At 63.6% G+C, this 57,671-nt stretch carries 49 protein-coding genes and 6 pseudogenes (1 of these 55 running past the window's edge); 22 read left to right on the plus strand and 33 right to left on the minus strand.

The features are described from left to right. The 9 genes and pseudogenes from J7E80_RS18855 to J7E80_RS18895 form a co-directional block, all read right to left on the minus strand. Positions 1–362: pseudogene (locus tag J7E80_RS18855) on the minus strand (ribulokinase); the annotation flags it as partial. A gap of 195 nt (positions 363–557) precedes the next feature. Continuing rightward, on the minus strand, positions 558–1,649 hold the full coding sequence (locus tag J7E80_RS18860) for a nitrilase-related carbon-nitrogen hydrolase (protein ID WP_215053764.1): 1,092 nt from the start codon (positions 1,647–1,649) through the stop codon (positions 558–560). Positions 1,650–1,832: 183 nt separating this feature from the next. Further along, positions 1,833–2,825 carry a LacI family DNA-binding transcriptional regulator gene (locus J7E80_RS18865; RefSeq protein ID WP_215053861.1) on the minus strand — a complete coding sequence of 331 codons (993 nt, stop codon included), beginning with the start codon at positions 2,823–2,825 and terminating at the stop codon, positions 1,833–1,835. A 152-nt stretch (positions 2,826–2,977) separates the two neighbouring features. Further along, positions 2,978–3,691 carry a gluconate 2-dehydrogenase subunit 3 family protein gene (locus tag J7E80_RS18870; RefSeq protein ID WP_215053765.1) on the minus strand — a complete coding sequence of 238 codons (714 nt, stop codon included), beginning with the start codon at positions 3,689–3,691 and terminating at the stop codon, positions 2,978–2,980. 38 nt (positions 3,692–3,729) lie between these two features. Next, positions 3,730–5,382, minus strand: a complete 1,653-nt coding sequence (locus J7E80_RS18875; protein WP_215053766.1) for a GMC family oxidoreductase — start codon at positions 5,380–5,382, stop codon at positions 3,730–3,732. Positions 5,383–5,424: 42 nt separating this feature from the next. Further along, entirely contained in the window at positions 5,425–6,375 is a 951-nt protein-coding gene (locus J7E80_RS18880) for an aldo/keto reductase (RefSeq protein ID WP_215053767.1), read from the minus strand. Between the two features lie 46 nt (positions 6,376–6,421). Next, a complete protein-coding gene (locus tag J7E80_RS18885) occupies positions 6,422–7,480 on the minus strand; it encodes an ABC transporter permease (RefSeq protein ID WP_215053768.1) in 1,059 nt (352 codons plus the stop codon). A 36-nt stretch (positions 7,481–7,516) separates the two neighbouring features. Further along, positions 7,517–9,091, minus strand: coding sequence for a sugar ABC transporter ATP-binding protein (locus J7E80_RS18890; RefSeq protein WP_215053769.1), 1,575 nt, complete (start codon positions 9,089–9,091; stop codon positions 7,517–7,519). 70 nt (positions 9,092–9,161) lie between these two features. Beyond that, complete coding sequence (locus J7E80_RS18895) at positions 9,162–10,253, minus strand: substrate-binding domain-containing protein (RefSeq protein WP_215053770.1); 1,092 nt, start codon at positions 10,251–10,253, stop codon at positions 9,162–9,164. Positions 10,254–10,677: 424 nt separating this feature from the next. On the opposite strand from J7E80_RS18895, the gene J7E80_RS18900 reads away from it, so the two are divergent. Then, entirely contained in the window at positions 10,678–11,664 is a 987-nt protein-coding gene (locus J7E80_RS18900) for a LacI family DNA-binding transcriptional regulator (RefSeq protein ID WP_311380891.1), read from the plus strand. A 143-nt stretch (positions 11,665–11,807) separates the two neighbouring features. Here J7E80_RS18900 and J7E80_RS18905 read toward each other — a convergent pair whose 3' ends face one another. From J7E80_RS18905 to J7E80_RS18945, 9 genes are all read right to left on the minus strand, one after another. Continuing rightward, positions 11,808–12,488: an SDR family NAD(P)-dependent oxidoreductase gene (locus tag J7E80_RS18905; protein WP_215053772.1), complete on the minus strand. Its 681-nt coding sequence runs from the start codon at positions 12,486–12,488 to the stop codon at positions 11,808–11,810. Then, positions 12,478–13,743 carry an exo-alpha-sialidase gene (locus J7E80_RS18910; RefSeq protein WP_215053773.1) on the minus strand — a complete coding sequence of 422 codons (1,266 nt, stop codon included), beginning with the start codon at positions 13,741–13,743 and terminating at the stop codon, positions 12,478–12,480. Before J7E80_RS18910 ends, J7E80_RS18905 begins: the two co-directional genes overlap by 11 nt. Before the next feature lie 3 nt (positions 13,744–13,746). After that, positions 13,747–14,538, minus strand: a complete 792-nt coding sequence (locus J7E80_RS18915; protein WP_215053774.1) for an HpcH/HpaI aldolase/citrate lyase family protein — start codon at positions 14,536–14,538, stop codon at positions 13,747–13,749. 91 nt (positions 14,539–14,629) lie between these two features. Beyond that, the gene (locus J7E80_RS18920) at positions 14,630–15,619 is read right to left on the minus strand and encodes an aldo/keto reductase (RefSeq protein WP_215053775.1); all 990 of its coding nucleotides are present in this window, start codon (positions 15,617–15,619) and stop codon (positions 14,630–14,632) included. A 60-nt stretch (positions 15,620–15,679) separates the two neighbouring features. Next, positions 15,680–16,513, minus strand: a complete 834-nt coding sequence (locus tag J7E80_RS18925; protein ID WP_215053776.1) for an ATP-binding cassette domain-containing protein — start codon at positions 16,511–16,513, stop codon at positions 15,680–15,682. After that, a complete protein-coding gene (locus J7E80_RS18930) occupies positions 16,506–17,447 on the minus strand; it encodes an ABC transporter ATP-binding protein (RefSeq protein ID WP_215053777.1) in 942 nt (313 codons plus the stop codon). Before J7E80_RS18930 ends, J7E80_RS18925 begins: the two co-directional genes overlap by 8 nt. A gap of 1 nt (position 17,448) precedes the next feature. Next, positions 17,449–18,378, minus strand: a complete 930-nt coding sequence (locus tag J7E80_RS18935) for an ABC transporter permease (RefSeq protein WP_215053778.1) — start codon at positions 18,376–18,378, stop codon at positions 17,449–17,451. Next, the gene (locus J7E80_RS18940) at positions 18,375–19,310 is read right to left on the minus strand and encodes an ABC transporter permease (RefSeq protein WP_215053779.1); all 936 of its coding nucleotides are present in this window, start codon (positions 19,308–19,310) and stop codon (positions 18,375–18,377) included. Before J7E80_RS18940 ends, J7E80_RS18935 begins: the two co-directional genes overlap by 4 nt. A gap of 3 nt (positions 19,311–19,313) precedes the next feature. Then, positions 19,314–20,888, minus strand: a complete 1,575-nt coding sequence (locus J7E80_RS18945) for an ABC transporter substrate-binding protein (protein WP_215053780.1) — start codon at positions 20,886–20,888, stop codon at positions 19,314–19,316. 191 nt (positions 20,889–21,079) lie between these two features. Between J7E80_RS18945 and pdxA the strand changes: the two genes are divergently transcribed. The 5 genes from pdxA (at position 21,080) to J7E80_RS18970 (ending at position 27,472) form a co-directional block, all read left to right on the plus strand. Beyond that, positions 21,080–23,443: a 4-hydroxythreonine-4-phosphate dehydrogenase PdxA gene (gene pdxA, locus J7E80_RS18950; RefSeq protein WP_215053781.1), complete on the plus strand. Its 2,364-nt coding sequence runs from the start codon at positions 21,080–21,082 to the stop codon at positions 23,441–23,443. 78 nt (positions 23,444–23,521) lie between these two features. Further along, on the plus strand, positions 23,522–24,316 hold the full coding sequence (locus tag J7E80_RS18955; RefSeq protein WP_215053782.1) for a DeoR/GlpR family DNA-binding transcription regulator: 795 nt from the start codon (positions 23,522–23,524) through the stop codon (positions 24,314–24,316). 538 nt (positions 24,317–24,854) lie between these two features. Beyond that, positions 24,855–25,649, plus strand: a complete 795-nt coding sequence (locus tag J7E80_RS18960) for a glycoside hydrolase family 16 protein (RefSeq protein WP_215053783.1) — start codon at positions 24,855–24,857, stop codon at positions 25,647–25,649. Between the two features lie 377 nt (positions 25,650–26,026). Continuing rightward, positions 26,027–26,305, plus strand: coding sequence for a hypothetical protein (locus tag J7E80_RS18965; protein WP_251037100.1), 279 nt, complete (start codon positions 26,027–26,029; stop codon positions 26,303–26,305). 354 nt (positions 26,306–26,659) lie between these two features. Beyond that, positions 26,660–27,472, plus strand: coding sequence for an MBL fold metallo-hydrolase (locus J7E80_RS18970; protein ID WP_215053785.1), 813 nt, complete (start codon positions 26,660–26,662; stop codon positions 27,470–27,472). 608 nt (positions 27,473–28,080) lie between these two features. Here J7E80_RS18970 and J7E80_RS18975 read toward each other — a convergent pair. After that, the gene (locus J7E80_RS18975; protein WP_215053786.1) at positions 28,081–29,700 is read right to left on the minus strand and encodes a CdaR family transcriptional regulator; all 1,620 of its coding nucleotides are present in this window, start codon (positions 29,698–29,700) and stop codon (positions 28,081–28,083) included. A 129-nt stretch (positions 29,701–29,829) separates the two neighbouring features. On the opposite strand from J7E80_RS18975, the gene J7E80_RS18980 reads away from it, so the two are divergent. The 5 genes from J7E80_RS18980 to J7E80_RS19000 all read left to right on the plus strand — a co-directional run bounded on the left by J7E80_RS18980 (position 29,830) and on the right by J7E80_RS19000 (position 34,822). Continuing rightward, positions 29,830–30,720: an ABC transporter substrate-binding protein gene (locus tag J7E80_RS18980; protein WP_215053787.1), complete on the plus strand. Its 891-nt coding sequence runs from the start codon at positions 29,830–29,832 to the stop codon at positions 30,718–30,720. Positions 30,721–31,113: 393 nt separating this feature from the next. Beyond that, complete coding sequence (locus J7E80_RS23960) at positions 31,114–31,725, plus strand: amino acid ABC transporter permease (protein WP_251037111.1); 612 nt, start codon at positions 31,114–31,116, stop codon at positions 31,723–31,725. Continuing rightward, a complete protein-coding gene (locus tag J7E80_RS18990; protein ID WP_285291879.1) occupies positions 31,715–32,494 on the plus strand; it encodes an amino acid ABC transporter ATP-binding protein in 780 nt (259 codons plus the stop codon). Before J7E80_RS23960 ends, J7E80_RS18990 begins: the two co-directional genes overlap by 11 nt. Before the next feature lie 170 nt (positions 32,495–32,664). Further along, on the plus strand, positions 32,665–33,417 hold the full coding sequence (locus J7E80_RS18995; RefSeq protein WP_215053788.1) for a gamma-glutamyl-gamma-aminobutyrate hydrolase family protein: 753 nt from the start codon (positions 32,665–32,667) through the stop codon (positions 33,415–33,417). Positions 33,418–33,484: 67 nt separating this feature from the next. Then, positions 33,485–34,822, plus strand: a complete 1,338-nt coding sequence (locus J7E80_RS19000; protein ID WP_215053789.1) for a diaminopimelate decarboxylase — start codon at positions 33,485–33,487, stop codon at positions 34,820–34,822. A 236-nt stretch (positions 34,823–35,058) separates the two neighbouring features. Here the strand turns inward: J7E80_RS19000 and J7E80_RS19005 are convergent. The 4 genes and pseudogenes from J7E80_RS19005 to J7E80_RS19020 all read right to left on the minus strand — a co-directional run bounded on the left by J7E80_RS19005 (position 35,059) and on the right by J7E80_RS19020 (position 37,895). After that, a pseudogene (locus J7E80_RS19005) lies at positions 35,059–35,460 on the minus strand (cupin domain-containing protein). 9 nt (positions 35,461–35,469) lie between these two features. Next, a pseudogene (locus tag J7E80_RS24710) lies at positions 35,470–35,882 on the minus strand (carboxymuconolactone decarboxylase family protein). An 87-nt stretch (positions 35,883–35,969) separates the two neighbouring features. Beyond that, the gene (locus J7E80_RS19015; protein WP_215053790.1) at positions 35,970–36,995 is read right to left on the minus strand and encodes an aldo/keto reductase; all 1,026 of its coding nucleotides are present in this window, start codon (positions 36,993–36,995) and stop codon (positions 35,970–35,972) included. An 18-nt stretch (positions 36,996–37,013) separates the two neighbouring features. Next, complete coding sequence (locus J7E80_RS19020; protein WP_215053791.1) at positions 37,014–37,895, minus strand: aldo/keto reductase; 882 nt, start codon at positions 37,893–37,895, stop codon at positions 37,014–37,016. A 232-nt stretch (positions 37,896–38,127) separates the two neighbouring features. On the opposite strand from J7E80_RS19020, the gene J7E80_RS19025 reads away from it, so the two are divergent. The 6 genes and pseudogenes from J7E80_RS19025 to J7E80_RS19050 all read left to right on the plus strand — a co-directional run bounded on the left by J7E80_RS19025 (position 38,128) and on the right by J7E80_RS19050 (position 45,251). Then, positions 38,128–39,006 carry a helix-turn-helix transcriptional regulator gene (locus J7E80_RS19025; RefSeq protein WP_215053792.1) on the plus strand — a complete coding sequence of 293 codons (879 nt, stop codon included), beginning with the start codon at positions 38,128–38,130 and terminating at the stop codon, positions 39,004–39,006. After that, a complete protein-coding gene (locus tag J7E80_RS19030) occupies positions 39,003–39,788 on the plus strand; it encodes an SDR family oxidoreductase (protein ID WP_215053793.1) in 786 nt (261 codons plus the stop codon). Before J7E80_RS19025 ends, J7E80_RS19030 begins: the two co-directional genes overlap by 4 nt. 356 nt (positions 39,789–40,144) lie before the next feature. Further along, positions 40,145–40,415, plus strand: a pseudogene (locus J7E80_RS23965) (amylo-alpha-1,6-glucosidase); the annotation flags it as partial. Between the two features lie 368 nt (positions 40,416–40,783). Continuing rightward, on the plus strand, positions 40,784–41,311 hold the full coding sequence (locus tag J7E80_RS19040) for a MarR family winged helix-turn-helix transcriptional regulator (RefSeq protein WP_215053795.1): 528 nt from the start codon (positions 40,784–40,786) through the stop codon (positions 41,309–41,311). Positions 41,312–41,656: 345 nt separating this feature from the next. After that, positions 41,657–43,627, plus strand: coding sequence for an FAD-binding monooxygenase (locus J7E80_RS19045; RefSeq protein ID WP_215053796.1), 1,971 nt, complete (start codon positions 41,657–41,659; stop codon positions 43,625–43,627). A 238-nt stretch (positions 43,628–43,865) separates the two neighbouring features. Next, positions 43,866–45,251, plus strand: coding sequence for an MFS transporter (locus J7E80_RS19050; protein WP_215053797.1), 1,386 nt, complete (start codon positions 43,866–43,868; stop codon positions 45,249–45,251). A gap of 535 nt (positions 45,252–45,786) precedes the next feature. Here J7E80_RS19050 and J7E80_RS19055 read toward each other — a convergent pair. Beyond that, positions 45,787–45,942, minus strand: a pseudogene (locus tag J7E80_RS19055) (cold-shock protein); the annotation flags it as partial. Beyond that, on the minus strand, positions 45,943–46,446 hold the full coding sequence (locus J7E80_RS19060; protein WP_215053798.1) for a hypothetical protein: 504 nt from the start codon (positions 46,444–46,446) through the stop codon (positions 45,943–45,945). It abuts the pseudogene before it with no gap. A 664-nt stretch (positions 46,447–47,110) separates the two neighbouring features. Between J7E80_RS19060 and J7E80_RS19065 the strand changes: the two genes are divergently transcribed. Continuing rightward, positions 47,111–47,668 (plus strand): hypothetical protein, encoded by a 558-nt coding sequence (locus tag J7E80_RS19065; RefSeq protein ID WP_215053799.1) that lies wholly within the window; start codon positions 47,111–47,113, stop codon positions 47,666–47,668. 485 nt (positions 47,669–48,153) lie between these two features. Here the strand turns inward: J7E80_RS19065 and J7E80_RS19070 are convergent, their stop codons facing one another. After that, positions 48,154–48,498 carry a DoxX family protein gene (locus J7E80_RS19070; protein ID WP_215053800.1) on the minus strand — a complete coding sequence of 115 codons (345 nt, stop codon included), beginning with the start codon at positions 48,496–48,498 and terminating at the stop codon, positions 48,154–48,156. 149 nt (positions 48,499–48,647) lie between these two features. Beyond that, entirely contained in the window at positions 48,648–49,691 is a 1,044-nt protein-coding gene (locus J7E80_RS19075) for an Atu2307/SP_0267 family LLM class monooxygenase (RefSeq protein ID WP_251037101.1), read from the minus strand. Positions 49,692–49,795: 104 nt separating this feature from the next. Here J7E80_RS19075 and J7E80_RS23970 point away from each other — a divergent pair. Both J7E80_RS23970 and J7E80_RS19080 read left to right on the plus strand, forming a co-directional pair. Then, positions 49,796–49,987 (plus strand): annotated as a pseudogene (locus J7E80_RS23970) (TetR family transcriptional regulator); the annotation flags it as partial. A gap of 18 nt (positions 49,988–50,005) precedes the next feature. Further along, positions 50,006–50,509, plus strand: coding sequence for a hypothetical protein (locus J7E80_RS19080; protein WP_251037123.1), 504 nt, complete (start codon positions 50,006–50,008; stop codon positions 50,507–50,509). Between the two features lie 801 nt (positions 50,510–51,310). Here the strand turns inward: J7E80_RS19080 and J7E80_RS19085 are convergent. Continuing rightward, complete coding sequence (locus tag J7E80_RS19085; protein ID WP_215053802.1) at positions 51,311–52,996, minus strand: BTAD domain-containing putative transcriptional regulator; 1,686 nt, start codon at positions 52,994–52,996, stop codon at positions 51,311–51,313. A gap of 109 nt (positions 52,997–53,105) precedes the next feature. Here J7E80_RS19085 and J7E80_RS19090 point away from each other — a divergent pair, with 109 nt between their 5' ends. Both J7E80_RS19090 and J7E80_RS19095 read left to right on the plus strand, forming a co-directional pair. After that, positions 53,106–53,762: a peroxiredoxin gene (locus J7E80_RS19090; RefSeq protein ID WP_215053865.1), complete on the plus strand. Its 657-nt coding sequence runs from the start codon at positions 53,106–53,108 to the stop codon at positions 53,760–53,762. A 1,247-nt stretch (positions 53,763–55,009) separates the two neighbouring features. After that, positions 55,010–55,474, plus strand: a complete 465-nt coding sequence (locus J7E80_RS19095; RefSeq protein WP_215053803.1) for a hypothetical protein — start codon at positions 55,010–55,012, stop codon at positions 55,472–55,474. Between the two features lie 20 nt (positions 55,475–55,494). On the opposite strand, the gene J7E80_RS19100 is transcribed toward J7E80_RS19095, so the two are convergent. The 5 genes from J7E80_RS19100 to J7E80_RS19115 form a co-directional block, all read right to left on the minus strand. Further along, complete coding sequence (locus tag J7E80_RS19100; protein ID WP_215053804.1) at positions 55,495–55,773, minus strand: hypothetical protein; 279 nt, start codon at positions 55,771–55,773, stop codon at positions 55,495–55,497. Between the two features lie 179 nt (positions 55,774–55,952). Beyond that, complete coding sequence (locus tag J7E80_RS19105) at positions 55,953–56,516, minus strand: hypothetical protein (protein ID WP_215053805.1); 564 nt, start codon at positions 56,514–56,516, stop codon at positions 55,953–55,955. A 340-nt stretch (positions 56,517–56,856) separates the two neighbouring features. Next, complete coding sequence (locus J7E80_RS24465; protein ID WP_311380885.1) at positions 56,857–57,123, minus strand: PDDEXK nuclease domain-containing protein; 267 nt, start codon at positions 57,121–57,123, stop codon at positions 56,857–56,859. After that, on the minus strand, positions 57,124–57,414 hold the full coding sequence (locus tag J7E80_RS24470; RefSeq protein WP_311380892.1) for a DUF1016 N-terminal domain-containing protein: 291 nt from the start codon (positions 57,412–57,414) through the stop codon (positions 57,124–57,126). Positions 57,415–57,550: 136 nt separating this feature from the next. Next, positions 57,551–57,671, minus strand: the 3' end of a protein-coding gene (locus J7E80_RS19115; protein WP_215053806.1) for an MFS transporter. It continues 1,166 nt past the right edge of the window; only the last 121 of its 1,287 coding nucleotides appear in the window; its start codon lies off the right edge, out of view; its stop codon occupies positions 57,551–57,553.

Below are 57,671 nucleotides of genomic sequence, written 5' to 3' on the forward strand. Positions count from 1 at the left end.
GGGGTGCCGTCCGCCTTGACCGGCACCATCGTGCAGGCCGTGAAGTCGGTCGCGATCCCGACGACGGCAGACGGATCAATCCCCGCATCCGCAATCGCCGCCGGCACAGCGTTCCGGAGCACATCCCGGTAATCATCCGGCACCTGAAGCGCCCAATCCCCCGGAAGTCCGATGACCGTTCCATCAGCCGCGCCCGCCACATCCGCCGGAAGCGCTTCGGTGACCACAGCATGCGGGTAATCGAACACCCCACTGCCAAGTTCCTTCCCGTCCCGGACCCGGACCACCACAGCCCGCCCTGACAGAGTGCCGTAATCCACCCCAATCACGTAATTTTCGCTGCCGTCTGCTGTGACGTCCATGAATCCTCCAAGTAAAGCACCCGACCATGTCGCGGGCTGAAATTATTGTGAGCGCTAACAAGAGTGCCGTCAAGTGTCCTGACTCCACCCTGGCGACGCCGACGACTCCGTGGCATGCCATGGCTTTGAAGAAAAAACCACGAAGTGGAGTTGGCCGGGGTGCGCTTAGGCGGACACCCCGGCCAGTCCCCCAACCTAGACCTTGTAGCCCGAGGGCGGCGTGAGCACGCCGCGCTCGATGAGCCTTTCAATATTGGCGGCCCGCGTCGAGTCTTCCCGGGCCAACCAACCCTCACTAGGGGGCGCATCCAGGTACTGGTTCTTCGGGTAGATCGGGTTGTCGTAAATAACCCGATACTGCTCTGTGCGCAGGTCCTTGAACTGGTTATACAGGCCGTTCGACACTCGGGCCCGGCGGAGCGCCTCGATGTCGATCGTGGTGCAGACGAACGAGTCGCCCGATGTCCATCCCTGCTGCTTGGTGAGAATCTGCCCCCGCGGACCGACGATCATGGACTGGCCGCCGAACAGGTCCTGCATTCCCCCATCGTCGCGGACCTCAGGCCCCAGGTTCGGAGCAACGACGTACGCCGAATTGAACATGGCGTGTGCACGGTTCTGCAGCTCCCACATGCCGTTCTGGACGGCCGGCTCGATCAGCGTCGGACGAATGATGATCTCGGCACCGTTCATCGCCAGTCCCCGCACGACTTCCGGGTAGACGCCTTCGTGGCAGATTGCGATGCCGATATTGCCGATGTCGGTCTTTGCCACCGGGAAAATGGCGTCCATTGCATTGCCATTTCCCTTCTTTTCAATCCACTCGTCCCACACATCGTGCGGATTCATATTGCCGAGCATTCCCCCTTCATACGCATCACTGGTGGCCTTGTAGCGCTTGTAGATAATCTCGCCTTGGGGATCGATGATAAAGGCGACATTGAAGTGGCGGTCCGGGAAGTCCTCGTCCTTCACCATGTACAGCTCGGCGGCTATGTAAGTGTTGAGTTCCACAGCCTTCTTCGCCAGCTCGTCGGTCTCCGGACCAGGAATTGTCACGGCAAAGTGGCGCTCCTTCTCGCGGTTCCCCGGCACGTTGGCGATCATGCCTTGAATCGCCATCTCCGGCAGGACAACCAGCTTGACCGGAGAGCCCTCCCACGCCCCGACCATGACTGCTGTGTCAATGAATTCATTGATTCGCTTGACGTTGGCAACGCCATCGCCGGGATTCTTCACATTGATTGTCCTCGGCGAAACTGCCACGACGACAAATGGATCGACCATTGCTTTCTCTCTTTTCTCTTCTCCGAGTACCTGAGTTAGCGCTAACTCACGGTATTCCGTTTAGGTAGGGAATTGCAAGACCTTTGGGTCTTCGCATTCAGGAAATGGGCCTATAGCCCTTAGCGACCATTAGCCAGGGACTTCACCCCAGCCATGGGTGTAGCTAGCAAGCGCTGTCTACTGCTAGCGCTTGCTCCGCGGTGGAGCTGTCGTGTCGCGGAGTATCAGACGCGGTTCCAGCAAAGGGATATCTCCCTCAGCCTCCTCTTTGATCATTGCCAAGATGCGACCAACAGCGATGTGACCGATGGCTTCGAAATCAAGCTTTACGGTCGTTAGTGCCGGCCGGAAGAACGGCGCTTCTTTGACGTCGTCGAATCCCGCTACGCTGACATCGCCGGGTACGTCGCGCCCGGCCTCGTCCAGGGCCTTGATCACTCCCAGCGCGAAGGGGTCGTTGGCGGCAAAGACCGCCGTGACGTCCTTCCGTGCGGCGAGTTCGCGGCCGACGCGGTATCCCTCCGCCGCGGACCAATCGGACGTTGCCAAGGGTGGCGGCACGAAGCGTCCAGCCGCACCGAGTTCCGCTGCCCACCCCTGGACCCGGGCCGATGTTGCCATCCACCCCGGGGGGCCTTGTACGTGCCACACGGTTTCGTGCCCGAGGTCTAGCAAGTGGCGGACCATCATCCGGGCGCCGTTCACTTCGTCAACGGACACGCTCGTCGGGCTCGGCTGCGATCCTTGCTGGAACGTCACCACGGGAACCCCGATGTCGAGGCCCTCGAGGACTGTGATTGCATCCAGGAGGGGCGCGAGCACGATCACGCCGTCGACCGTGTCTGAATTGATGGACTCGAAAGCAGCCCTGATGTCGTCCCGTCGAAGGCTTGCCAGGGTGACTAATCGCGTCGCGTAGCCGTGTTGCCGCGCTTCCTCGGAAATACCGTACAAGGCAACGGTTGGTCCCAGGACCGACAGTTCGAAGCTGACGACGCCGATCGTCATGGTTCGGTTGCTGGCCAGGGCCGCAGCTGCGGGATTTCGCCGGTACCGCAGTTGTGCGATTGCGTGCTCGACCCGTTGACGGATATCCGGGTCCACATTGGACGCTCCCCTGACAACCCGTGACACCGTCTGCTGGGACACCCCGGCGAGCCGGGCAACGTCCGACATCCGCGGCGCCTTGGACCTGGAGGCCAGCCGCTCTCCGCGCCCGTTGGAGTTTCGGGGTTCTGAGGGCGCGGGGATCGTGGACACCACTCTATTATCCCCGGCTATCCTCGACGGACTCCGGATTACGGCTCCGGTCGGCGCGCCAGTTGTTGTCACGGGCGCCGGTACCGCAGGACTTCGGGATGCTGATCGTACGGCCACTCTGCTCCCTCCACCATGTACTTGCGGGTCGTGTAGCTGCCGTCCATGGTTGACGCCAGGGACGGAGGTCCGTCGAAGCCGATAACGCCCCAACCTATCCGGTTCTCGTTGCCGCCGTACACAGGGTCGCCGTAAAACCCCTGACGGGTGTTGAGCACGAGCAACGGGAAGAACTCCAGGAAGTCCTCGTTGACCGGTTGGTTGCCTGCCGGGGCTCCCCCAAGCCCAACCCCGGAGTGCGCGAGTGAGAAGGTGTTCGGCTTCGCAGCGCCCGAAAGCGTCTCGAGCACCGCGTCCTGGTCCTCTTCGGAAAGCTCGAGGAACTCGACGTCAGCGCGCTCTTTCGCCAGGCGGTCCAGCTCCACGATGCCCTCGCGGTAAAACTCGCGGCGCTGCTTGATGCGTTCCTGCCACGCAGCCTCGTCGCGCCCCTCCATCCGCAGGAACCCATTGCCGTCGGCCGCCGGGAAGATGAACTGTGTTCCCGCGAGCATCCGGTCAATGAAGCGTACGACCTTGGCCTCGCGCGCGCCCGGGTGGTGGTCGGTGGGGATGATCCGGGCCGATGCCGCCTCGATCGTATTCCACTCGTGCTCGGTGAAGAAGATCGGGCCGTCGACGTCCCGTGTTGAGATGGGCACCGTAGCCCACTCCGCCTGTCCCATGTGACATCTGTCCTTTCGTGTGATGTGTGAAGTGCGGATCAGTTTTCGGACCAGCCATGGCGGTCAACGTGGAGGATACGGTCAGAGCACCGCCAGGCGTTCGCCATGATTGTCAGGGCCGGGTTGATGCCGGTCGCGGTCGGGAAAAAGCTTGCGTCGAAGACGTAGAGGTTTGGTACCTCATGGGAGCGGCACCAGCGGTCGACGACCGAGGTTGCCGGGTCGTTGCCCATGCGCGCGGTGCCCAGCTCGTGCGAGGTGTTTCCTGTGATCCGTTCCATGTTGACTGGAATGACCTTTTTCGCCCCTGCTGCCTCGAGGATTTCCCCGTTTTTGGCGACCTGCCAGCGTTCCTGGGCGAAGTCGTTGGAGTGGGGCGTATGCGTTATACGGGCTACCGGAAGGCCCCACGCGTCCTTGACGTTCGGGTCGAGGTCGACGCGGTTGTCCTCAACCGGCAGATCGTGTAGCAGGACTCCGATCTTCATGCTGTGGTTGAAAAACTCGCGGTCGGCGTCTTTCGCCGCCTGGCCCCAGGTGGGCCGGCCGGGGAAGCTCCAGTTCACAGGGTGGCCGATCATTGAGGGGAAGATGAGCGACCCGAGGATGTGGCCCCGGCTCTCGTCCGTCTCATAGAAGTCGAACGAACACAGGCTCATGTAGTGGCCCGCCCACCCGTACAGCGGATCGCTCACCTCACGGTCAAACAGGCCGACCGAGAATGAGTACTGGTGGAAGGTGGCGTTCTTGCCGACCATGCCGCTGCCGTTGCCAAGGCCGTCCGGGAAGAGCCCGGACTTGGACATGAGCAGCAGGCGCGGGGTTTCGATGCCGCCGCCGCAGACGATCACGGCCTTCGCGTGCTGGACGAACTCGTCGCCGTCCTCGTCTTGGTATCGGACTCCGGTGGCGCGGCCGTCCTTGCCGACGAGTATCTCGCTGACGTAGGAGTCGGGGCGGAGGTCGTAGCGCCCGGTTGCAATCGCGTCCGGAATGAAGCTGATGAGCGTCGATGACTTGCCGCTGCCCGGATCCGGGTACTGCTGCCAGAAGCCGTTCTCACTGAATGGCTGACGGCCGCGGTAGGGCTCGGTCACCATGCCCTGCGGCATGGGGAACGTGCCGTGACCGAGCTTGGACATCGCGGTGGCGAAGGTCCGGCCGATCTGGCTTAGCGGTGACGGCTTGGTTGGGTAGCCGCGGCTTCGCCACGCCTCCCACTTGTTCGCACCTGCCAGGCCTGACGTGCCGAACTCCCACTCGACGCGGGTGTAGTACGGCTCCAGCTCGTCATAGGAGATTGGCCAATCGACGAGGCTCGCGCCCGGAACGTCGCCATGGAGGCTGCGTAGCTTGAAATCGCTTTCGGCCATGCGGGGCACCATGCCGCCCCAGTGGGTGGTGCCTCCCCCGACGACCTGGGGCGTCGCGGAGAAGTTGGTGATTTCCGCCTCGACCTTGTCGGTGGGGCGGTAGGTCCGCGGCTTTACCTTCGGGTCCTGCCAGATAAAGTTCCGGTTGAGGAACTTAAGCTCGTCTCCGGAGGCGTGTTCCGGCTTTAGCCAGGGCCCGCGCTCGAGGCCCACCACCTTCAGTCCAGCCTCGGACAGCACCTTTGCTGCGGTTGCCCCGCCGGCGCCTGCGCCGACGATCACGACATCTACCGGCTCAGGCTGCTTCTTCCTGGTCATTGCTTCATTTCCTTTCGTAAATTCCTGCTTCGCTCCCGGCGGTCAGACTGTCACGGCTTCGATGCCGTTCCGGCCCGCGCTTGCAAGCGGCAGGAGCTTGTCCCAGAGTTCCTGCGGGATGTCGTGGTTCAGCAGGCCGGCGGTTTCTTCGACTCGGCTCGGCCGGGACATTCCAACGATCGTGGACGCCACGCGCTCATCGCGGACCGAGAACTGCAGGGCAGCTGCAGCGAGGGGGACGCCGTGCCGCTCGCACAGCGCTTCCATGCGCAGGACGCGATCGATCGTCGCCTGGTCCACAGGTGCGTAGCAGTACCGGGGAACGGCCCGCGGTCCCTTGACGAGCATTCCGCCGCCGAACGGCGCGGCATTGACGAAGGCGACTCCCCGCCGTGCCGCGTCCTCCAGGAGCGGCTCGGCAGTCTGTTCAACCAGGGTGTAGCGGTTGTGGCTGATAACGGCGTCGAACGCCTCCGTCGCAAGGTACTGCAGCTCCAGATCGATCGGGCCCCCGGCGACGCCCAGGTACTGGATAACGCCCTGGTCCCGGAGATCGATGAGGGCTTCGAGCGGGCCTCCCTTGGCCACTCCCTCCTCGAACGAGATCTTCTCCGGGTCATGCAGGTAGACGAGCTGGAGCTGGTCAAGGCCGAGGCGTCCCAAGCTTTCCTCGACGGACCGGCGGACGCGGTCCCCTGAGAAGTCGGTGCTGCCGGGAACCGGGTCGGCCTTCGTGGCGACGACGTATCCCTCGGGGATGCCGCCGCGCTCGGCGATCGCCCGGCCAATCCGTTCTTCACTGGCACCCCCGCCGTACTCATTGGACGTGTCGATGAAGGTGAAGGGCCCGTCAAAGACACGGTGGATCGTGGCGACGGCGGTGTCCTCTTCGACTTCGTAGCCGTACTGGGCGGGAAAGCTCCCGAGTGCACTCGTGCCGACACAGATATCGGAGACGGTCAGATCGGTGCGACCGAAGGGACGAATGGACATGATTTCCTGCTTTCTGATGCTGAATGGGTTGACGATGGGTATCCGGTTAAGGGGCTTGTGTGCGCCGGAACTGTTTGGAGAAGAATCCTGAAATCCTCTGGACGCCGCCTGCGCTGGAGAGGAAGACGGCGAGGATGATCACTGCGCCCTTGATCACCAGCTGCGGCTCGGAGGAGATGCCGACGAGGTTCATGATGTTGATGATGGTCGTCAGGATGAATACGCCGATCACCGCGTTCAGCGGATCGCCTTTGCCGCCCATGAGGGAGGCGCCGCCCACAACGACGGCTGCGATAGCGTCGAGTTCGTAACCTACGCCGATCAGCGAGCTTCCCTGCCGCAGCTGTGCCGCGGCGACAAGGCCTGCCAGGCCCGCGAGCACGCCGGAAATGGTGTACGTAACGATCAGGTTCCGTGCGACCGGCAGACCCGAAAGCCGCGAGGCCTCTGGGTTGCCGCCGATCGCATAGAGCGAGCGGCCGAACGTCGTGTATTTGGCCACGAGCGCCGCGACCACCGCAACGATGATGAAGATCAGGACAGGGTTGCGGATGCCAAGGAAGCTGCCGCGGGAGAAGGCCTGGATGAACCCCTGATCGCGGATCTCGATCAGGCTGGTCGACTGGATGATGTAGCTAAAGCCCTTCACGGCGCTCATCATGGCGAGCGTCGCGATGAACGGGGGGATGTTCAACCAAACGACGAGGACGCCGTTGATCAGTCCCGCGACAGCACAGCAGGCAAGCACGAACCCGACCGACGCGCCAGCGGGCATTCCGGCCTGCAAAGTCAGTGCCGTAAGTACTGTAGACATGGCCAGGATTGACCCTACGGAGAGGTCGATGCCGCCCGTCAGGATGACGAAGTATTGGCCGATCGCTAGGACGACGACAATCGAGGCGGCTGTGATCACGTTTTCAGCGTTGCGGAACGTCAGGAAGTCGTCGGAGACGTAATAGCCCACAGCGATGATCGCGAGGAGCACGAGGATAAGGTAACTCTTCGGCAGGGCGCGGAGGGCGCTGCCCCGCAGACGCGAGCCTATGCTGATGGATGGGGACATGGTGCCACTGCGCTGGGGCAGAGGCGACAGGGTCCGGGACATGGTTGTTCTCCTGGATAGAAATTTGGTGGAGGGGCGTCAGGCGAATCGTTCGAGGATGGCGTTGCCGGAGGGGTCGATGTCGTCGTGATCGAGTTCTGCGACGACACGGCCGCGTGCCATCACGAGGACGCGGTCGCACATCATCGCCTCCGTGATCTCCGAGCTCGCCACCACGACCGTTCCTCCGGCCTGCGCGAACTCGCGGATGAGCTCATACATGTCTTCCTTCGCCCCGACGTCCACTCCACGGGTCGGTTCGTCGCACACGAGGATGCGTGACTGGCGGACTAGCCACCGGGCCAGGATGGCCTTCTGCTGGGTCCCGCCGCTCAAAGTCTTCAGGGGCTGGGTCACCCCGGAGACCTTCATGCCGAGGCGGTCGACCATCTCGGCGGCGGTGCTGCGCTCCAGCCGCGACTGGATCACGCTCAGCCGGCTGAACTGCGGCAGACTGGCCAAGGTGATGTTGCCGGCAACACCCATGTCAGGGATGAAGCCTGCGGCCTTCCGGTCCTGCGGCAGCAGGCCGATGCCGCGGCTGATCGCGTCTCGTGGCGCACGGAATTCCACCGTCTGCCCGTCGACGCTTATCTCTCCGGATGTGCGCTTCCGCGCTCCCGCTATGAGGCCTGCGAGTTCGGACTGGCCGCTGCCGATGAGCCCGGAGAGGCCGAGTACCTCGCCCTCGCGCAGTTCGAACGACACCTCGTCCACGTATCCCTGCTCGGAGAGGTCGCGGGTGGAGAGGATGACGTTTTCGCGAGGGCCGGGGCCGAGGCGCGGCGAGCGTTCTCCGCGCAGTGCCGCGTCGGCAATGGACCCTTCGAGGCTCTTCCCGACCATCGCCGTTACGACGTTAGCCGGAGTTGAATCTGCCGTCTTCAAATCCGCGGCGTTCACGCCGTCGCGCAGCACGGTTACCGCATCACAGAGCGAGAAGAGCTCATCCATGCGGTGGGAGATGTACAGGAGCGTCACGCCTTGCTCGGACAGGGACCGGAGGACGGTGAAGAGCCGTTCGACATCGGGCATCGGCAACGTCGATGTGGGCTCGTCGAGCAGAAGGACCCGGGCGTCCTTGTGCAGCGCCTTTGCCAGTTCCACCGCCTGCTGCTCTGCAGTGGAATAGCTGCCGACGGGACGGCGCACGTCCAAGTCAAACCCCACCCTGTCCAGGGCGGTGCGTGCCTCAGCCTGCATCCGCTGCCAGTCCACGGCACCGCTGCGCAGTGGCAACTGGCCCAAGAAGATGTTCTCGGCCACGGACAGGGACGGCACGAGTGAGAGCTCTTGATAGATGGTGTGGATTCCGGCCCGCTGGGCATCCATCGGATCGCGGAAACGCTGGACATCGCCTCCCAGGCGAATGCTTCCGGAGTCCGGGGATTCGGCCCCGGAAAGGATCTTGACGAGGGTGGACTTGCCGGCCCCGTTCTGCCCGGCCAGCGCATGGATCGATCCGCGGCCGACGCTGAAGCTGACGCCCTTGAGCGCCTTCACGCCAGGGTAGGATTTGGTGATGCCGTCGAGTTCGAGCTCTGGGGCATTTGAGAGGGATTCCTCTGCGGTCCCGGGGGCTGACGCCACGGGTGCCGGGTTGTTGGCGAGCATAGCTGTTCCTTAACTAGGACTTTCGGGCTGAGCGGGCCGGCTGCAGACTGCTCGTCATGGCCGGCGGGTCTTAGTCTTTGGCGCGGACGTACGTGTCTTCGGGGACGTAGTACTTGACCGCTTCGGCGGGCGTGACCACCGTCGTGTCGATGTAGTTCGTCTTGTCCGGGCACTGAGTCTGGTCGCCCTTGAAGGCCGCGATTGCCATGCGCACTGCGGCAGCTCCCTGATCCCACGGCTGGTTGGATGCATCGGCCTGGAGTGGGCCCTTCGGGTTATCCACCATTTCCTTGATAGCTCCCATGCCGCCGTCGTAGCTGGCCATGATGATCCCGTCGCCCCAGAGGCCGGCCTGCTGCAGGCCCTGGACAATGCCACCATGCATGACGTCGCTCATGCTGTAGACGACCTTGAGGTCGGGATTGGCGGTCGCGACGTCACGGATCGGAGCCAGAGCCTTGTCTGGTTTCCACTCCCCGTACTTGGTATCGAGCTTCACAGTGGTGACGCCGGGGTGCTTCTGCATGACACTGTTCCAGCCCGCCATAAAGCCATTGAACCGAAGGTCGCTCAGCACATCTCCCGGAAAGCCTCCGATGCCGACGATCTTGATCTTCCCCTTGTTCCCGTACTTCTCAAGTGCCCGCTGTGCAGCCACCTCGCCCGCAAGCGAACCGGTGTGCTCCTGATCCTCTGCGACATAGCAGAACATGTCGGGAACCAGAGACTTGTCCACGCTTGAGTTGACGGTGACGACCGGGATGCCCGCATCCTTCAGCGCCTGAACCGAGGGGCCGACGCCGATTGGATCGTTCGGGTTCATGACGACGACGTCCACGCCCTTCGTGATGAGGGTCTGCACGTCAGCGTTCTGCCGCACAGTGTCACCATTGGCATCAAGCAACTCGAGGCGAGCCCCGACCTTGCTTGCCTCGGCCTGGCCACCCTCGACGAGAGTCTTCCACCAGTCACTGCCGCTGATGCCGCGCTGGCTCCAGCCGATGACCAGCCCTTTGCCGGTTGCCTTCTCCCCCGCGTCGTCCGCGGCAGCGCCACCCTTGCAGCCAGCCACCCCGAGCGCGGCGACCGTCAGGATCGAGGCGCACAGGGCCGCTGTGGCGCGCCTTCTGTTCCGACCGATTCCAGTTGTAGTTCTCTGCATGAAAAACACTCCCTTGTGTTCGTTTCCGCCCCACCTGTGGGGCTCACTGAGCAACAACGTTACAGGCTGAGTTAGCGCACTATCAAGACCCTGATGAAAATATGTTGAAGATTGGATTCATGCTGGCGTTTCATCTCTCAAAAGCCGAGAATAAAGGGAACTATCCGACAGCGCCTAACCTCGGCGACATAGTAAGCCTGCTGAATTATCGCTAACTCGGAGGAAACCTTCTTCTCGCGCATGCCGTCGAAACGGCACCGGCACCAAGGCAGGACACATGTGCTCAGATCTGATTGGCCAGAATCGGTTGTGGGAGCAACCCGGGCGACCTGAAACGACGTCAAGCGGCCGATTCCCCAAGGACGCCGGAACGAAAAACGCTGTCACCAGCGCTGCTGAGACAACCATCAACCGTGTATCGATAGTGGACGTCGCGGTGCTGGCAGGAGTCTCGACCCAGACTGTGTCCCGCGTTACAAACGGGAGCCCCGACGTCCGGGGAAGTACCAGGGATCAGGTTGTGGCTGCGATGAACGAGTTGGGATACCGGCCCAACAGTGCCGCCCGGGCGCTGAAGCGCGGCAGCTTCCGGACCATTGGCGTCATCACCTTCTCCCTCTCCTCGATCGGCAACATGCGCACCCTGGAGGCCATCGCCCTGCATGCCGCGCGGCAGGACTTCGCCATCACACTCATCCCGGTCACCGCCCGCACCCAAGCCGGCATCCAGGGTGCGTTCTCCCGCATGGGCGAACTCGCCGTCGACGCCGTCATCGCCATCATGGAAATCCACCTCCTCGACGCCGCCGCCGTCACCATTCCCCCTGGGGTCAAGGTCGTCGTCGTCGACTCCGATGCGGGCCAGCGGTACAGCGTGGTGGACGCCGACCAGGCCGACGGCGCCCACAAGGCAGTCCAGCACCTCCTGGACCTGGGCCACCACACCGTCTGGCATGTCGCCGGCCCCGAAGAATCCTTCGCCAGTGAACGCCGCGCCGCCGCCTGGCGGGCCACCCTCACCGGCAACGGCAGGACCGTCCCGCCCGTGATCCGGGGCGACTGGTCCGCCGACTCAGGCTACGCCGCCGGTCTCCGGCTCGCCGACGAGGCCGGCTGCACCGCCGTCTTCGCCGCCAACGACCACATGGCCCTGGGCGTGCTCCGTGCCTTCCGAGAAAAGGGAAAATCCGTCCCTGAAGACATCAGCCTCGTTGGCTTCGACGACGTCCCGGAAGCCTCCTCCTACACACCCCCGCTCACCACGGTCCACCAGAACTACACCGATATCGGCAACAAATGCGTCGACAACGTCCTCCAGCAAATCCGCACCAACACCACCGAACCCGGCATCACCCTCGTTCCCACTCAACTCGTCCTCCGCCAAAGCACCGCCCCCGGGCCGCGGCGCTAGAACCAGGCCAAATCATGCAGTTGCTCATGACAGCTGCCATGAACTGTCATGAGCAACGAGCGACCAAGAAGCCGCCACAGAGCCACTCGCCCAACTCGAAACAAGTCATGTTGGGACACACCCTGCACCTACGGCATCAACGGTCAGAGCGACGCCCCTCCGCAGATGACGTAGTTTTGGCCGGTGATGGATTTGCCCTGGGCCCCGAGAAGGAATGCGGCGAGCGCAGCGACGTCCTCAGGATCAACCAGGGCGCCAAGGGCCGGCATCCGGACAGGGGTAGCAGCCCGCCCCGGGTCGTTCAGCATCGGGGTGTCCGTCGGGCCCGGGGACAGCACATTGACGGTGATCCTTCGCGGCGCGAGTTCCTGAGCCCAGGTCCGTCCCAACCCCATCAACGCGGCTTTGGTTGCGGCGTACTGGCTCTTGCCCGGCGACCCCGTGGAGGTGCGGCTGCCCAGCAGCACCACGCGGCCGCCGTCGGGCATGGAGGGCACCAGGGCGTTGGCCAGCACACTGGCGGCACCCACGTGAACGGCGAACATGCCCTCAAGCGCGGAAGGGTCAAGGTCACCTAGTGCCGCCGTCCGCTGGAACCCTGCAGCGTGGACCAGCGCATTGACGGGGTCGAGTCCCGCCACCGAGTCTGCCAGGGATCGGGGGTCGGCGAGGTCGGCGCGCAGCCACTCGAACTTTCCGTCCAGGGACGTTTCGCTCCTGCTCAGCCCGGTCACGGCCCATCCGTCGGCCAGCAGCCTGCGAGTGATGGCGTTGCCGATTCCCGAGCTGCACCCTGTTACTACCGCGCGCTGCTCAGCCGGCATTGGCGCGGCTCGCTTCGGCTTCTCCCGGGGTCTCGGTGCCGTCGTAGGCCCACTGGGGGTCAACCCGGACGAACTTGATGGCCTGCCGGAAGTAGGTGTAGGCAATGTTCAGGGAACCGTCGGGGCCCTGGTGGATGGACGGGTAGGAGTACTCGCGGTTGAGCCCGTCCCGGGAGTTGTTGGAAAGGCAGTAGCCATCCCCCACATCCAGGTTCCGGCGGATCGGCCAAGAACGTCCCGAATCCTCGGAGATAGCCAGCGTCATGGGAGAGCGCGGCGTTCCCCAGAAGGCGCGGCGCCTGTCGCCGTCGGACGCCGCACCGCCGAGAGCGGGCTCGGCGAGCTGGCCCTGCTCCTCGGCCAGGCCGTCGTCGTCAATTTCGTCGTAAAGGGACAGCCGGCGCTCGGTTTTTTCCTCTGCCCGGCTGTGGTTATAGACAAGGGCCAGTCGTCCGTCGGAGAGCGCGGTGAACTGGATGGAGGAGTTGTTGTTGGGCAGCTCGGTGGGAACGGGCTCGCTCCAGGTGGTGCCGTCGTCGGTGGAGCGGGATTCGTAGATTGAGTCGGCCCAGCGGCTGCGGAACAGGGCCAGCAGTGACCCGTCGGCCAGCGGCTGGATGTTCATGTGGACGCAGCCCAGGCTGCCCGGCAGGACGGTTTCGGTCCAGGTCGCGCCGCCGTCATCGGAAATCATCACGGCGCTGTCGTCGCTGTTGCCCACCCACTTTTCGCCCGGGGTGGTGATGCAGCGGAAGATCGGCACAATCAGGCGGCCGGACGGCAGCACCACCGGAAGTTGACGGACGAACACGCCGCCCGTTCCGTTCGCGGGGAACAGCGTTTCTACCTCTCCCCAGGTGCGGCCGCTGTCCGGGGAAATACGACGGCGGACCTCGGCGGTGTCCTGGTTACCCGCCTTCTGCGCGGTATACAGAAGCCACAGTGCTCCATCGGGAGCGGTAAACAGGATGGGATTTTGCTCGGAGCGGGCGGAGTCGTCGGAGAGCTGCCGGGCTTCGGACCACTGGCTGCTGCCCGACTCCAGGGTGGAGAACCAAATGGAGATGTCCGGCACTCCTTCCTGGGTCCCGCCGAACCATACGCAGCCCAGCCTGCCGTCCGGCAGGGTGAGGAGGTTCGCGGCGTGGCTCTGCACAGTGGGGGCGGGCAGGTAGGCGAAGTCGGCGCCGTCCGCCCTCTTGACGACCCCGTCCGGGGTGATGATGCTGTAGGCGTCGGTGGCGGTGTTCTGCATGGTTCAGTCCTTGGTGGGTGCGGCGTCGAGGTGGGCAGCGTCGAGGTGGGATTTCGCGATCTGTTCCAGATGGGTCAGATCGGAAGCGACGGTGGCGAAGGTATAGCCCTGGCTTAGCCGTTGCGCGGCCACTGTCCCTGCAGGCGTGTGGATGCCGGCGGCGATGCCGGCGGACGCGGCCGCTTCGGCGATGCTTTCGAGCGCGGCGTTGAACTCGGCTTCAACGGCGGGGTCAGCCGGGAACGCACCGCCGACGGCGATGGATAGGTCCGACGGTCCCACGTAGATGCCGTCAAGGCCGGGCGTCGCGCAGATCTCCTTGACGTTGGCCAGCCCGTCCGGCGTCTCGATCATGGCGAACACCAGCGTGGCGGCGTTGGCGTCGGCAGGCTTCGGCCCGATGCGCAAGGCCGAGCGCATGGGTCCATAGGAGCGGCCGCCCATGGGTGGGTACTTGGCGGCGGCAACTGCGGCGGCCGCGTCCGCTGCTGTGTTGATGAGGGGCACGATGACCCCGACTGCGCCGGCGTCGAGGGCCTTGCCGATGGCGGTGAGGTTGTTGTCCTCCACCCGGACCATGCCGACGGCGGTGTGCCCGGCATCGACGGCCATCAGCCCGTTCAGCACGCCCGAGTAGCCGAGCAGTCCGTGCTGGGCGTCCAGGGCCACATAGTCATAGCCGAGCCGGCTGATGCGTTCGGTGGCCACGGGCGCGTCCAGCACCGTCCAGTAGCCGACAGCCTCCTCCCGGGCACGGATCTTGCGGGCGAATTCGAGGGCCAGTTCGGATGTCATGCGGATCTTCTACCTTCAGTTCTGCTGTTCGGATGGACGGCGTGGGCCGGGTGTTCTTTGGCCGATGTTCGAGGAGGCTTTCCGGGAAGCGTCAGCGGTTGTAAGCGGGCATGGGGCCGCGGAGCCCGGCACCGACGGCGTCGCAGGCTTCCACGACGTCGGCCGGCAGCGGCCCGTTGGCCACGGCGGCGATGTTGGAACGAAGCTGTTCCACCTTGGACCCGCCCAGCAGCATGGACCCCACGCCGTCACGGTAGGCGAGCCAGCGGAGTGACATTTCGGCCAGCGTCATGCCGGCGTCCTGCGCGATCCGGGAAAGCTCCTCGATGGCGTCGAACAGCTGTCGGTCCCAGTACCGCTGCGTGTACATCGCTGCGAGTTTGGAGTCGCCGTAGCGGCCCTCGGTGGGCTTGGCGTCGAAGCTGTGCTTGCCGGTGAGCAGCCCGCCGCCCAGCGGGTTGTAGACCATGGTGTGGACGTTGTGGGTGGCGGCAAACTCGAGGTACTCCTCTTCCAGCCGGCGAGCCACCAGGTTGTACAGCTGCTGTGCGACGACGGGCTGCGGCGCCCCCACTTCACGCGCCACATGGATGACGTCGGCGATCTGCCAGGCGGCGAAGTTGGAGACGCCCAGGGCGCCGATCTTCCCTTCTGCGGCGAGCTCGGTCACGGTGCGCAGCGTCTCATGCAGTGGCGTGGCGCGGTCCGGCTGGTGCAGGTAGAACAGGTCGATGCTGTCCACTCCGAGCCGACGAAGGCTTCCTTCCACGCTGTTACGCAGCCCGGCGGCGGACAGCGGGGAGTTTTGGCCGTGGTCCGGGTGCGGCATTCCGGCCTTGGAGGCGAGGATGACGTCGTGGCGACGCTCCTTCAGGAGGCGGGAAAGCATCTCCTCGGTGGTGCCCCCCGCGTAGGCGTTGGCGGTGTCGATGGTGGTGATGCCAGCGTCGAGCGCTTCCTCCACCATCCGCCCCGCGGTGGCCTCGTCGACTGTGTCGCCGAACGTCATGGTTCCCAGGACAAGCCGGGAGATGGGGAGTTTCAGGCCGTCCACGTGGGCGCCGTCGGGCTGCTTGCTCATGCGTTAATTCCTCGTCGTTGTTGTGTTAGTAAGGGGCGGGTGCCTCTAACGTGGCTGGGCCTAGCCTGGCTGGTTGGCGAGCGCCAGAGAGCGGACAAGGTGCCGGGGCTTGAGGCCCTGCATAGTGGAGGGGTCCAGGGCCGCGCGGCGGAGTTTGCGCGTGTAGTCCTCCTTGGGGGCGGTCAGGACGGACGCGGTGGAGCCGTGTTCCACCAGCTTGCCGCGCTGCATCACCATGACGCTATCGCTGATTTCCTGCACCACGCCAAGGTTGTGCGAGATGAACACGTACGTGATTCCAGTTTCATCCTGGATGGACTTCAGCAGCCGCAGCACCTGCGCCTGCACGGACACGTCCAGGGCGCTGGTGGCCTCGTCACAGACCAGCAGTTCGGGCTTGGACGCGAGCGCCCGGGCAATCCCGATGCGCTGGCGCTGGCCACCCGAGAACTCGGACGGGTGCTTGTCCAGGGACCGGACGGGCAAGCCCACCTGGTCGATCAGCTCGGCGGCAGCCTTGTGCCGTTCCGCTTTGGAGCGGACGCCCTGCAGCTTCAGCGGCTCGGCTACGATCTCCTGCGCGGTCATGTGTGGGTCCAGTGAGCCGTACGGGTCCTGGAACACCATCTGGAACTTGGAACGGAGCGGCCGCAGCTTCGCCTCGCTCATGCCAGCGATGTCGGTCCCGTCCAGCTCGATGCTCCCGCTGGTGGGGGTAACCAGCCGCATGAGTGCCTTGGCCACCGTGGACTTGCCGCAGCCGGATTCGCCCACGACGGCGATCGTCTTGCCCTTGTCCACGGAGAACGAGACGTCGTCCACGGCGCGGAAGGTGCCGCCGGGAACGTGGTAGTCCACCACGAGGTTTTCGACGGCGAGGAACGGCTTAGTCATGGCTTGCTCCGGTCTGGGTGAGGGCGGAATCGGTGGCCGGGTCAGCGGTGGCCGGGTAGGCGTGCGAGCCGCGGGCAGCAGCCGGGGCGGCAGCAGGTGTTTCGTCCCACGGTCCGAGGACGGGCACGGCGGCCAGGAGGTTCCGGGTGTATTCGGTGGCGGGGTGGTCCACGATCTGCTGGACCTCGCCGGACTCCACGAACGAGCCGTCCTTCATCACGTGGATGCGGTCCGAGATGAGCCGGGCCACGCCCAGGTCGTGGGTGATCATCAGGATGCCGATGCCGCGCTGCTCCTGCAGTTCCAGGAGCAGGTCCAGGATGCCGCCCTGGACAGTGACGTCCAGGGCCGATGTCGGCTCGTCGGCCACCAGCAGCTGCGGCTCGCTGGCCAGGGCGATGGCAATCAGCACGCGCTGCAGCATGCCGCCGGAAAGCTGGTGCGGGTACTTCTTCAGCTGCTTTTCCGGGGTTGGGATGTGCACCTGCTCCAGGAGTCGGACGGCCCGGGCCTGCAGGGCACCCTTATCCTTGGCAGAGGCGGCACCGGCAATGCGGATGGCCTCGAAGAGCTGGCTGCCGACCGAGTGGACCGGGCTCAGCGCCGTCATCGGATCCTGCGGGATCAGCGCCAGCGTCTTGCCGCGCACCTTGTCGATGGCCTTGGGGTCGGCGGTGACGTCGACGCCGTCGATCAGCACGGTGCCGGAAAGCACTGCCAGGTCCTCGGGCAGAAGGCGGAGGATGCCCATCGCCGTCGTCGATTTGCCGGAACCGGACTCGCCGATGATGGTGACCGTCTCACCGCGATGGATGCTGAAGCTGACGGAGTCAACGGCCCGGATGATGCCGGCGTCGGTGATCAGTTCCACCTGGAAGTCGCGGACCTCGAGGAACGGCTGTTCCTGAGGCTTGGTTTGGGGTAGTGCGGTCATGTCAGGCACCCTTCTTCTTGCGGCGGGGACGGTCGCGGAGGCCATCGCCCAGCAGGTTTACGCCCACCACCATGAGCACGATCACGAGGCCGGGCAGGGTGACCATCCACCAGGAGGTGGTGATGTAGTCCTGGCCGTCGGAGATGATGCGGCCCCAGGTGGCGAAGGGGCGCTGCGGGCCGGCACCGAGGAAGCTGAGCGCGCTTTCGAGCAGCACGGCCTGGGCCAGCAGGAGCAGGACCACCAGCGTCGCCTGCTTGATCACGTTCGGGATGATGTGCTGGATGAGGATCTGGATCCGGTGCAGGCCGAGGATCCTGGCGGCGGAGACGTAGGGTTTTTCGCGTTCCACCAGCACCATGGAGCGGGTCAGCCTCGCCACTTCCGGCCATTGGGCGATGGCGATCACGAAGGTGATCACCGGGATGGAGGGGCCGAACAGGGCCACCACCAGCAGCAGCATCATCAGCAGCGGCAGGGACATCTGCGCCTCGAGGAGGCGCGAGACGATCGTGTCCACCCAGCCGCCGAAGTAGCCAGCTGCCGCCCCGAGGATAATGCCGATGGCGCCGGAGACCAGTACTGCGAGCAGGCCGATGGTCAGGGAGACCTGGCCGCCGTGCAGCACGCGGGATAGGAGGTCGCGGCCCAGCTGGTCCGTGCCGAACAGGTGGCCGTCGGTGAACGGCGGCAGGCGCCGGGCGGCGAGGTCCTGGAAGTTGGCGTCCGGCAGGGGAAGTACCTGGGCCAGCAGAATGGGGATGATGACCAGCAGGGTGCAGACGGTGCCCACGATGAGCTTCCACTTGGCGGCGTTCCGACGGCGGGTGGCACCTGCCTTGGCGATGTCCGCCTTGGTGACGGCGCTGGGGCTGGGCTGGCGGGCGGGCAGCCCGGCGGCGGTAGGCGTTGCGGTGTCGCTGAGGCTCATGCTGTTGCCGCCTTTCCAAGACGAACGCGGGGGTCAAGTAGCGGGTAGGCGAGGTCGATGAGTAGCTGGACAGCCACCGCCAGCAGCGCGGTGAGGAGGACCGTTGCCTGGATGAGGGGATAGTCGCGGGTTTCAAGGGCCCGCACAATCAGCGAGCCGACTCCGGGCCAGGCGAACACCACTTCGACGACGACCACGCCGTTGAGCATGGCGGCGAAGCGGGTCCCGAGGGCGGTGAACACCGGGATGGCGGAGTTGCCCATGGCATAACGCCAGGTGAGCACCGAGTTCCGGACGCCGCGGGAGCGGGCCACCGTGAGGAACGGGGCCGCGAAGTTGGCGGTCATTTCCCGCCGGACCATCCGGGATATCAGGGCGATCTGCAAGATAGCGATCGTGATGGTGGGCAGTACCAGCCCGCCCCAAGTGGCGAACCCGGAGGCCGGGAAGATGGGGATGAGGATGGCGAAACCGGTGAGGAGCATGATGCCGGTCCAGAAGTCCGGCATGGACTGCCCGGCGATGGTCAGCACGTTCACGCCGAGTTCGCGGCCGGTGTCCGGCCGGCGGGACATCCAAACACCCAGCGGGATGGCCACGACGGCGGTCAGCAGGATCGCGGCGGTGGCGAGCGTGAGCGTGTAGGGCATCCGTTCGGCAACCACCTGCATGGCAGGGGCCTGAAAGGAGTAGGACGTTCCGAGGTTGCCGCTGAGCAGCTGCTGCAGGAAGATCCAGTACTGCTCCAGCACCGGCCGGTCCAGGCCGAACTGTTCGCGCACTTTGGCGAGCTGCTCGGAGGTGGCCAGCGGTCCGGCGTAGGAGACGGCCGGGTCTCCAGGTGCCATGCGGATCAGGATGAACACGGTGGACACCGTGAGGAACACTGTGAGTAGGCCCTGTCCCAGGCGCTTGAGGATGTAGTTCGTCATGGCTTAGGCCTCCAGCCGGACATCAACGAGTGGGTAGGAGTTGGTGGGTGCCAGATTGATGTTGGACACCCGCTCCCGGTGGGCGAGGACGGACTTGGGCACGAACGCCCAGGCGCAGGGCCACGTGTCCCAGACAGCCTGCTGAGCTTCTTCCAGCAGTTTCCGCCGCCGGGCCGGATCCGCTTCGGCGGAGGCGGCCTGGATCTTGGCGGTGACTTCGGGGATCACGTAGCCCTGGTAAGTGTCCCGGGTCTTTTCCTTCTCCGACGTGCCTGCATACATGCCTTGCAGCATGGTGATGGCCAGGCCGGTGGGGCTGGGGTAGCCGTTGCCCAGCAGGTCCCAGTCGCCTTGCTTGCCCTGGCGCCAAGCCAGGATGTTGCCGCCGGGTTCGAACTGCTGCAGCTCCGCCTTCACGCCGATGGCGCCGAACATTTCCACCAGGGCCTCCATCACGGAGGTGTCGCTGGCGAACTCGCCCGTTTCCCAAATGATCTTCAGCGTGAGGTCCTTGACGCCCAACTCCGCCAGGGTGGCCTTCGCCTTTTCCGGATCATAGGTGTACGTGCCGGTCTTGTGGTAGCCGGTGAGGCTGGACGGCGTCACGCCTGCAGCCTGGGTGACGGAGTCCACCAGGACGTCCCGCACCAGCGCCTCGCCGTCGATCGCCATGCTGAGTGCCTGGCGGACGCGCGGGTCGGCCAGCGGGTGACCGGCGGGCTTGCGGAAGTTGAAGAAGATCTGGTTCAGCCGGAGGCTGGAAGCCTCTTGGAGTTCGACGCCGGGAAGTCCGGCGAGCTGCTCACGGGAGTCGGGCGTGATGGAGTCGATGACGTCAACCTCGCCGCTGCGCAGGGCTATGACGCGGCTGGACTCTTCGGGGAGGAACCGGACTTCCACGTTGTCCACCTCGGGTGCAGGGCCCCAGTAGTTCTCGTTGCGCGCCAGGCTGTAGGTACCTGCGCCCCGGTTGAACTTGGTGACCACGTATGGGCCAGTGCCGAGGCCTTCCTGCAGTTCCTCCGGCTTGTTCTGCGCGGCAGGGGTAATCAGGATCATGCTCATGAGCGAGTCCAGGATGGGGATGGGCTTTTTGGACACCATCTTGAAGGTGCGGTCATCCACGGGAACCACGGCCGGGAATTCCGGGAAGAAGCCGGCCACGAAGGAGCCCTGCACCTGCTGGTACATCTTCAGGGCGGTGGCAACGTCCTCCACCTGCACTGGGCTGCCGTCCGAGTAGCGGATGCCTTCGCGGAGCCGGACGGTCCACTCGGCGGGGCCTGTCATTTCGAAGCGTTCGGCGAGGACCAGCACGGGCTTGGTCTCGGGGCCGATGGCGGTGAGGCCCTGCCGGACCGCGCGCTGGACGGTGACGGCGGCGTCGAACTGGTTGAGTTTGTTGTCCAGGCTGACCAGTGACCGGTTAAGGGCCAGAGTCAGGGTGCTGGGTCCTGGCAGCCCGGTGGGGCCAGCGCAGCCGGCGAGGCTACCTGTGCCCAGCAGAAACCCGGCCGCTGCGCCGAACTGCAGCAGGCGGCGACGGGAAATCTCACTTCCTTGAGGAAGAACGGTCATCGTTGACCTCTCGGTAGAACGGGGACGGCGTCCGGCCGGGTGGCTGCGCCGATGTTGTTTCCATCACTTTGTCACTCCTGCGTGAATTGCGCAACCCTTCTAGCGCGATTCGCGCAACCATGTCATGATAATGAAAAGCATCCCCGCACTCGGCGGGGGTCCCAGCCGACCATGACCTGGAAAGGAGCAATGTGGCTTTCGTGTTTGTGCAAGCCGACGATTTCTCCGGTGCCGCTGAAGTTGGCTGCTGCTTTGAGCAGCGGGGTCTGTCTGCGGAGGTCCTGCTGGGAACAGACGGCGATGGCTCCTTCCGGGAGCGCGTCACCGACGTTGTCGTCGCTGACACCCACTCCCGTGGACTTCCTGAATCCGCCGCCGAAGCGCTGGTGGTTGAAGCGTTCTCCAGTCCGGCAGGTTCGGGTGCGCAGGTGGCGTTCAAGAAGATCGACTCGCTGTGGCGAGGTAACGTCCGCGCCGAGATAGCGGCTCTGACTGGATTGGGCTTCCATGCCGTTGTTGCCGGGGCACTCCCCCAGTTGCGGCGTTCGGTCCAGAGCGGTAAGCCATTCGTTGCCGGGACTCCCCTGATGCAAACAGACTTGTGGCAGGCCGAACTGTCGGGGCCGCCGGCTGACATTCCTTCCCTCCTCCGTCCGGAGGACCCTGCCTCAGTGCAGACCCTGGATCTCACCGAGGTGCGGTCCGGCTCGCTGCCGGCACAGCTGGACAGGCAGCTCACATCCCATCAGCCGGCACTGATGGTGGCTGACGGTGAAACCGTCCAGGACCTGGAACACGTGGTGGAAGCCCTGCTGGAGCTCGGCTTCACCGCCGGGGGCCGCCGCATAGTGCTGGTGGGAAGCGGCGGAATCGCGGACGTCCTTGCGCAGCGACTAGCTGCACAACTTGCGCGAAACGCGCAAAATGGGGCACAGGCTGAAGCAGCCAGCTCGGAACCGGAGGGAACCACGAAACCCGTGCTCGCCGTCGTCGGCTCCGCTTCCGGAACCGCACAGGCTCAGCTAGCCCAGCTGGAAGCGCACGGCTTCACCATGATCCCGCTCGACCCTCAGCACATCGGCGCCTCCGGAACGTATGCCCAGCGACTCGCAGAAGCCCGGCAGGCGCTGGTCTCGGGGACCAACGTGGCCGTCTCCCTGCTGGCAGGCCAAGTGGATCCGGCACGCGCCGCCAGCTTCGTCCACGCACTGTCGCAGTTCGCAGCCCAGATGGCAAAGGGATCGGGCGCAGACCTAATCCTTACCGGCGGCGAGACGGCCCGGGAAGTCCTGGACGCCGTGGGCCTCCACATACTGGTGCCACTCACGGCCGTGCAGCACGGGGCGGTGCTTAGCCGCGCCGACGACGGAACGCTGGTGGGCACCAAGCCCGGCAGCTTCGGCGATGACCTCGCCCTTGTACAGCTTTACGACATAATCCGGGAGCGCCGCGGGCAATCCGCCCACGCTCCCGCCAGCACCCTTCCCAGCAAGACTTCCGAAAGATCTGGAGCAAAGATGACAACCGCCGCAACAAGCAGGACCAAGCAGAACGCCCTTCCCATCGTGGCCGTCACCATGGGCGATGGCGCCGGAGTGGGGCCAGAGGTGGTGGTGGCCGCCGTGCTGGATCCGCAGAGCAACGCCGAATGCCGGCCCGTGGTGATCGGAGACGCGCTGCGCCTCCGCCAAGCTGCGGACATCCTGGGCATCGAGGCGGACATCCAGGCTATCGATTCGGTGGAGGACGCTGTGTTCACGCCGGGTCGGGTGAACGTGATCGATCTGGCGCTGCTGCCGGAGGACTTACCATGGGGGCGACTCTCCCCCGTGGCCGGGCACGCGGCCTACGAGTACATCCGGGTGGCCAGCGAGCTGGCGATGGCCGGGACGGTGCAGGCCATCTGCACGGCGCCGCTGAACAAGGAGGCCCTGCACGCCGCCGGGCACATCTTCCCCGGGCACACCGAGCTGCTGGCGCAGCTGACAGGCACGGAGGAAGTGTCAATGATGCTCTCCACCCCCAAGATCCGAGTAATCCACGTGACCACGCACATCGGACTGGTGGACGCCATCCGCAAGATCAATCCTGACCTCGTGGAGCGCACGATCCGCCGCGGCCACGAGGCCCTGGTCCGCGCGGGCATCCCGAACCCGAAGATCGGTGTCTGCGCCATCAACCCGCACGCCGGCGAAAACGGGCTGTTTGGCCAGGGCGAGGAAGCCGAGAAGATCGAGCCAGGCGTGAAGGCAGCGCAGGCTGATGGCATCGACGCCACCGGCCCGCTGCCGGCGGACACGTTGTTCTTCCTGGCTGGCCGGGGAGATTACGACCTGGTGGTGGCCATGTACCACGACCAGGGGCACGGCCCGGTGAAGGTGCTGGGCATCGAGGCCGGCGTGAACATCACAGTGGGGCTGCCGGTGATCCGCACATCCGTGGACCATGGCACCGCTTTTGACATTGCAGGGAAAGCAATCGCGGATTCCCGCAGCATGGTGGAGGCGCTGCACCAGGCGGCGGAGATGGCCACCCGGCCCGGCGTGGCCGTGTAGGCGTGCGGGTGGTGCTGCGGGGAGTTACCGGGGGCGGGAACTAGCATGGTTACCACTGCCACGGGAAGGAGGCCGGGAATGCTGTCGGCAAATGCTCGACGCGAGGAGATCTACCACCTCGCCGTCACCACCGGCCTGGCCTCCGTGGAGGAACTCTCCGCCCGGTTCGAGGTCACTGCCTCTACCATCCGCCGTGACCTCGCACTCCTGAACGCGCAAGGCAGACTGGCCCGTACCTACGGGGGCGCCATGGCCTTGGGTGCGCATCCTGAAGCGTCATTGCGGCAGCGCACCGGCGAGGCCTTTGAGCAGAAGCACGCCATTGCCCGTTGGGCCGCTTCGATAATCCGACCCGGCGAGAACATCCTGCTCGACGCCGGCTCCACAGTTGGTGCATTGGCCCACGAGCTGCGGGGCTTCGGGAAGCTGTCCGTCACCACCCCCGGCATCAACACCATGCAGGAGCTGGCCGATTCGGAGGGCATCGACGTGGACTGCCTGGGTGGCCGCCTCCGGAACGTCAGCCAGAGTTTCCTGGGACCTCTGGCCGAGGCGGCGCTCGAGCGGATGAGCTTCGACAGCGTATTCCTCGGCGCCGACGCCGTCACCGCGGAAAACGGCATCTGCGAGGCCGACCACGCCCAAACCCGGCTCAAGGAGCTCATGGCCCGCCGTGGCAATAGCGTCTATGTACTGGCGGACTCGTCCAAGCTTGGCCAGCGGCCATTCCATGCGTGGGTACGGTTGGCGCTCCCTTGGACTCTGGTGACGGACGACGGCGCCGATCCGGCGGAGGTGCAGAAGTTCCGGGATGCCGGAGTGGCGGTTGAGGTTGCAGAGACTCCACGTCACGGCACTGGAACCTCACCTTGATGCAGCTTCGCCAACCATTCTTTTGCACACCGGCTAGTCGTTACTCGACATATCCCATGGGCCCTCCGTCGAAAGCCATCCTGCTGAGGCGACCAGCCGACCCGAAAGCTCTGGGCAGGTGCCGGGAACAGACTGAACGGCCCTGACGGAACTGTGCAGTCCCGGAATCCCAAGAGCCAGGCGCTCGATAAATGTCCGGTAGCTGTCCGGTAGCCCGAACACCTCCACGGTCCGTTCGACCCCGACACAGGAGGCGCCGATCACAAGCCCACCGGCAGCCACAACCTCCCTGATCACCACGCCGGGGACCTTGCCCCTGGGTCGGCCAGGAGCGTCAACCGCGCACGCCCCGACAACTTATCCCACAACAACTGTTCTTCCCCCGCAGGCCTCATCCCCGGCGACTAACCCATGAACCTCAAGGCCCATGAACTCACTCCGTGCAGGAGTTTTTTGAGGTTGCTGAGCACGGCTCCGGTCCCACCTTCCGGTGACAACATCCGGACGGAGGAGGAAAATACAGGGCAGAGGAGAGCTCATGCTGTTGAAGCGAAAACTGCACGCGGCAGCCATTGCCGCAGCAGTGTTGACCCTGGCCGTAGGAAACCTCACCGGACGCACAACCGAACGCCCGCAGATTCCGGCGCTACCCTCGGAACTCGCCGTGACCGCGGCCCCCAATGGCCTCCAGGCCGCAGTCCTGCGAGGATGGGGGCCGGTCGTGGCGGGTGACGAGTTTTCCTATACCGGGGCGCCCGACCCCCGAAAGTGGAAGGTCTACGACGGCCCCGGCCACGCGGGCAAAGGGGTCCGCAGCCCGAAGGCGTGGAAAGTGGGCAAGGGGGTGGCCACTGTTAGTGGGGATGCTTACGGCACCACGGGCGGGATGTCGGCAAGATTCGCCCGGCAAAAATATGGCCGATGGGAAGTGCGGATGAGAACCAGTGTGCGGGACCCGAAATACCACCCCGTCCTGCTTCTGTGGCCCAACGACAACACCTCCTCGAACTGTGCTGAAGTCGACTATGCCGAATCACTCGCGGACACCACCCTGATCAAGTTCTTCCTGCACTACGCCTGCCCCGGACCAGGCCGCTACCAGTCCCAGGCGGCACGCAAAATCGACACCACCAAATGGCACAACTACGCCGTGCAGTGGAACTCGGCCGGGATCACCGGATACATCGATGGCGCCGTGTGGTTCACCGACACCGACCCGGCACACCTACCGAGGGTCGGAATGCACCAGACCCTCCAACTCGACTGGGTCCCCACCGGAAAACCCACCAAACCAAGTTGGATGCAGGTCGACTGGGTCCGCGTATACCGATGACCAGGGCCTATCCCCCCGGTACGCCAGCGGGACAGAGACGGACCGAAAAGCCGGCCGCCCGGCTACGCAGGCATGGCCCGCCATCACAATTTCCGTGTCGCGAAACCTGTGAGCCCGACATCCTGCTCGGCCACGCATAAGTTGCTGCTGGACTCGAAGGAGGAGCTCGCGGCAAATATGACCGCGGAGATGGGCGTAGTTCGCTCGAGCGTGGCGCTAACGCGCCCTTATAGTCTTCGACGATGTCAACCTTGACCGTGCCGTCGAAAAGATCACCGCTGCCAAGATGCGCAACATGGGCCGGCAACGGCCTGGAGAGGGCACGGAGATCGGCCCATTGACGACGCCAGCGTCGAGCACGGCGGATGGAGGTGGGGATGGTAGGCATCAACTCCGACATCATCTCCGACGTCGCCGTCCCTCTGGGAGGCGTGAAGGCGTCCAGAATCGGACGTGAGGGTGGTGTGCGCGGTATCGATGAATCCTTGAGTTCAAGTACACGTTCAACCCACACCAGTGACCGCGTACACTGCGACCCCGATCGTGGCCCTCAAAGGTTAATCCACCAATCACCCACCACGTGGGCTACCCGCAGCGCACGCCCTCCTCCCCCACCCAGGAATGCACGAAACGAAGAAGAGACCACACGACCGTAGTCGTTAGAAGGGACCCTTATGCGGCAGGAACCACTCGCTTTGTTCCACGATCCGCTGGCTGGCCAGGCGACGTCAGCAGAGCGACGCATGGCCCGATCAACGGCAACCGGAAAGACGTCCTGCACGCAGGACAACCCGACAGCACGCGGAGCACGCCGCCGCCAGTGCGGCAGCCCGGGAAGCAGTCCCGGGACCTCCGGACGCTGGAACGCGCGACCGCTACCAGAGGTGCGAACGCATGCGAGGCCCTCCCTTCCTAGGAGACTTTCGCGTGCCATAGTCTGAGGCCACCGGCCTGCGGCCCAAGGCAAAGAAGGCGGAAGCAGGACAGAAGACGCTTGGAAGGAATCACCCATGCTGATCTGCGCAACCTGCGCGGTCGAACGCGACGAACCTACGCCGGGTCTCTGTCCGATCTGCACCGACGAGCGACAGTATGTGCCCGAGGACGGACAACGGTGGCTCACACTGGACGAGCTGACGCAGGCGGGCCAGCAGATCTCGTTGAAGGAGAACGAGCAGGGACTTATCGGAATCAGAACTGAGCCTAAAGTCGGAATCGGCCAGACCGCCAAGCTTCTGGTGACACCCGCCGGTTCGCTGCTGTGGGATCCGGTCGGATATGTCGACGACAGCGCTGTGAAGGCCGTGCTCGAGCAAGGTCCAGTCCTGGCAATCGCCGCTAGCCATCCACACATGTTTGGTGTGCAGGTCGAATGGTCGCGTCGGCTCGGTGGCGTCCCAGTACTTGTGGCAGAAGCAGACCAGCGATGGCTGGGACGCGACGATCCGAACATCACCACCTGGTCCGGCAGCAAAACCATCGCCGAAGGACTGGCACTCCACCAGACCGGTGGGCACTTCCCAGGCAGCGCGGTGGCGCACTGGGCTGCAGGAGCGGACGGCAGAGGGGTCCTGCTGACCGGTGACAGCGTGTTTCCCAATCCAGACCGCCGCTCCATCGCCTTCATGCGCAGCTACCCGAATCATCTTCCACTATCCGGTGCAGTGGCATTGCGTATCGCCGCGCAACTGGGCGAGCTCAAGTTCGACCGGATCTACGGCAACTTCAACAATGTCATCGCGTCAGGAGCCAAGGCCGTGCTGCACGATTCGGCCCAAAGGCACGCTGCTTGGGCGCGAGGAGACTTCGACCATTTGACCTGAACCACCCACTCATTGCATTCAAACGGCTGCACCTTCTGCGTGTGGCATGGACCTACGTGGCGCCTCACGGGCGGCGTCGTCGACTGCCAACCAGTCGTGACCGGTACCTCCGCCCTTTTGGCTGTCCAAATGCAGGGGTGGCCACAGGAAGTTGCCGCCCGTCTCAAGATCCCGACCAAGACTGCACTAACTCACGCGACGGAATCCACGCTGGTAACCTGCGAACAGCCAGAAATCATGTCGTTCAAGTCTCGTGGCTGCATGAACTCAAGTAGACCGAGAGGCGGCTCCTGACCGACCTCGCGGGCGAGATCACCACCGCCTCGCAAGAACCTGAGGGACAGCCGGTGTTCGCAGTCAAGGCCACGAACAGCCGAATGGTCGAATAGCCGAATAAGAACGCAACAAACCGCGGGCCAGTCCACGAGCTCGGGCCGCAGGCGCTTCGCAGTTGCTGGTAGCTGCAATGGTTGAGGACCGGACCTTATCAACTGCACATTCGAGGAGCTTGGAGTCGCGGGGATCTCGACATGGGGACGGCTCCACGAGGCCTCACTCCGTGAGGCTGGCCGGCCTGCTCACCGCAGTGCTCCCCCACCACACCCTGTTCACGGTTCGGTCGCCCGGACACGGTCGAGGTGGCGCAATTGTATCCAGATGCCCAGCCGGTCATCAGGGTGGTTCAAGTCCAGGCCGAACAGTTCGGAGACCCGCCGCAGTCGATAGCGCAGAGTGTTTGCGTGGATGTGAAGCGCAGACGCAGCGGTCGATACGTCTCCTGCCGCCTCGAGCCAGGCGCTAATTGATGCGGCAAAGTCCGTATTCCTGCGCCGATCGTATGCCACCATGGCAGCGATTCCAGGGTGCTGCAACCGCGGCTCGCGCGTCAGTTCGTCACCGACATGGTTAAGCAACACTCTCGTGTGTACGTCGGATAGCCGTGCAACGTTAGGGAGTGATGCGTCGGCCAACGTTACCCGCAAGACGTCATCGACTTCCTGCCGAATTGTAGGCAACTTTGCTGCATCCGTTGTTGCCTGACCGACCGCTACTCGGACGCGATGGTTGAATGTAGGCGACATTGCGCTCAGGGCGCCCCGAGCCAGTCGAAGCGCGGCATCCAGCCCTCCTGACGGAAGCAGTACGTAGACAGCCCGTGATGTCGTAGCAACCCCTGCATCTGGTCGAAGCGCAAATACGTAACGCGAGACCGCGCTACCTAGATGTGCCATCAGCGGTCCGGTACCTGTTTGGTCGGGGAGCAAAGCGAGCCCGCACAGTATGAGTTCGGCATTTGGTGGCAACGAGAGCCGGAACGCGATGTCGTGAGCTGGCCATGATCCGTTGAGGGCGCCAAGTATTGCGCTTTCTCGCATGTGCCACTCCAGTTCATCGGCATTGCGGCGGCGAAGGAGGTGCATTACCGCCAGCGAAGCACCGTCTATCAGCGCACGCTCTCCATCGGCTGACAGACCATTCGGTGGCTCGATCGCCCAAATGCTTCCAAGAGGTTGCCGGCCCGCACGCATCGTGATGGCTGAACGCGGCTGTGTCCCGAGTTCCTCGGGGAAGCGGACGACGTCCGCCGCTTCCAACAGGACTCGGTACCGGCCGAGGTTGTGGTTGATCTCGGGGACACGTCGGTTCAATATTCCTTCCCGTCGCAGTTCATCGATGGGTTGGTCGGGCAATGATGAGTAAGCGAGCACCTTGCGGTCAAGGTCCTCAATCGACACCGCGCCACCGACAACGGCCGCAAGCGCGTTGGCCAGTGCGAAGAGGTCATCGCCCGCGGCCGTCTCCCCCACGCCCGCACCCTGAGAGCCCAACAGCGAGAGCAAGAGTGAGTCCAGATGGCGCCAGGGCACATCATCATCGGCCGTCAGGACTGTTACCCCCGCTGAGACTGCCGCCGCGGCGAGGTCTGTCGCATCTACACCGCGTTGCTTAATGACGATGCCGCAGTAACCTCGCAGGCGCGATGCGCTCAGCAGTTCGGTGGCAGCAGCGGAGTCTGGGGTAAGTCCGGGCACTAACAGCAACGCGTCAACCGCTTCAGGAAGGGGGTCTGCCGGGTCATGCAAAAACGTGCCCCGGATCTCGTGATCAAGTCCGCGCGGAGCAGCGAGAACCCGCACGATTGGCTCGCCAATCCTGGCGAGCACCTCCTTGATCGTGGCCACATTCCCTTTACTGGCCGGAAATCTTGAGTGATCGGACAAAGGCATGCCGCAACTATAGGCCGATCGGACGATGAACTGAAGGATTTAGGGCACCTACGCTAAGGGAACCGCTCAATCCGGTAACTAGTTCCCCCAACTCTGACCGTCCGCAGCACCCGGCATTAAGGATTTCCCATGTCCCTGACCCGAAAACATCTGCTGGCCACCGCGTTGTGCGGTGCGCTCACTCTCACAGGCCTGACGGCGTGCAGCACCTCTTCGAATCCGCCAACGACGGCGGACGCTAAGCTCGCCTCGTTTCTTCCCGAGCGATATGCCGATGGCATAAGTATCGCCAGCGGGATCTATCCGCCCATGACGACCCGCGATGAAACGGGCAATTTTGGCGGGTTCGATTACGATCTAGGCCAGGCTCTTGGCGAACGGCTTGGCACCAAGTTCACTTTCGCGACCCAGGACTTCACAAGCATCATTCCGTCCCTTCAAGCCGGCAAACACGACATCATCATGTTCGGAATGAATGACACCGCCGAGCGTCAAAAAGCGCTTGACTTCGTCGACTATTTCCACGCCGGGCTTGCCATCGTTGTAAAGAAGGGCAACCCCCAAGGAATTAACGGACTGCTCGACTTGTGCGGTCAGACCGTCGCAGTGGCCAAGGGCACCACCCAAGCTCAGTTCATCAGGGACCAGGCGGATGACTGCGCAAAAGCGGGCGCCGACCCCATCGTCCCGCTCGAATTGCCGACGGAAGGAGAGGCGCTGCTGGCCGTCCGTTCCGGGCAGGCTGTTGCCGACGTTTTGGACGCCGCTCCCGCAGTGCACGCCACAGAAACATCAGGGAATGGCAAGCTTTTCGAGATCATCAGCGATCCGCATAATCCAAAAGGGTTTGGTGCGGTGCCAACCGGCATTGGTGTGTTGAAGGCGAACGCCGATCTCACCAAAGCGCTGCAAAAGGCGCTGCAGTCCCTCATCGACGATGGCAGCTATCAAGAGCTGTTGGACAAACACCATCTCTCGAAGTACGCCGTGGAGACAGCCCAACTTAACGGCGGCGCCTGATGCCTGCCGTGGAAATGAAACTGGCCAACGACGGCAACACGTTCACATCCCACGACGTCGTTGCCCGACCGTTGCGGCACCCATGGCGGTGGGTCGCTGCCGCCCTGATCGCTGCTGTCACCTCATTGGGAGCTATTTCGGTCTGGAATAACAAAAACATTGAGCATGACGTCATCGCACAGTTCCTGTTCGATCCTCGCATCCTCAATGGCGTGCTCATGACCATTGTTCTCACTGCCTCTAGCATGCTGCTGGCCACTGTCCTGGCCACCGTCCTCGCGGTCATGCGGCTATCTTCGAACCCCGTTATAGCTACAGTCGCGTGGGCCTACCTGGTTCTTTCGGGGCACTCCGCTCCTCGTACAGATCGTCTTTTGGGGCTATCTCGGTTTGTTGTATACGAACATTACTGTTGGGATTCCGATGACGGACCTCACCATCTTCAACGCACCAACCCCTACAGTGGTAGCCCCCTTTGTTGCCGGCCTGCTCGCACTTGCACTGAACGAGGCGGCGTACGCGTCGGAAATCGTGCGAGCCGGTTTGCTCTCCGTTGATCCAGGACATGTGGAAGCGGCGCACTCCCTGGGCATGTCGCCCCGCTACACCTTGCGGCGCATAGTCCTTCCGCAGGCAATGCGGATCATTATTCCCCCGATGGGCAATGAGACGATCTCAATGCTGAAGAACAGCGCCCTCCTGCAATTGATCGCGGTCCAGGAGCTCTACACCCGTGCCAGCGACATTTCCGCGCAAAATCTACGCCAGGTCGAACTGCTGGTCGTAGTCAGCATCTGGTACCTGTTCCTCACAACGGTACTTTCGGTGCCGCAGTACTATCTCGAGCGCCGCTATGGACGCGCTGTAGGCCGGGGCGTCAATACTCCATGGCAACGGCTACGTCAGCTCAGTGGCAAGTTCCAGGAGATGCAGATGAAACGGGCTCCTAATCCGTCCCATATCCACCACGAAATAGCGGTGAAGGAGGACAAACATGTCCGCTGAAAACACGAACGACGTCCTGGTGGACGTCCGAGGCATCCGCAAGGCCTTCGGCAGCCTTCGCGTGCTGGATGACATTACACTGTCCGTTCGCCGAGGCGAGGTCCTATGCTTGCTCGGCCCATCGGGATCGGGCAAGTCAACATTGCTGCGCTGCGTCAACCACCTTGAACGCCTCGATGGCGGAAGCATCTACGTGGACGGGGAACTTATGGGCTACCGACCCCATCGCGGCAGCTTGCGGGAGATGAAGGCCGCCGAGATTGCCAAACAACGCCGCCACATTGGCATGGTCTTCCAGCGGTTCAATTTGTTTCCACATCTCAGCGTCTTGGAAAACATCACTGAGGCGCCGATAGGGGTGCGTCGCACGCCCCGCCAGGAGGCGCGCGTCACCGCACTGGAACTACTCGACCGCGTGGGACTTGCCGACAAGGCATCCTCCTATCCCGCCCAGCTTTCCGGCGGCCAGCAACAACGAGTTGCCATTGCCCGCGCTCTGGCAATGTCACCCAAGCTCATGCTCTTCGACGAGCCAACGTCGGCGCTCGATCCCGAGCTAGTAGGCGACGTCCTCGGCGTTATGCGCGATCTCGCTCGCACGGGCATGACCATGATTGTGGTCACTCACGAGATCGGTTTCGCTCGCGAGGTTGGGGATCAGGTTGTTTTCATGGACGGAGGCGTCGTCGTGGAGTCGGGCGCTCCCCGAGACGTCCTGGAGAACCCCCGCAATCAGCGGACCCGCGCCTTCTTACACAGCGTGCTCTAGGTGAGAGTCCTGATATTTATCGGGGCAACGCCCTCCCGAATAGAAACGATCGGAGATGACGCCGTCCTCCCGATGCCAGTTCCTCCGAACTGCCGCAAATGCCCTGCCCGCTTGTGCAGCGGACCCTACTCCTCGCCTACTACCTGGCACGCAACACGCGAAAGGACATCATGAGCAAGCGCCCGACCATTGCGCTCACACTTGGCCGTGACCTGCCCGACAACCCCAACGACTACAGGATCGCCGAAGCCTATAACAGCGCTCTTTTAGATGCCGGAGCTGTTCCAGTCGCCATCGCGCCTGGGCTCGATCACACAGCAGTTCAGAGCGTTCTCGATATGGTCGATGGATTGCTGCTGCCAGGGGGAATCGATCCGCACCCCCGTCTATTTGGCGAAACGCCCCATCCGACGACCAATATCGATGAGGAGCTCGACGAGCTGGAAATCATGGTCATTGCCGAGGCGATGCGTCGCAGGATGCCGATTCTCGGAATCTGCCGCGGCAGCCAAATCCTCAACGTCGCCCTCGGTGGCAGCCTTATCCAACATCTAGAACCTGGACCAATCCAACACAAGCAAGAGGCTCAACTCGATATCACAACCCACGATCTCAACCTCGACCCAGAGTCACGGCTAGGACGGCTCCACCCACAGACTAAGTTGAGAATTAATAGCCTCCACCATCAGGCGATAGGGCGCGTTGGACCACCGCTTCGTGTCGTTGGACGCTCCGAAGACGGAGTTATTGAGGCAATCGAGTCAATCGATGCTTCGCATTGGATTGTCGGCGTGCAGTACCACCCGGAATGGCTGCGCGCCGATGGCCATGACCCTCTTTTCGAGGAGTTTGTGGCCAGAGCGCAAACCCACGAGTCAGTCCCCGCTGGAGGAAACAACTGTTTTGCGCGCCCAGCAGATTAATGCTTTTGGCGGCATGCGCAGTCGTGATTGCTCATGAACAACTAGCGAAGCTTGAGAAAGGCGTAGAGTGAAAAATCTAGAGGCCCCCCAGCGGCGGGAGCTGATCCTTGAGTCGGCCGTCCGGCAAGGGCTGCTGCACCCGGAGGAAGCACTGGTCGCGGGTTTCATCGACCTGGATGGGGTCGAAGAGAACGTGAAGGCCCTGCATGCGGCCTTCATCAGCAACCCCGGCACACTACATGCATTTGCGGCCAAAGCCAATTGCCTCGTCCCGGTTCTGTCTGTGCTCAAGGACCTGGGCATGGGCTGTGAAGTAGCCAGTGAGGGCGAACTTGCTCAGGCTGTCGCTGCCGGGTTTCCCCCCGATAGGATCGTCTTCGATTCACCCGCGAAGACGCGAGGAGAACTGCGGCAGGCGCTCTCACTGGGCGTGGCGATAAATGCTGACAACTTTCAGGAACTTGAGCGCATTGATCAGTTCCTGGGCCAGTCGCCTTCGCTCTCCACAATCGGCATCCGGATTAATCCACAAGTCGGCCTGGGCGGCATAGAAGCCATGAGCACGGCAGGCGCGACGTCGAAGTTCGGAATCGCGTTGACGGACCCCAGCAGCAGGGCCCGCCTGTTCGAGGCCTACCGGAAATATCCTTGGCTGAGTCGCGTGCATGCCCACGTTGGATCCCAGGGATGCCCACTGGCGCTTATCGCAGATGGAATAGCACGGGTTGTGGATTTCGCCGATGAAGTAAACGACAGACTGGGTCGCCAGCAGATCAGAGCAATAGACATCGGAGGCGGACTGCCGGTCGATTTCGAGAGCGACACGATGGAATCGGGCTTTGATCCCTACGTCCGAGAGCTGCGAAAAGGAACACCAAGTCTATTCAACGGCAAATACGACATCATCACGGAATTCGGCCGGACCATACTCGCGAAGTTCGGATTCATCGCCGCGCACGTTGAATACACCAAAACCACCGGCGGCCGCCGGATCGCCATCACCCACGCCGGGGCCCAAGTAGCCACCCGAACCGTATTCATGCCGGAGTCATGGCCCATTCGCGTCGACGCGCACGACCCGCTCGGACGGAGGAAACCGGGGGAACCCGTCGCGCAGGACATTGCAGGACCCTGCTGTTTCGCCGGCGACCTGATCGCCCGGAATCGACTCCTACCACCGCTCGAACAAGGCGACATCATCACCCTGCTTGATACCGGCGCCTACTACTTCTCTACACCCTTCAGCTACAACTCATTGCTCGAGCCAGGCGTATACGGAGCGAATATCGACGCCGATGGAAGCGTGGAGTTCACCACCCTCCGCCGTCCCCAAAGCATCCCGGAACTGCTAGAGCGGACAGGGCTAAACGAGCTTCCCTCGCTGGCAATCCGCCAAGCAATCTGAGACAGGAAACAATGACATCAACAACTCAGGAGTCACAGGCGTCCGTTGTCGCCCAGGCCCCAACAAAAGTGTTGGTGGCCACGCATTTGGCATCCTGTCAGGTTGATTACTTTGCGGCTACCATCGTTGCCCGATGGCTGACGGCCTTCAGTTGCCCGGGCTGCTTGCCCGCGTTTGGATGGCGGCACCGACGGCGTGCACGCCCGACGTCGTGCATCGCTGTCCGGAACTCGCGGTTACCCGCCGTTGTACTCGTCGTCTGTGATGTGCTCGCCCCAGGTGGTGGTCTTGGACGGGTCCTCGCCGTTCTGGAGCATGGCGATGTGTTCCATGAAGCAACCGGGAGCAGCTGCGTGCCAGTGCTCCTCGCCGGGTGGGGTGTAGAGCGTCTAGCCTGGGTGGACTTCGATGATCTTTCCGTCCCGGGTACCGAAGCGGCCGACACCTTGGGTGACGCGCAGGTATTGGCCGTGCTGGTGAGAGTGCCAGGCGGTGCGTGCTCCGGGCGCGAAGCGGACGGTCGCGACGACCATCGTCTGGTCGCTCTCGTGGGGAAGGGCGATCGGGTCAAGCCACACATCGCCGGCGAACTGGGCGGGCGGGTTCTTGGTGGTCGGAGCCGTGGGTTCGATATTCATGGGGTTTCCTTACTTGTTGTCTGTGAAGACTTTTTTGGCGACGCCAATCGCTGACATGCCTTTCGGCCAGCCGGCGTAGAGCGTGACATGGGTGATGGCTTCGATGAGCTCCTCCTGGGTCACACCGTTCTGAACGGCGCGGCCAAGGTGGGACCCAATTGCTCGGTGTTTCCTCCGGCGGTGAGCACGGCTACGGTGATGAGGCTGCGATCGCGGACGCTCAGTTCGGGGCGGTTCCAGATGTCGTCGAACAGCATGTCGTCGGTGAGCTGGGCAAGCTTCCGGGCGAAGTCGCCGAACATCTTTCGGCCGGCTCCGAGCTGCTTGGGTTGGTCAGTCATGATGATCCTTCTTTCCCTTTGGAATCTGTAGTGGTCAGTTGGTTTCGGGGCTACGCGTCTTGGTCGGCGAGGGAGGAACATCAGTGAGCGGCAGCTGCACGAGGGAGAACGCCGACTTTGGGGACTTTCGCCTTTGACGAGGGGTCAGACCTTGCATCGATACGTTGGTCATGGTTGCTTCCGTCGTCGTGCCTGCGGCGTGAGTTCGTGCGCGCCGTAGCTGTTGTCGTCGGGGTTGAGGGTGACGCCGGGGGCAACGAGCTTGTCGATGCGGTCCAGCAGATCTGTGGACAGGGTGACCTCGGCGGCGGGAAGGTAGGACTCCAGCTGCTCCGTGGTGCGCGGACCGACGATGGCAGCAGTGACTCCGGGGTGGTTGATCACGAACGCGATGGCCAGCTCGATGAGCGTCATTCCCGCCTGATCGGCGAGTTGGGCGAGTTCTTCGACGGTGTCGAGCTTGCGCTGGTTGGCCGGTTCGGACATGTCGAAGCGCGCGCTTGGGCGGGCACTGGAGGTGGGTGCGGACGCAGAGTCTTTCCGCCACCGCCCGGAAAGCCATCCGCCAGCCAGCGGGCTGTAGGTCAGCGTCCCCATGCCGTGCCGCTGGGCGGTGGGGAGAACGTCCTCTTCGACGCCGCGGGCCAGGATTGAGTAGGGCGGCTGTTCGGTGACGAACCGCTCCAGGTTGCGTTCACGTGACGACCACTGGGCTTCCACGATTTGGGACCCGGAGTACGACGAGGAGCCGATGTACCGGACCTTGCCCTGCCGGACGAGGTCGGTGAGCGCACCGAGGGTTTCCTCGACGTCGGTGTCCGGGCCCGGCCGGTGGACCTGGTAGAGGTCGATGTAGTCCGTGTTCAGCCGGCGGAGCGAGTTTTCCACCTCGCGGATGATCCAGCGGCGGGATCCGCCTCGTTGGTTGGGGTCATCGCTCATCGGCATGAAGAACTTGGTGGCGAGGAAGACGTCATCACGGCGCCCGGCCAGTGCCTTGCCGACGATTTCCTCGGAGACGCCGCCGGAGTAGACGTCTGCGGTGTCGATGAAGTTGATGCCCGCGTTAAGCGCGCGGTGAATGATCCGGGTGGCATCGGCGCGGTCGTCGTTGCCCCAGGGCCCGAACATCATGGCGCCCAGGCAAAGGGGACTGACCTGCACGCCGGTGCGGCCTAGGGGACGGTACTCCATTGGGTTCCTGCTCTCGTTTTAGGCTTCGGGGATGATCAGTGAGAAACGCTCCATCCGGGCTTCGTCCGGATCCGGGCCGTTACGCACGCCGGTGTCGAGTGCGCCAATGGCCGCAAGTTCGTCGGCATTGAGATCGAAGTCGAAGACATCGAAGTTTTCGGCGATCCGGACGGGGTTGGTCGATTTCGGGATGGCGGAGCGGCCCTGCTGCAGGTGCCAGCGCAGCATCACCTGGGCGGGTGTTTTGCCGCGCGTCTTGGCAATCGCGGCGATGGTCGAGTCCTGCATGACGTTCCGGCGGTTCTCGCCCCAACCGGGGTAGAAGGTGATGCCGCCGATCGGCGACCAAGCCTGTGTGAGGATGCCGTGTTCGGCGTCTGCTGCCTGTACGTCCGGTTGAGTGAAGTAGGGGTGCAGTTCGATCTGGTTCACGGCCGGGATAATGTCGGTCTCGGCGAGCAGCTGCTTGAGGTGGTGCGGCATGAAATTGCTGACGCCGATCGCGCGCACTCGCCCACCGACGAGCAGGGTTTCCAGGGCCCTGTACGCGGCGATAGTCTTCCCGAAGCGGTCGGGCGCGGGCTGGTGCAGGATGAGCAGGTCCAGGTAGTCGACGCCGAGTTTGCCAACAGCCTTGTCCCACGCGTGCAGCGTCGCGTCGTAGCCGTAATCACTGACCCAGACCTTCGTTTCGATGAATACTTCCGAACGATCGACGTCGGAAAGGCGGATGCCTTCGCCGACCTCCCGCTCGTTGCCGTACGCCGCGGCGGTGTCGATGTGCCGGTACCCGGCCGCGAGGGCAGCCGCGACGGACGCCGTGGTCTGTTCCGGCGGGCTTTGGAAGACGCCCAGGCCGAGGGCGGGCATTGTGACGCCGTTGTTGAGGGTAAGTTCCATGACCATGCCTTTCACAGTATGTAGAGGTACGAGGTTGTGGGAGGCCACATCAGTACCCCGTTTGGTCGGGTGGGTTAGCGCTCGCCAGTACCGCTGCCGGGTGTGCCGTGGGTGCAGGAGCAGGTTTCATGCTTTCCATGCAACCGTCATATCTTTCGGGCCGGGAGTCACGGGCGTTCCGGGTAATGCCAGTGCCTCCCTCGCTCGCTGCGCCCGGCGTAGCGTGGTTGCCATGACACACAGCGACGACGTGCGGAAGTTCCTGTCTTCCCGCCGTGCCAGGATCACGCCGGAAGAAGCGGGGCTGCCGATCTATGGCGGGAACCGGCGGGTCGCAGGGCTGCGCCGCGAGGAGGTCGCGATGCTTGCCGGGATGAGCATCGATTACTACATCCGCCTGGAGCGCGGAAACCTTTCCGGCGCCTCGGACGGCGTCCTGGAGGCTCTCGGACGGGCCCTTAAGCTTGACGAGGCCGAGACGGCCCACCTTTTTGATCTTGCCCGGGCGGCTACGACGGCTCCGCGCGTGCGGCGTAAGCGGAGTCCGCTGACGGTGCGGCCCAGCGTTCAGCGCGTCATTGACGCGATTACGACGGCGCCTGCCTGGGTCCGCAACGACCGCGGGGATGTCCTGGCCGCCAATGAGCTCGGCCGAGCACTTTACCTGGACCTGATGGCTGAGCAAACCACCCCGCCGAACACGGCACGGTTTACCTTCCTGAACCCTAAGGCCCGGGAGTTCTTCGTCGATTGGGAGCGCTCGGCGGATGACGTCGTCGCTGTCCTGAGGTCCGCCGCCGGGAAGAATCCGTACGACAAGGACCTTACGGACCTGGTCGGTGAGCTCTCAACGCGCAGCGAGGAATTCCGGACCCGGTGGGCACGGCACGATGTGAAGTACCACCGCACCGGCCGTAAACGGCTCCACCATCCCGTCGTGGGGAACTTGGACCTGACTTTCGAAGCCCTGGAATTGCCCGCCGAACCGGGACTGCGGATCAATGTGTACACCGCTGAACCGGGGACCCCAGACGAGGACGCACTGAAAGTCCTCGCCAGCTGGGCCGCAACCCAGAACACGACCGAGCTTTCCCTCAAGGAGAAGAAGTGAATCGACCTGCCACCGTATTAGTCGCCGGCGCTACCGGCAGCATCGGCCGCTACGCGGTGGCGGCAGCTCTGGGCCAGGGGTACGCCGTCCGGGCGCTGGTCCGCGACAGGGAACGCGCCGCCGGTATTCTTCCCGATGGCGTCCACCTCGTGGTCGGCGACCTGACCCGTCCCGAAACCCTCGGCCTTGCCCTCGAGGACGTCGACGCGGTCGTTTTCACCCATGGATCCACCACCAGTGAACGCGACGTGCGGGACAACGACTACACCGGTGTGGCCAACGTCCTCAAGGCGCTGGTCGGGCGGCGGGTCAGCATCGTCTTGATGACCGCTATCGGAGCCACCCGCCCGGGCTTCGCCTACGCACAGTGGAAGCTGCGCAGCGAACGACTGGTGAGGGCCAGCGGGAACCCTTACACGATCGTGCGGCCAGGTTGGTTCGACGACAACCAACCCGACCAGCGCAGCATCGTCATGCTCCAAGGCGACAGACGACAGTCGGGGTCACCCGCCGACGGAGTGATTGCACGGGACCAGATTGCACGGGTCCTCATCGACAGCCTTCGCATCGACGCCGCAGACCACAAAACCCTGGAACTCGTCGCCGACCGTGGACCCGAACAAGACGACCTCACCGCCGTCTTCGCCTCACTCACGCTTGACTCTGGTGAATCTCTCGACGCAGCGAAAGACGTTGTCAACCTCCCTGTCGGCAATGAACCCGAACTTTTCCGCCACGACCTCGCCAGCATTGGAGCAGGAAGCCCCAAAGCCACCGGCTAGAAGACCCCGCAAGCGGCGCCTCGTCCCGCAATTCAAGCCCGCCGGTTCGCCCCTCAGGCTGCCACCGTGAGAGCCTGCCCCGGTCTCTCCCGGGCTGCATTCCGCCGGATTTACTTGCTATTTGGAGGTCTCTGAATAAGTCGGGAAGCCGGCCGAACCGGCATAGTCCCTTGACGTCCGCACCGGCACCATGGTGGCTCGGGGGCGTTGTTTCTGTCATGCCATAGCGGGGGCAAGTGGGAGAATGCCCGTGCGGCTCTCCGAACGAATCTCCTTCTGACAATTGCTCCCAGAATGGCCATCTGCCTTCCCGTTTAATCACCCTGCTTCTGGTCATCGCCCTGCTTCTGGAGCCGACATATTACGGCAGCGTCGACGCCACGCCGCTGTTCGTGGCGGTACTTGGATCCGTCAGCCGCTGGAGGTTCGCCAAGGACACCATTACCGTGCTGCTTCCCCACACGGACCGTGTGCTGGAGTGGATCCGGGATTACGGGGACAAGGACGGTGACGGGTTCGTCGAGTACGAGCGACTCAATCCCCAGGGCCTGATCAACCAGGGTTTGGAAGGACGCCTGGGACGGCATCAATTTCGCGGACGGGACCCTGGCCCAGCCCCCGATTGCATCCTATGGGTCCATCGATAGCTAGATGTCTATCTATTTCTGACGCCCATATACTGCCTCCTTTCCGGCATTTTGGCCGAGATCGGCCCGAGTCGTCAAAGCTTTCTCCACGCGTAGGGCCGATTGGCAGGTCGAAGAGGATGGCAGCAGAGCCTTGCCAATTCATTAGACTTCTAATAAAGTGGTGCAGGAAGCAAGGCGTTCCGGACTTCAAAGGATTTCTCTCGCCCAGGTATGACGGTGCGGGCTGAACAACATCGGGAACGCTACCGAGGGAGAGACTATGAGGAACGCCGGGTTGCAGAGATGCGGGCACTCGGGACCATGTAGGGCGAGCATGAATCCACTAAAGGAGCTTAGATCCAAACAATGAGCGAGTTGACAAGCCAGCAGAATCTGAAACTTAGTGGTGTGGCGTTCGAAAAGCTCGCGAACGACGCTACGAAAGAGATGTTTCCAGATTACGACGACGCCGCGATGGCCCTTTGCTTCAACCTGATACGTCTGGCTAACAGGATCACAAACGACCTCGAAGTCAGCGTCCACCGCCCAGAAGGCCTCAGTTTCTCTGCTTTCAGGCTTCTATTCGCAATTCGGGCTGTTGGAGCAGGCTATCCCAACGAGCTGGCAAGGCTGTCGAGCGTTTCAACCGCTTCCATGTCGAGTTTGCTCAACACCCTGGAGAAGTATGGGCTGGTGACCCGGGAGGCAGACACCTCAGATAAGCGCAAAACGCTTGTTCGGCTCACTCCGCTCGGGGAGGCACGCGTAACAGAGCTTGCGCGCAAGAACAGTCTGCGTGAAAGCGATTGGGCAGATGGCCTCACCCGCACCGAGGCAACCATCCTTGCTGAACTGTTGCGGAAGCTTCTGCAACACCACCCGCCTCGTTCCTAGGAAACTTCAGTGCGCCTTGAATCCGGACAGCCCCTGATTTTCCCCACGCACACTCCCGAACATCCAGCTGGTCCACTGGCAACTGGACGAGTACGGCGCTCGACCACAGGCATTGAACCGGGGCGTCGCCATGATGTTCGTTCCCAGGTTCGCGGGTTCCATGCCCGCCGCCCGACGTTTTTCAGTTCAGGGCGCCCGGTGAAGCCACGCAACAAGCTGTAGTACCGGGGACGGATCCCTGGAGAGCCCGCCCAGCCTTGGCACGTGCGGACAGTCAAATTTCAGATAAAGCGTCCAGCTCTGAGGAGCTTCGGCGCTGACCGCTTACAACGAAGTGAGGAATCCGTGCAGTTTCACCATCACGGTTACGTATCCGGAGACCCTCGGGTCCAGCCAGCAGCCGGCGTCGGCATCGATCGTCCCGCAGAGCTTCCGGACGAGGTCGATGTGCTGATTGTCGGCACCGGGCCAGCCGGCATGCTTGCCGCCGCGCAATTGTCCCAGTTCCCAGGTGTCACCACGCGCATCGTGGAGCGCCGCGCCGGGAGGCTCGCCATCGGCCAGGCCGACGGCATCCAGGCCCGCACGGTCGAGACCTTCCAGGCCTTCGGCTTCGCCGAGCGGATCATCGCCGAGGCGTACCGGATCACCGAGACGGCGTTCTGGAAACCGGACCCCGCGGACCCCTCCCGCATCATCCGCACGGCCCGCACCCCGGATGACCCCGCCGAAATCAGCGAGTTCCCCCACCTCGTCGTTAACCAAGCCCGTGTGCTGGACTACTTCGCGGAGTTCATGGCCAACTCTCCCACACGCATGTCACCCGACTACGGCTTTGAGTTCCGTTCCCTCAGCGTCGCGGACGGGGAGGAGTACCCCGTCACCGTGACCCTGCTCCACACCTCCGGCCCCCACGAGGGGCAGGAGCGCATCGTCCGGGCCAAATACGTTGTCGGTGCCGACGGCGCACGCAGCAAGGTGCGCCAAGCGATCGGCTGTACCCTCGCCGGTGGCCAGGCCAACCACGCCTGGGGCGTCATGGACATCCTGGCGGTCACGGACTTCCCAGATATCCGCATCAAGTGCGCCATCCAGTCCGGTACAGGCGGCAGCATCCTGCTGATCCCGCGCGAAGGCGGCCACCTCTTCCGCATGTACGTTGACTTAGGCGAGGTGGACCCAAACAACAAGGGCGCAGTGCGCAGCACTTCCATCGAGGACATCATCGCCAAGGCCAACGAGATCCTCCACCCCTACACCCTCGATGTCCGCAACATCGCCTGGCACAGCGTGTATGAGGTGGGCCACCGGCTCACGGACAGGTTCGACGACGTCCTGCCGGAGCAGCGCGGCACCCGCACACCGCGGGTCTTTATCACCGGCGACGCATGCCACACGCACAGCGCCAAGGCCGGCCAGGGCATGAACGTCTCCATGCAGGACGGCTTCAACCTGGCCTGGAAGCTCGGCCACGTCCTTGAGGGCCGCAGCCCGCAGTCCCTGCTGGACACCTACTCTGAAGAGCGTCAGGTAGTCGCGAAGAACCTCATCGACTTCGACAAAGAGTGGTCCACGCTCATGGCGAAGAAGCCCGAGGAATTCGAGGACCCCTCAGCGCTGGAGGATTTCTACGTCCGCACGGCCGAGTTCCCGGCCGGGTTCATGACCCAGTACGCACCATCCATGTTAGTGAGCACTGCCGGATACCAAAACCTGGCTGCCGGCTTCCCTGTCGGCAAGCGCTTCAAGTCGGCGCCTGTGGTGCGGGTGGCTGACAGCAACCCGCTGCATCTTGGCCACCATGCCACAGCTGACGGCCGCTGGCGGATCTATGTCTTCGCAGACCCGGCCCTGCCGGGAACGGGTTCGGCAACGGACAAGCTGGCCGAATGGGTTGCTGTCTCGCCGGAATCCCCACTTGCCGCAACCCCGGAAGGAGCCGACGCGGATGCATGGTTCGACCTGAAGGTGATCTACCAGCAGAGCCATCACAACATCGACCTTGGTGCCGTGCCCGAAGTCTTCAAGCCGGAGGTGGGGCCGTTTAAGCTGACGGATTACGAGAAGGTCTACGCTACCGACCCGACGGCGGACATCTTCGACCTGCGCGGCCTGGACCGCGGCGGCGTCGTCGTGATCGTCCGCCCGGACCAGTACGTAGCAAACGTCCTGCCGCTCACGGCAACGGCCGAGCTCGCAGCGTACTTTGCACCCCTCCTGCAGCCACGGCGGCAGAAGGAGCTTTCATCCTCCGTGCTGCCTGAGGGGCCCATCGCCCACTCCGCCACCACACCCTCAGCCCTGGTCAACCGCTAATACTCCGGCGTGTCGAGGTCACCTTCCCAGACCACGCATGCGCACCCACGGCGCCAGGGCGTCCAACAAGCGGACCGCAGGGCGGTTGGCGGAACCACGAACGGCACCACCGCCGGCACTTCCGGTAATTCGGGTTTCCGCCCGACAAGGCCTCTTCAGGCTGCACCCGCAAATCTGCACCACAGTTCGATCCCCGGGTTTCCCCTGGGGCTACACCGCTCACACCCACTGGAGAACCATGAGCATGTCCACCCACAGTTCGAAGGCGAACCAACGTCGCGTCGCCTTCGCCACCGTCATCGGCACCACCGTCGAATGGTACGACTTCTTCATTTACGCCACGGCCGCCGGCCTGGTCTTCGCACAGTTGTTCTTCGAACCGGCCGGCGCCTCCATCGGTCTGCTGCTGTCGTTCGCCTCCGTCGGGATCAGCTTCCTCTTCCGGCCTCTCGGCGCCTTCCTGGCCGGCCACTACGGCGATAGGATCGGCCGCCGGGCCATGCTCGTGCTGACACTGGTCCTCATGGGCGCGGCAACCACCTTGATAGGCTTCCTGCCGACCTACGCGACCGCCGGTGTTATCGCCCCGGTCATGCTCCTGCTGCTGAGGATCCTGCAAGGCATCTCCGCGGGCGGGGAATGGGGAGGGGCCGTCCTGATGGCAGTTGAGCACGCCCCCCGCGACCGCCGCGGCCGGGCCGGGGCATTCCCCCAGCTGGGCGTTCCGCTGGGGCTGCTCCTGGCCTCCGGCGTCACGGCGCTCATGACCGGTGTGATCTCCCCGGGGGCAGCCTTCCTTCAGTGGGGTTGGCGTGTGCCGTTCCTGCTGAGCATCGTGCTTATTGCCGTGGGCTACTTCGTGCGACGCGCAGTGGACGAATCCCCGGTTTTCCAGGAAATCGCCGCAGCCAAGACACAGCCCAAGATACCGATCGTGGAGCTGTTCCGGCGCCACGGACTGCTCGTGATCATCGCCGCCCTAATCTTCGCAGGCAACAATGCTGCAGGGTACATGGCAACCGGGGGCTTCATCCCAAGCTACGCGTCCACCCCCGCTGTCGGTCACGGACGCACCGACGTGCTCGTCGCAATCGCTTATGGTTCTGCCGTCTGGCTCGCCTTCACCTACCTCGCCGGGTACCTCTCGGACAGGATTGGCCGCAAACAGACATATCTCATAGGATTCGGCGCTCAGCTGTTGGCTTGCTTCCCGCTCTTTTGGCTGATTAACACCGGATCCCTGGCGATGCTCTACGTGGCGCTGACCATCTTTAGCTTCGGACTGGGACTGGCGTACGGGCCGCAGGCTGCCCTGTACTCGGAAATGTTCCCCGCCTCGGTGCGTTTCTCCGGCGTCTCTATCTCGTACGCTCTAGGTGCGATCCTCGGCGGCGCCTTTGCCCCGACAATCGCCACAGCCCTGGTGCAGGCCACTGGCGGAACCGAGGCCGTTTCCCTGTATCTGGTCGGGATGACACTTGTCTCCCTTGCGGCCGTTTCCTTAGTGCGGGACCGCTCAGGCATGGACCTTTCCATCCGGAATCAGGCCAAACAGGAAGTCGGAGCGCTCATGTTTGACCGGCGAACCGCCGACGTCCAAAACGAGCCCGCCCGCACCTACTGATGACGCCGCCGCGCGGGGCCGGACTAGCTGAAAACGCCCGGCCCCACGCGGCAGAAGCAGCCATTGAAGGCGGCACCTCCCGTGCTGCGCACCACCGGACCCCTCCTAGGAAACCCAGAGAACTCGGGTTCGACCAGGGCCCCGTCCTTGCGGGGCGATGCGTTCAAGCCGGTAAGGGATCTGCAGGTGATATCGGACCGTAGCGACAGGAACGCTGCAGGGAGCCGCGATCTTCGACGGCGCAATACCCTGCAAATGACTTCTGGCCCTGAGCGCCGGATGCCGTGGCGACTACCGGGTGCTGTTCGCCCTTGATGTCGAAGGGCACACCTTAATATGTGCACCGCATCGAGCACCGCCTTCGGAATCGCATGCCCGGTCGGATATGCCCCGGGATGTTCGCTTTTATTGTCTACGGGCGAGTCGGATGAACCAGCTCGCACCCTTGAACACCTTGTCCGCGAGAATACCTTCATCCCTTACCTGACCTATATTTATGGGTTGCCCGTCGCGCTGGTAGGAGCTTATGGCGTCATCAACCAGTACGGACTGAAGATCCTCGGTGGACCGATCGGCGGATGTTCTCCGCCTGAGGACCCTTCGGGCCCTGGGCTACCTCGAACTGAACCTTCTGGTTCTCTTCAAGTGAGCGGTAACCGCTGGAAGCGATCGCGGAGTAATGGGCAAAGACCTATCCCAGGGCGTCGCACAGGGCGGGGCCGAACAGGTCCTCGGTGAAGACCTGGTGCTGGCCTGCTTTGCTGACTACGTCCCGTTCCGTCTGGTCGCTGTAGACAATCCGCCCCACCTCCTGCAAGGTAGTGCCGTCGCCTGATTCGTTTGCAATGTAGCGGAAGCCCACGACCGTGAGCTGGCCCGTTTTTGCGTCCCAGGTTTCAACCAGACGTGTCCTCACAACGATGGCCTCTTGCGTCTCGAGGTTCATCCAGACATCGGCCGGGTCGGAGCTGAACTGCTGGACCTTTGTCACCTCTCCCCTCGAGTTCGAGAAACGTGTGTAGCGAGTCGTCACGTTATAGCTGACAGAGGCAGCGAACTCGCCGCAGTCCACTACGAAGAAGCCCGACGTGGCGAATGGGCCGGAGCGTTCCGGGGCAGCGGCCACTGCTGGGACGGCGGTAGCGAACAGCATTCCCGCGACGGCTGCGGATGCCAGGAAACGGAGACGGGACATGAGAGTGCCTTCCATGCTGAGCGGTCGAGGCGTCCATTGGAAAGGCGCCGGTGCATGAATGGTGCCCGTGCCGAGTGGCAGCGTCAAGTGCTGGCGCTAAGGTCGAATCGATGTTGGCCGACCCATGAATGTTTGCCCACGCGGCCACGGCCAGCAAGGACTTCATCCGCGCGTCCATCGAGTAGCCGACGATCCTTCCGGGAGCACGGCTGCCTTGCCGACGGAACAAAGCTTCTGCCCGATTATTTTGATAAAGACCGAAAGCTGAACGGGTTGGTCATCCTTGATGTGACGACGCCGACCGGCGAGGTTGCCTTCGTTCCGAACGGCATTGGGGGCTGGGTCTGGGAGTACCCCGGGGATGATTCGGGAACCAGAATCGGACCAGCTTGATGGAATCTCCATTATCGGCGTTCGGTGATAGCGCCATCTGGTGCAAGAAGCCGTCATCTAAAAACCGGACGGAGCTCGCCAGACCGGCAGCCCAACTTGATCGTCGTGAGAGGGCTCGAGCGCCCGGCCGTCGCTGCGCTCCCAAGGCGCGCCAGCTTTGATCGCCCGAGGAGACAAAACGCTAACGATTGGATTAATCCCTTGTGCTGGGGATGAATGCGATGCGACCATCATTTTCACCGGCAGCAAACTCTCGAAAGTCAGGTGTAGCATGCGCACTTCCGTCCGTTCCTTCGCTTCGTCACTGGTCGCGGCCATGGGAGTCACTCTCCTCGTGGCGCCCTCGGCTTCTGCAGCGAACCAAGTCGTCAGCGACAAGTACAGCGGGGAGTTCGCCTACGCGACCTCTCAAACGAGGAGCCCCGACGGGTGCATCGTCGCCCAGAGGGATCTGCTCGCCTTTGACAAGGGGTTCGGCCCTACGGTCGCGTACTACGACTTCATGGTCAACGAGTGCACCATGGAGGTCCTGCGCGACGTGTACGGCACTGCCCCTGCGGAAGCCTTCGACTTCAACCGCAACGCCGTCCACGCGAAGGCAAGCGTGCCGCTCACGGATGGGACGATGCTCGCCGTCGATCTGCGGTGGAACGCCGTCGGCGCGCCGACCCAGCAGGGATTCAGCACGAGGATCGTCGAGCCAGGCGTCTACCAGTATGTCTCCACCAGCTCGGGATCGTTCTCCGAGGCATCCTTGAGCGGCTCACCGCTCTTCGACGAGGCGCACATCTCGCAGTCGAAGGGCAGCAGGCTGGAGATCCGCCACTAGCTTCCGTGTCGTGCGCTGAGCCGGGAAGGGGCGACCGTGCAGCGCCCCTACTCCGCTGTATGCCATCTATCAGGAGCACGTGCACCGCCGAGTCGGGGCCGCGGAGGGTGAGGAATCCGATGCATTCGCGGGGCTGGAAGCCGAGGGAGCGGGGAAATGGGCGAGCAGGTCGGTGGCCCGGAATATGCAGTCGCCGGCTTGGACATCCGCAGGTTGAGCCAGAGCGAGGAGCCGCTCCCATTGCGCGTCAGTAAGATGCGGCGCGTTCTCGGACCTCATGCTGGGCTGGTTTACACGATCACTCATATCAGATGAGTGGGGCGACCCAAGCCGTCGGAGCAATGACGCCTAAGCCGCGAGACCGGTGCGGTGCAGATGATGCGCGGCATCCGAAAAGAGGATGTGGGGTCAGGCCTCCGGACAGGACAAACCCCTCCCCTTCCCGGCTGTCCGGGATGAGGAGGGGTTCCTCGCGCGCAGCGAGGTCAGAGCGCCATAGCCCTGAGAAGGACCACGGCGACGCTGACTCCGAGCAGGACGGCAGCACTGGTCACGGCGCGATGCCCGACGCGCAAGTGCGTAACGATCGCCCCAGCGAAGTAAAGAACTGCACCAATTCCAGCTGCGATGCCGACGGGCCACCAGGCCAAACCGACGAGCAGACCGGCTGCAGCGGCCATTTCAAGGGTGGCGAGCACTGGCGCCGCTTTGGTTGCTTTCACAAGCTCCAGAACGGCCATCTGTTTAGGGTCTTTGCGAAGCTTTCCGACGGCGGAGAACACGAGCAGGGCCGAGAAAAGGACGCTAAGGATGGATGCTGCAATAAACACGAGTGGAGGTATCCCATTCTGACGATGATGAGTGGATGGTTTCCGTGGTGATGAAGGCGCACGGATTCGCCGTATTCGGTGAGGTGCCCTGACAGGACCGAGGCCAGCTTCACGGCCGAGTTAGCGGCCGTGAAGAGGGCTCGCGGTTATCAGGCTGCGGAGGCGAGCGATTCGGCGCGGACGATCGGGGCTACACGGGTGCCGAGGAGTTCGATGGATCGCATGACCTCTCTGTGCGGCATGGTTCCGACGCTGATCTGCATGAGGAAGCGCTCGTTGCCGAAGACACTCTGCTGGAACAGGATCTTCTCGGCGACGTCCTCGGGGGACCCTGCGACGAGGGCTCCCTGCAGGGAGGTCCCCAGCCCGTAGTGCTGCTTCGTCGGCAGGGCCGAGAAGGGGGCATTGAGGAAGGCGCTCATCCCGGACTGGAAGTACGGGTAGCTCAGATCGATGGCCTGCTCTTTGCTGTCAGCGACATACCCGTGGGCGTTGATGCTGATCTTGACAGCGCTCTCCGGGTGGCCGGCCTCGAGGGCGCTTGACCGGTACAGGTCCACCAAAGGAGCCAAGCGCCGGACGTCACCGGCGATGATGCCCAGAGACAGGGGCAGCCCAAGCTTGCCGGCACGGATGGCCGACGACGGTGATCCACCCACCCCTACCCATAGGGGCAGCTGATCCTGTGCCGGGCGGGGGTAAACACCCTGGCCCGACAGAGGAGCACGGTGGCGGCCCGACCAGGTCACCCTCTCGTTAGCGCGGATCTTCAGCAGAAGGTCCAGCTTCTCCTCGAAGAGAGTGTCGTAGTCCGACAGGTCGTATCCGAACAAAGGGAACGACTCCGTGAAGGAGCCGCGGCCGGCCATGATTTCCGCACGTCCGCCGGAGAGCAGGTCGAGCGTCGCGAAGTCCTGATGCACCCGCACCGGATCTGACGAGCTGAGCACGGTCACGGCACTGGTCAGCCGGATCTTCCCGGTTCGTGCGGCGGCAGCCGCAAGAACAACAGCCGGACTCGCAGCAGCAAAGTCTTCACGATGATGCTCCCCGAGCCCATACACGTCGAGGCCAACCTGATCGGCCAGCTCGATCTCCTCGACGAGATCCTTCAGGCGTTCCTGAGGACTAATCCGGCGCCCGGTATTCGGGTCAGCAACGGCCTCTGCAAAGGAATAAACGCCCAACTCCATGATAATCTCCCATTCCTAGTGTTCCGGAGGATTGTCTCCGGTAAGTGTAATGCGTAGACCCATCTCCGTATTCCCGAGAACGAAAAAAAATGAGGGGTTGTGTCATGCCGAGCGAGGATCGAGGGAGTAAGTCCGTACGGGCTCGTACGCCGCGTCGGGACAGTCTCCGCAACAGGGAAGCGCTCATCGAAGCAGCGCGGCTCGCATTCGCGGCGGAAGGCCTCAATGCATCGCTGGACGCTATCGCGACATCGGCCGGAGTTGGCGTCGGAACCCTCTATAGGCACTTTCCTAGCCGATCGGATTTGTGGGGCGTGGTCCTGGTCGAACCCTTGAACGAGCAGTTGCGCCTTGTCGAAGAGGCCCTGCGGGACGAAGACAAATGGGCGGGCCTCTCCGGCTATATCATGGCCAGTTGCGGGCTCGAGGCTGACAGCCGCGGCTATCTCAACCTCATGACGACCCGACTCGATGGATCGGACACATTGGCGGCGCTCCGCCGGCGGATTCAGGCACTCATCGAAGAACTCGTTCGCCAAGCACGTGACGCCGGCGCGGTTCGTTCCGATTTCAGGGCAGAAGATCTCGTCTTCATCATGCTCGCCAACAGTCGCATCGCAGAGGCCACCAGAGATGTGGCCCCCGGCGCGTGGCGGCGCAATGTCGAGCTCTTCCTCGACGGCATCCGGCCAGACAGAGCGACACCCCTCACCGAACCGCCGATGAAGCCCAGCCAGGTCGCACGCACGATGATGCGCCCGCGACTCCGGGATCCGCGCCGCTCGGCAGGAACGACGAAGAAGGGCACCGACACCTAAGAGGCTGCCACCTCTGGAGTGGCAGCGCCCGGCGCACACGCAGGTGCAGCACATCGGATGCATCGTCTGTCGCCCTGGCCACCGCAGTAGCGAAAACCGCCCTAGGGACCACCGCAGCCCACAGATAGGCCCACAACGGCACCAGGGCGTTTTCCAGCAGCAGGAGTGGGGAAGGCCCATGAGGGCCGTCCGCCGCGAACAGACATGATGCTCATACTGGCCCGGCCTTCAAGCATCTGGGATATTCGTCCGGGGCTGGTGGTCGGCTGCAGCAAGAGTCGGGAACGACAAAAAACGAGTACTCGTTACGCGTGTCCCCGTAAACCTTTGGCTGTTTACTGGAACCACGAAACCGGGCAGCAACGCGTTGGGGGGGGCTGCCCGGCACGCCGCCCCATGAGAATGGGGCAAGGACGCAGGCGATGGTTCGGGGGCCTCAGGAACTGGTCCCTGAGCCATCGCAGGCACCAGGCCATTCAGCCTTTTACTCAGCTCGCTGCTGGTGCCCCCTCCTTGGATGTGCGGCTACTAGGGCCGCAAGAGATTCCTGCTGTTCCACCCCATAAAGGCAGCCGCGGAGTACGACCATCGCCTGTTCTGCAGCCCGGATACGGTCCTTCGACCTCATCCCCGACGTCATGACGGGTTGACCGGCACTGAAATCTTTTGGTGCGATAATCGCAGGATTCAAGCGTCGCCCGAACCACCTGTTGGAGGCGAAGGACCTCGCCTGAGAGCTGCAAACTTTGCACAGACTACCGCCTGGCCGGCAAGAGACTTTCCGCTCGTCATTAGCGATGTTTATGCTGCTCGGGCTAGGCAGCGTTGCTCGTCTTGGCGCCTGCCGAGCTCGGCAAAACTAGCTGCCGCCTCCCGAAACAGGGCGATGGCTTGATCCTCGTGACCCTCTGCGCGGCGCAGGACGGCTCGTGCTTCCCAGAGGGCGGCGTGCCATGGTCCGCCAGGCCACATACCAGCGAGCTGTTCGGCGTTGGCGAGCCGGCGGCGGGCGGCGTCCAGCTTCCCTGCCAGTGCGTAATTCGTCGCTGCGGCGACTTGATAACCCATCGAGCACGGCGGACAGACGCTCCTACCGGCCAGAGCGGCGTCGGCTCGCTCGATGATGCGGACCGCTTGCGCCGGAGATCTGGCTGCCTCAGCGAGCACCCCGTAAAGCCGTACAACGAGGTGCGGCTCAAGCCACGTTGACGCTGCGGCAGCCAAGGCGCGACTGGCTGCCCGAGCAGCCTCCTCGGGCCGATCCTGCGCGAGGTCAACCTCAGCCATTCGTTGCAGTGTCACGATCTCGCCGGCCGGGGCCCCGGCCCGCCGGTGCAGCTCGAGCGCGGACTGGAGCAGACTGCGCGCGTCGCCGAGCTCACCGGAGAACAGTGCCGCCTCCCCCAGCAACAGGTCGGCGATGGCCAGGCCACGCACCGAGCCTGCTCGCTCAGCGATCGTGCGCAGACGCGCTACTCGCCGCGCAATGTTCCGGTGCCCGTCCGGCCCGCACAGGCAGAACTCGGCGAGGCACAACTGTGCTTCGAGAATGTAGCCGGAGCGCTCGGAGTCGTGGCGGGTGAACTCCACGAACTCGGCCTCGAACACCTCGGGCCAGCGGTCCTGCATGTTCGCCGCGATCGCCAACACCGCGCTGGCCTCGCCGATCTCTCGGCCCAGGTTCGCTTGCATGGCCAGCTCGCGTGCACGTCGGGCGTATGACGTGGCTTCGATGAGGTCGCCGCTGTTGAGTGCGATGAGTGCTCGCGCCAATGTGGCCCGCGTGCGATTCTCCGCGCGCCGGCTGTCCTCGGCGATGGCCTCCTCGTAGACCGCGACCGTCGCCGCCCCTGGGCCGATGCCCAAGTCGGCCCGCAACCGCCGACGGAGTCGCTCGAACTGGCGGATCGCGCCCTGGCGATCGCCCGCGTCGAGCGCGCGAATCATGATCGCGCGGTGGGCGTCCTCGTCCGTTGGCTCGGCCTTGACCACGTCGTCCCACCGGGCCGCGGCCTTGAGCAGACGCAGGTACAGCGCACGGAGCCGATCGCGGGGGTCCTCGGCCCACACGGCGAATCGATCATCAGGAAGCAGGTCGCCTCGGTAAAGGGCGAGCGCCTCGGCCGCCCCTGCCGATGAGGCGAGTGCGGCACGCCCGTCCGCTTCGAACCGTTCCGCGTCGATGGAGACCTCGGCGTCGGGCAGCAGCACCAGCAGGTCGCCGCGCGCCTGCACGGCATCTGACGAGCCGAGGGCGGCGCGCGCGAAATGCATTGCCTTGCGTAGGTTCGAAGCGGCAGCTTGCGCGCTGAGGTCGGGCCAGAGCAGATCGGCGACAACGTCCCTGTGCAGCCGGTGCCCTTCCGCGAGGGCGAGGATCTTGACGAGTCCGGCCGCTTTGGTCCGTTTCCATGCGTCGGCCGGAACCGTCCGGCCGTCAACCACGACACGGAACGCGCCCAGCATGACAATGGCGCACGTCTCCACGCCCCCATGGTAGCTGGGGGAACGGTCGGGGAACAGGGTCGCCGTATCGTCAGAAGTGACGGCGAGCCAATTGGCTCCGTCATCACATCACAAAGCCCAGGAGGACATGATGGGACTGCAACTCGGTGAGATCGCACCCGATTTCTCCGCCAAGACGACCGCCGGCGACATCCGCTTCCACGACTGGCTCGGAGACTCATGGGGAGTGTTGTTCTCGCACCCGAAGGACTTCACGCCGGTCTGCACGACCGAGCTCGGCTACATGGCCAAGATCAAGCCCGAGTTCGACCGACGCGGAGTCAAGATCATCGGCTTGTCCGTAGACTCGACAACTGATCACGAGCGGTGGGCCGCCGATATCGAAGAGACGCAGGGGGCTCGCCCGAATTACCCCGTGATCGGTGACGACGACTACACCGTGACGAAGCTTTACGGCATGCTCCCGGCAGCCACGTCCGGGGACGCCAAGAGCCGCACGCCCGCGGACAACCAGACCGTCCGCAACGTGTTCGTAATTGGGCCGGACAAGAAGATCAAGCTGATCCTCGTCTACCCCATGACGACTGGACGCAACTTCGACGAAGTGCTTCGCGTCGTCGACTCGCTTCAGCTCACTGCGAAGCATCGGGTGGCAACGCCGGTGAATTGGAAGCAAGGCGAGGACGTCATCATCGCCGGCGCCGTCCCGAACAGCGAGGCTCGCGAGATCTTTGGCGATTGGAAGGAGCCCAAGCCGTACATTCGGATCGTGCGGCAGCCGGTGTGATCGCGCATGAGAGTGGACACTGACATGATCCTGAACCAGCCTGCTCCGGCTAGCCTGTCGCATGCCGAAGTGGACCCTGTGGCGGCGCACCGCCTGGCGCGGCGGGGAAGCATGGTCGTCCAGCGCGCGGACCGCTCAACGGCAAGACGTCTGTCCCGGCGCACATCGGCGGTGTGGTGATGCCCAATGCACACTTCTACGTGCGCAACCACTTCCGACCTCGAGGTCACGGGCCTCGTGGAGCGTCACTCTGTTGCTGAGCCTGCCGGATCTGGACCGGTTGCACTTCGAAACCTGTGTTGTCACGCTCGAATGCGCCGGGAACGGGCGCCGTTTTCTGACCGATATACGGCGAACCGTGCGGTCCCGGAGCGGTCAGCGCGGCCGAATGGACCGGCGTCCCGCTTGGCGTTCCGACCTTGGTGTGAGGGCAATTGAGCTTGCGTGCCTGGGTACGTGGGGATTGACGGAGCAAGAGCCTTCTGGGAGACCGGAAAGGTCACTCCGGGTTGCTCATGATTCGTACTCCAACGCCAGCAAAGCTTTATGACCAGCTCTCAAGAAACGTGGCAACGCCCGCCAAGGTGCGCGCAAGCGCTACTCAAGGGGCGGCTGACAACAGGGCTTGGGCCGCGGCATTGGCCGACGACGCTGCGAAGCGAGGTCTGAAAAAGACCAGGGTGACCGCCTAGCTTAATTGAACGGATGCACTCAAAGAAGGTGATACGGCCAGGGGAACGCAGTTCTTTTCAAACTGGCAGCTGTGCTCATTCTCTACGAGAAATGGACCGATGCTGCCGCCTACCTGAGCGGGCCTATTGGCTTCACCCTCAGCGCCAAGCTTGTCCGGGGTCTCCGCTATCTGGACAGGGGTCCGGTTGTCGAGAAGCGCGGCAGCCGCCTCGTCTACGGCAAGTCTGCCCTGACGCCTTCCTGGCCGAATACGGCACCAACCCCTACATGTGGACCCAGGGTTGCTGGCGGGAGGTTGCCGAGCAGCTACGCAGGGCCGGAAACCCAGGCTTTAACGATCTGATCGAGACACTGGAAAGGCGCGACCCGCCTGGCCGAATGGGACCCCGACCAGGCGGAAAAGTAGAGGCTGGGTCCCAAGGTTGCAGGGCTCGTGGCCGGCTTTCCGGCTGCCGATGCTGATCTCCTCGACGACCAGCATCCTCTTGGCGTTCTCGTCCCAGACGTTGCCTCAGCCCTGTACAAATTGTCAGCGCCTGGTGGGATTCTGAAGCATGGCTAGCAAGCGTCGTCGATCCAGCAGCGCAGCAGGTGCCAATGCGCCCGGCCCCTTCGGTTTCTTCCTCGCCGTCGCTGCGGTCTGGTTTATCGTCCATTATTGGTGGGCTCTCTTGATCGCCCTTGGCGTGATCACGCTGACCGTGGCACTGGTCCGTTACGCCAGGAGCCCCGCCCCTCCAGCCACGGCACGGCCGCCCAAGCCGGTCCGGACTCCTGAGCCCAAGGCCCTCGTCAGCGAGGACCTCGCGGCCCAGATGCGCGCCACCAAGCATGTCCGCCACGTGCGGGCGATGCAGGAGTGGGACTACGAGTGGATCCGGCTGACCTATCAAGAGAAGAGCAACCGGGAGCTCAGTGAAATCGCCAACGCTTTCTTCGCGAAGGGATGGTCTGTCGGCGTCAACGGTGAGGGACCTTCGGTCCGCCGACTTGATGGCCCTAAGCCCGACCAGGGCTGACCCCAAGGCCGGCGTCGAACTTAGGCAGTTCCTTCTTCCAAGCGTGCCCCGGCGGCAGGCCCACTCTCGGATCGGCGGCCAGTTCGCGACACCACGGCGATGAAGGTCCGGGGTGCCTTGGTCCGATCATCGGGATCGAGCATGACCAGGGCGAACCACTCGGGTCCTCCGGTCTGGACCGCGAGGATGTCGATCCGCTCCAGCCGTCCCGGGTAAGCGCCGCCGCCCAGTCGTACCGGGGCCAGCACCGAGCACACCCAGTGCTCTCCTGCGTTCCTGGTCATCTTCCTGTCCGCCATGTTCTGGAGCGTAACAGCGGCTCCGGCCCGGACGATGTGGCTGTAGCCGCATCACGACAGAAAATTGGGTACTAGCGGCGGCCGGATCGGCGGCGACACATGAGGTCCCTGTTGCCGGTTCAGACAACGGAGGTATCGGCATCCGGAACGTACCGGACGCCGATACCGGTCGGGTCAGGCTAGGGAAGTACCGGCCTGGCCAAGATGCCGGGCGAGGAACTCGTCGTCGACGCCGACCCAACGGACGGTGCGATGGTCGCCCGGGTCTTTTCTTCAGAGGCGAAGGCATCGAACAATGCGAGAGCCGATTGGCGAACGACGTGCTCTTCGTCCCAGGGGAGCAGGAACTGGATCGGGACGGTGAACCGTGCTGCAGCCTCGATCAGCGCCTCATGCACGAAGAATCCGCCGCCGAAGATGGCAGCGGTGCTCCGAGGTTCGATAGCCGTCAGCGGCACCCCGATCGCGGTTCCCAGTGATACGCCGCCGCCGTAGCCGATCGGCGCCTTAGCACCAATCTCGGAAAGTTCCTGAAGGGCGTCCAGCGTTGCCTGCCACTCCGGTACTGCACGCTCTGCCAGTGACGCGGTGTAGCGAAGGCTGACCGACTTGAAGAGGCCGGCGTCGCCCGCAGCTTGCGCCTGCCGGAGATCGGCGCGGGCCTGCTCGTCCTCTGTCGTGCGCGTGCGGTCGCCGTGTCCGGGTGCATCGATGGCGACCACTGTGAAACCCCAGGTGGCCACGGTGTTGTGACTCCTACGTCAATCGCCGACCGTGACAACGGGAGAGAGCACCCACGTGTGTACAGCGTTCATGGGTCTCACCTCCTCGTTTAGTGTCGCGGCCGCAGAGACGCTATCAGCCAGAACGTCGTCCCGACAGCCCCTTTCCTGCCAACCAACTTTGCGGAGACTGGGGTCTTTCCAGCTATCGATGACTGGATGACCAGATAAGTGACAAGTTACGAATTCCCCGCGCGCACCCGAGTGAGCTTTCGGGGCAAGCAGCCACACGCCTCGGCCATGTTCTGGAGCGTAATAACGACCCCGGCCGACAGCGCGCGAAGCCACAGAGAGTCAAGCCTTAGTCGGCTGCAGGATCGGCGGCGATAGTTGTATCAGGTTCGGCCCATTCCAGTGCCGCGACCAGATGTCCTTCGTCGGGAAGACCCTTCTGTTCAGCCGCAGGAAGTTTGTCGTAGGTGTAGGCCGCGACTGCCATGGGTGAGGTGGATCGTCCCAGGCTGTACATGACGCTGCGGTCGTTCTTGGTGCCGCAGATCAGGATGCCGATGGTTTCGTTGTAGTGGTCCCGGCGGAGCATGTCATCGACAAGCGCGACCGGCCGCACTCAACCGCCGCGGCGGCGTACCAGGATCGCTGGTCTGTCTCCGCCTTGTATAACAGCACTGTGATGTGGCCCCGGGGCAATTGTGCAACAGGCTGTTGCACAATTGGTTCCGGCCAGGCTGCAGCAAACCCGCGCCAGCCTGCCCATGACCCCACTCCCCCAGCTCTCAACCTCCTGACGTTCCAGGATGGTCCGGCCGATGGACCGGTGCAGCTCGATGAGCTGGGTGTTGACTGTCCGCAGCGCCGTGGTGCGCGCGGCCCGGACCCGATTCTTGAGCTCGCCGAGCAGGTCCGTGTGGCCTGCGGGGGCGCAAGATCTCTGGGGGCTGCCATGCCCTCGATCCTATTGAGCAGGTCAGGCAGTACCTGCACCGACCTGACCCGGCCCGCGCCTTCCTCTTAGGGCACGACCGAGGCATAGGCTCTCAACGCGACGCCATGCGGTCCGTTCCGCGCATCCTCATTGCAACGACGAGTCCAGACGCCGCGGTCACGACGGACACGACGGCGACCGCCACGGGAATGCCATAGGCGTCCGCGAGCAGC

The sequence above is a fragment of the Arthrobacter sp. ISL-28 genome (assembly GCF_018613875.1).
GTDB lineage: Bacteria > Actinomycetota > Actinomycetes > Actinomycetales > Micrococcaceae > Arthrobacter.

Excerpts from the sequence above, each read along its gene's own strand:
- J7E80_RS18860 (WP_215053764.1), bottom strand. The coding sequence starts at position 1,649 with ATGGTCGATCCATTTGTCGTCGTGGCAGTTTCGCCGAGGACAATCAAT.
- J7E80_RS18865 (WP_215053861.1), bottom strand. The coding sequence starts at position 2,825 with ATGTCGGACGTTGCCCGGCTCGCCGGGGTGTCCCAGCAGACGGTGTCA.
- J7E80_RS18870 (WP_215053765.1), bottom strand. The coding sequence starts at position 3,691 with ATGGGACAGGCGGAGTGGGCTACGGTGCCCATCTCAACACGGGACGTC.
- J7E80_RS18875 (WP_215053766.1), bottom strand. The coding sequence starts at position 5,382 with ATGACCAGGAAGAAGCAGCCTGAGCCGGTAGATGTCGTGATCGTCGGC.
- J7E80_RS18880 (WP_215053767.1), bottom strand. The coding sequence starts at position 6,375 with ATGTCCATTCGTCCCTTCGGTCGCACCGATCTGACCGTCTCCGATATC.
- J7E80_RS18885 (WP_215053768.1), bottom strand. The coding sequence starts at position 7,480 with ATGTCCCGGACCCTGTCGCCTCTGCCCCAGCGCAGTGGCACCATGTCC.
- J7E80_RS18890 (WP_215053769.1), bottom strand. The coding sequence starts at position 9,091 with ATGCTCGCCAACAACCCGGCACCCGTGGCGTCAGCCCCCGGGACCGCA.
- J7E80_RS18895 (WP_215053770.1), bottom strand. The coding sequence starts at position 10,253 with ATGCAGAGAACTACAACTGGAATCGGTCGGAACAGAAGGCGCGCCACA.
- J7E80_RS18905 (WP_215053772.1), bottom strand. The coding sequence starts at position 12,488 with ATGCCGGCTGAGCAGCGCGCGGTAGTAACAGGGTGCAGCTCGGGAATC.
- J7E80_RS18910 (WP_215053773.1), bottom strand. The coding sequence starts at position 13,743 with ATGCAGAACACCGCCACCGACGCCTACAGCATCATCACCCCGGACGGG.
- J7E80_RS18915 (WP_215053774.1), bottom strand. The coding sequence starts at position 14,538 with ATGACATCCGAACTGGCCCTCGAATTCGCCCGCAAGATCCGTGCCCGG.
- J7E80_RS18920 (WP_215053775.1), bottom strand. The coding sequence starts at position 15,619 with ATGAGCAAGCAGCCCGACGGCGCCCACGTGGACGGCCTGAAACTCCCC.
- J7E80_RS18925 (WP_215053776.1), bottom strand. The coding sequence starts at position 16,513 with ATGACTAAGCCGTTCCTCGCCGTCGAAAACCTCGTGGTGGACTACCAC.
- J7E80_RS18930 (WP_215053777.1), bottom strand. The coding sequence starts at position 17,447 with ATGACCGCACTACCCCAAACCAAGCCTCAGGAACAGCCGTTCCTCGAG.
- J7E80_RS18935 (WP_215053778.1), bottom strand. The coding sequence starts at position 18,378 with ATGAGCCTCAGCGACACCGCAACGCCTACCGCCGCCGGGCTGCCCGCC.
- J7E80_RS18940 (WP_215053779.1), bottom strand. The coding sequence starts at position 19,310 with ATGACGAACTACATCCTCAAGCGCCTGGGACAGGGCCTACTCACAGTG.
- J7E80_RS18945 (WP_215053780.1), bottom strand. The coding sequence starts at position 20,888 with ATGACCGTTCTTCCTCAAGGAAGTGAGATTTCCCGTCGCCGCCTGCTG.
- J7E80_RS18955 (WP_215053782.1), top strand. The coding sequence starts at position 23,522 with ATGCTGTCGGCAAATGCTCGACGCGAGGAGATCTACCACCTCGCCGTC.
- J7E80_RS18960 (WP_215053783.1), top strand. The coding sequence starts at position 24,855 with ATGCTGTTGAAGCGAAAACTGCACGCGGCAGCCATTGCCGCAGCAGTG.
- J7E80_RS18965 (WP_251037100.1), top strand. The coding sequence starts at position 26,027 with ATGGTAGGCATCAACTCCGACATCATCTCCGACGTCGCCGTCCCTCTG.
- J7E80_RS18970 (WP_215053785.1), top strand. The coding sequence starts at position 26,660 with ATGCTGATCTGCGCAACCTGCGCGGTCGAACGCGACGAACCTACGCCG.
- J7E80_RS18975 (WP_215053786.1), bottom strand. The coding sequence starts at position 29,700 with ATGCCTTTGTCCGATCACTCAAGATTTCCGGCCAGTAAAGGGAATGTG.
- J7E80_RS18980 (WP_215053787.1), top strand. The coding sequence starts at position 29,830 with ATGTCCCTGACCCGAAAACATCTGCTGGCCACCGCGTTGTGCGGTGCG.
- J7E80_RS18990 (WP_285291879.1), top strand. The coding sequence starts at position 31,715 with ATGTCCGCTGAAAACACGAACGACGTCCTGGTGGACGTCCGAGGCATC.
- J7E80_RS18995 (WP_215053788.1), top strand. The coding sequence starts at position 32,665 with ATGAGCAAGCGCCCGACCATTGCGCTCACACTTGGCCGTGACCTGCCC.
- J7E80_RS19015 (WP_215053790.1), bottom strand. The coding sequence starts at position 36,995 with ATGGAGTACCGTCCCCTAGGCCGCACCGGCGTGCAGGTCAGTCCCCTT.
- J7E80_RS19020 (WP_215053791.1), bottom strand. The coding sequence starts at position 37,895 with ATGGAACTTACCCTCAACAACGGCGTCACAATGCCCGCCCTCGGCCTG.
- J7E80_RS19025 (WP_215053792.1), top strand. The coding sequence starts at position 38,128 with ATGACACACAGCGACGACGTGCGGAAGTTCCTGTCTTCCCGCCGTGCC.
- J7E80_RS19040 (WP_215053795.1), top strand. The coding sequence starts at position 40,784 with ATGAGCGAGTTGACAAGCCAGCAGAATCTGAAACTTAGTGGTGTGGCG.
- J7E80_RS19050 (WP_215053797.1), top strand. The coding sequence starts at position 43,866 with ATGAGCATGTCCACCCACAGTTCGAAGGCGAACCAACGTCGCGTCGCC.
- J7E80_RS19060 (WP_215053798.1), bottom strand. The coding sequence starts at position 46,446 with ATGTCCCGTCTCCGTTTCCTGGCATCCGCAGCCGTCGCGGGAATGCTG.
- J7E80_RS19065 (WP_215053799.1), top strand. The coding sequence starts at position 47,111 with ATGCGCACTTCCGTCCGTTCCTTCGCTTCGTCACTGGTCGCGGCCATG.
- J7E80_RS19075 (WP_251037101.1), bottom strand. The coding sequence starts at position 49,691 with ATGGAGTTGGGCGTTTATTCCTTTGCAGAGGCCGTTGCTGACCCGAAT.
- J7E80_RS19090 (WP_215053865.1), top strand. The coding sequence starts at position 53,106 with ATGGGACTGCAACTCGGTGAGATCGCACCCGATTTCTCCGCCAAGACG.
- J7E80_RS19095 (WP_215053803.1), top strand. The coding sequence starts at position 55,010 with ATGGCTAGCAAGCGTCGTCGATCCAGCAGCGCAGCAGGTGCCAATGCG.
- J7E80_RS19100 (WP_215053804.1), bottom strand. The coding sequence starts at position 55,773 with ATGGCGGACAGGAAGATGACCAGGAACGCAGGAGAGCACTGGGTGTGC.